A 57,671-nucleotide genomic window follows, 5' to 3' on the forward strand; every position below is an offset into this window, starting at 1 on the left:
GCTGTGGGGCAACGCAGCCATCGAAGCTGCCCTGGCAGGGCAGGAAGACGAAGCGGCCGAAGCTGTGAAGGGGCAAGCCGACCTAGCCTACTTCACCTCGAAGAAAGCGCTGTCGCTATGGGTCAAGCGCGAGGCGGTTAAACCCGATTGGGCGGGGGCAGGGGTACTGCTCAATGCTATTGCACCTGGCGCGACGGCTACACCGATGATCGCAGGCTTGCTGGAAGATCAACAAGGCCGTGATTTCTTGATGCGAATGACCCCGACACGAACACCTGAGGTCGCCAGGCCCGAAGCCATTGCGGAGCTTGCGTGTTGGTTGGCCAGTACCGCGAACCGCTCTGTCGTGGGCCAGACGATTTTTTGTGATGGCGGCGCGGAAGCCACGCTTCGACCGAGCGCTATATGAAGCGACGGGAAACGACGATGAAAGCTTTCCAGCTCAACGCGTATGGCCAACCACCTATGATGGGCTTGGCCGATGCGGAGCGCCCTGTCTTGCGCAGTGACGACCTTCTCGTGCGGGTTGTTTGTGCCGGGATAAACCAGATGGACTGGAAGCTGGCTGAGGGCTTTCTGAGGGACTTCTTGCCCCATCAGTTGCCTGTTACGCTGGGTTGGGAAATCGCCGGAGTGGTGGAAGCGCTCGGGCCCGATTGCACTTCTTTTGCCATTGGCGATCCTGTGTTCGGCATGCTCGACCTCATGCGGAATGGCGGTTTTGCTGAATATGTCGCTGTTGCCGAAGGCAAAATGGCACGAATTCCTAATGCAGTCTCGTTTCAGCAAGCAGCTGCTGTGCCCTTATCGGCAATTACCGCGTGGAACAGCCTGTTTGCTTTCGGAGCGCTCAAGGCCGGTCAGGACGTTCTGATCCTCGGCGGTGCGGGAGGGGTTGGCCACCTCGCGATTCAGCTGGCGAAGCGCGCTGGCGCGCGGGTCACGGCAGTGTGTTCGGCGGCAGGCGGACGTCTTGCGCTCGGTTGCGGGGCCGACGCTGTGGTCGACTACAACAAGGATGACTTTGTGCGCTTCGGCCCATTCGACCTCGTGCTCGACGCGGTCGGGGGCGAGACAAGGAACCGCTCTTGGAAAGCACTACGCGAGGGTGGGGCCCTCGCGACGATCGTGCCGCCCTGGGATACCGTCGCCGATGTCAAACGCACGGATGTACGCAGCATGCTGGTGGGGGCCGCACCCGATGGCGCCACTATGCGCCAGCTTGCTGTGGCAATGGAAAGCGGTGAGCTACGTCCCCAGATTGCTCAGACCTGCGGTCTTGATGGGTGCACGGCAGCCATACTCGCCAGCAAGGCCGGGCACACACACGGAAAGCTGGTCATTGAGGTCGGTACACCTCAGGCCCGAGTTTAGCAGGCTACTCGCGCTATCTCGGTAGCTGAAGCATATCGCGATTCAGCTGATCGACCTTTGTGCATCCCATCAGCGCCATGGTTCGGCTGAATTCGCTTTCGAGCATGCTCAGCGCCCGTGCTACACCGGCTTGCCCCGCAGCGGCCAGGCCATATGTTGTGGCACGACCAACCCAAACACATGATGCGCCAGCGGCAATGGCTTTCAGGACATCGGCACCTCGTTTGAAGCCTCCGTCCACCATCACCGTCACTTTTGGCGCCACGGCATCCACAATCTGGGGCAGGGCTGCAAAAGATGGAATGCACCCATCGAGACTGCGTCCGCCATGGTTGGAGACGATAATGCCATCGACGCCCAGGTCAGCGGCAGTGCGGGCATCCTCGGCCGTCGAGATACCCTTGACAACAAGGATGTCTTGCCAGGTCCGCCGGACCTCCCGCAGACTTTCCCAGGAGAATGTTGCCACTGGCGCCGATGCAAAACTTGCCTTCTTGCCGAAGAATGCGCGTTGGCCTTCAGGCAGATCTGCGATTTCGGGCAGGCCGCCATTGAGTTTGTAACGCAGCACAGTTCCTGCCAGCCAGCGCGGCGAGAGCAGCATCTGGCGCCACGTCTCCGCGTTCATCATGCGCGGGGCGAAGCCGTTGCGATACATGTACTCGCGGTTGCCGGTCATCGCGGAATCCATGGTAATGACCAAAACCCGGACGCCTGCCTCTTTGGCGATGCGTATCTGATGATCCATGATCGGCTGCTGCAAAGGATAGAGCTGCCGCCAGAGCAGATCACCGCATATGGCCTTGACCTCGGCGAGCGAGGCGAAATTCGCATTGCCCAGAGTATACGGCACGCCAGCCGCTGCGGCTGCTTGGGCAATCTGGAACTCGCCGCGGTAGGCCAGCATCCCGACGAGCCCTGTGACACCCACCCCGATCGGTATGTTCTGCCGCACCCCGAAAAGGCTGACGGACAGATCGCGGGTCGACACGTCGATGCCGACGCGCTGACGTAGAAAGGTGTCCTTCAGGCAGGCTTCATTTGCGCGCGTGGTGACTTCGTCCTCAGCGCCCCGATCGATGAATTCGAACAGCCCGCGCGGGATTCTGCGGCGGGCCAGGCGGGCCAGATCCTCGATGTTGTAGATCTGATCGAGCCCGCCCATTCGGTATCGCCTCTTATCGGTTGAGTGCCATGTCAGGGAAATGGCTTGCAATCGTGTCGGCAATGCCCTCGCGCCAGTGGATCTGGCACTTGCCGACAAGGGCTTCACGCTTGCTGTTGTCGGTCAGATAGTTGTCGCGGTAATATTCGCCGCGCAGATAGCTGACAGGAACGCCGGAAACCTGGGAAATGTATTCGATGTATTCTACATCGCTGACAGCATCGTCACCGGCAATATTGACAATGTTTGCCGGCACGGAGGCAGACTGAAACAGCCCTTCGGCAAACCGCGCAATATCGTCAACGTGGATGGGCATGCAGAAAGTGTTGCCTTCGGGCGGCAATTCGATCGGTTCGCCGGCCAGCATCTTCTTCAGGAACAGGATGGGCACACCGCCCCAACTCCCTGGTCCGTAGCAGATGCCGGGGCGAATAATCACAGTCGGAAGGTCATATAGCGCGGCAAGAGAGCGCACGACGGCTTCAGCGGCGATCTTGCTGACCTGGTAGGCCGGAATGAAAATCAGTCCGCCTCCCAGAGGATCGGATTCCTTGTGATGGTGATCGGGTTCGAGGTGCTTGTAGATGGCCGTCGAGGAGATGAAGAAAAAGGCCTCCGCTTTGCGGAACCTCTCCATCAAACGGGCACAGGCAATGCCGTTGACGTCCATCGCGGCATCATAACTTTCCGTCTCGCGCAGCATCGCCGTGTGCAGGACGTGGGTGATGTCCGCCGGCACATCCTGCGGAAAGGGATCGGTGGCCATATTCCAGGGTATGCAACGGACGCCCGCAGCTTCGAGTTCGGCGCGGACCGGTTGCTCCGCCTCATTGAACAGCGACAGCCCCCACACTTCGTTGTGCGCAGCGAGCTTGAGCGCGATGGGGCGGGCAATCAATCCGGTTGCCCCGGTGATCAGGATGCGCTTTCCGGTCAGCATTCTGGATAATCCTTCCTGTGTGGAACCGCTGGCAATTTGACATGCGCCTCGCGGACAGGCCTTAGTCTAAGGATGACCCGCCGGTTCGCTGCATCGTCCATTCGGGGGAGAGGTATAGCTTCAAGCAGCCTTGATCAGATCGGCACCCTTCTCCGCGATGGCGATCGTTGCCGCGTTGGTGTTGCCGGAAATCAGCCGAGGCATGACTGATGCGTCGATCACGCGAAGCCGCTCAACGCCGCGCACGCGCAGTTGCGGATCCAGCACGGCGTCGCTGCCGCCCATCCGACAGGTTCCTACCGGGTGATAGCCATGGCTGGTCAACATGCGTACTGTCTCTTCCCATTCGGCGTCGTTGCGCGGCGTCTTGGCAGGAAAGTTGTTGCCGATGATGTGGCGCGCAAGAGGATCGGTGGCGAACAGCTTTTCGAGAAACTTTCCGGCAGCGATCAGCCTCGCAAGATCATCCTCGGAACCAAGCAGGCGATGATCGATCACCGGTGGCACTGCCGGATCGCGACTGCGCAGCCGGATCTCGCCGCGACTCTCCGGGCGGACGCAAGTCGCACCAACGGTAATGCCCGGCGCGTGATGCATTTCCGGCTTGCCCAGGGAAAAATCCATCGCGAGCGGCAGGAAGTTCAGACCCACATCCGGTTCGACTTCATCCGGGGAAGACTTGATCATCCCCATGACCTGAACCGCCGCCGATGACAGGGGGCCACTGCGCGTGAAGATCCACTGCAGCAGGGCTCGGCCGATCACCAACGGCCCGAACGGACTGTTGTAGGTTGGAATGTTGACCAGCTTCGACGCGGTATAACCGGAATGCTCCTGCAGATTGAGCCCTACGGGCAGATCGGCGATCACGTCGATGCCGAGGTCGCGCAGATGCAGGGCAGGCCCAAGACCCGACCGCAAGAGGATCGCGGGGGAGCCGATTGTGCCGGCGCTGATGATCACTTCATCAGCATAAAGCGTCTTGCGCTGCCCATGCTGCTCGATCGCCAGACCTATTGCCTTGTTGTCCTTGACCAGCACCTTGTCGACCATGGCCTTGGTAACGACGCGCAAGTTGCTGCGGTTCTTTGCCTCGCGGAGAAACGTACGCGATGTGCTTTGGCGGGTTCCGCCCCCTGCCGTGGTATAGTTTTCGTAAACCCCGAACTGATCACCATCACAATAGTCGATTAAATGAGGGTAGCCCAGTCTTACGCAAGTTTCGATCATGGCGTCGGCGAGGCTATGGCGAGCGTTGGCCGGACCGACCTTCATCGGCCCATGCATGCCGTGGGCCTGTGACGGTGCTCCGGTAAAACATTCCGAGCGCTTGAAATAGGGCAACAAGTCGTCCCAGTCCCAGCCGGTGGCACCCGCCTCGACCCAGCGCCGATAGTCTTGCCGCTGCCCGCGAATGTAGACCAAGCCGTTGATCGAACTCGAGCCGCCAAGCATTTTGCCACCCGACCAGATTACCTGCCGATTGCCGATCGACGGATCCGCTTCGGTGAGGTAGTTCCAGTCAGCTGCCGGGTTTCCCATCAGTTTGAAACATCCCGCCGGCATTGCCACCAGCGGGCTGCGATCCCTGCCACCGGCCTCTACCAGAGTTACGCGGTTGCGCCGATCTTCTGACAGTCTGGCGGCCAGCACGGCTCCGGCGCTGCCCGCCCCGGCAATCAGATAATCCATGGCTCTCTCGTCCCTGAGGCTGCGCACCAAGCGCCACCTGCATTGGCTACCATGGCGCAGCAGCCGCACGGGTCCTCCGTTTGGACGTCGGCGAGCGGTTCCGTATCCGGCATGAAGGCGTGAGGGAGCAGGGCGGGCGACACAGAGCATTTGACCCAGGTCATTGCGGTCGAACGTGCCCGTAACGGAGAGAAGCGATGGGCAGACTGGAGGGCAAACGGGCATTGGTGACCGGGGCCGGATCCGGTATTGGTCGTGCGATCTGTCTGCGCTTTGCCGCAGAAGGCGCCAGGGTAATCGCCGCTGACATCAAAGGTCAGGATGAAACAGCGGCTCTAGGGCAGGGGCAGATTCTCCCGCACGCTTGCGACGTGCGCGATCCCGATGCCGTCGCTGCCATGACCGCCTTCTGCCGTGCGGAATGGGGCGGGCTGGATATCCTGGTCAACAATGCAGGGATCGGTCGCGGTGGGCCGCGTTTGCATGAAACGTCGATCACAGACTGGGACGACGTCATCGCAGTCAATCTGCGAGGCGTGTTTATCGGCTTAAAGTTCGCATTGCCCATCTTGATGGATTCGGGTGGAGGAGCCGTCATCAACATGGCGTCGAGCGCGTCGTTCAAGGCCGTGCCGTGCACGGGGGCCTATACGCCCTCAAAAGCTGCAGTGGCGCAGATCACCGCAATGGCAGCGCTGGAGTATGCGGGGGACAATATCCGGGTGAATGCCGTAGCACCCGGGCCAATTGCCACCCCGATAATCGAAACACTTCCAGTCGATCAGCGCGATGGGCTCATCAGCGGCGTGCCGCTCCGACGCTTTGGAAGCGTCTCGGATGTTGCAAGTGTCGTCCTGTTCCTCGCATCAGATGAAGCTGCGTTCGTGACCGGCGCAACATACCTGGTCGATGGCGGGCTTGTGGCGGGCTAACGCTGGATACGGCGCTCGAGTAGTCCTTCGCTTGAGCACCGGCGATTAGTGCGACCGCGCAACCAGCAGTCGATCATCCGTTCGGACGATACCTCAGCAGCCGAGCACGGTAGAGCACCACAGGCGATGCCGTTTGGCCCGTTTCTGGCACCTGAGGAGACAGTTATGTTCACGCTCTCACATCCACGCTCGGTTTATATACGCGGCGAGTGGGTCGAGGTCTCGGAGACGGCGCCTGTCATCAATCCGGCCACCGAAGAAGTCATCTGCGAGGCAGCGGTGTCGGGGCTGGACCACGCAGCCGCCGCTGTTGGCGCCGCGCGCGAAGCTTTTGATCTGGGCCCGTGGCCGAAAATGAAGCAGAGCGAACGGAACGCCATCCTTTCTGCTTTCCTCGACGCCATCGAGGCACGGCGCGAAGATGTTATTCAGTTGATGATCGCGGAAAGCGGGGCCACTCGGCAAGGCTGCGAATACTTCGGATATGGCACTGCGCTCTATCTCGGACGTGGGTATCTCGATCTTGCCAATCGACCGGCGATTACGCCGCTGCCTATCGAATCTGTTCCGTCCCATGACGGCCGGATCAATCTGGCCGTCGGGAACATGGTGCGTGAACCGGCTGGGGTGGTCGTTGCGATAACCGCCTACAACGCACCCCTCATGCTGAATGTCGCGAAGATCATTCCGGCTATGGCGGTGGGCTGCACTGTAGTCCTCAAGCCCTCTCCGTTCACACCGATCGAAGCGCTCATGCTCGGCGAGTTTGCCGAGCAGGCCGGTATTCCCGCGGGCGTACTGAACATCGTGACCGGCGACGTCGCAGTGGGTGAGGCCCTGACGACGGACCGCCGCGTCGATCTGATCTCCTTTACGGGATCGGACAAAGTCGGCAGCATCATCATGCAACAGGCGGCCCCCCAGCTGAAGCGTGTCTTGCTGGAACTGGGCGGCAAATCGGCGATGATTGTCCGCCCCGATGCAGACCTCGACGCGGCAGCAATGGCGGGCCTGTACGGGTTCATCTTCCAATGCGGTCAGGGCTGCGGGCTCCACACCCGTCACATCGTCCACAATTCGGTCCGCAAGGCTTACGTCGAGAAAGTGGCCGCGATGCTTGGTCACGTCAGCATCGGCGATCCAAGCGATCCGGCAACGGCAGTCGGACCACTGATCAATGCGCAGGCCCGTCAAAGATCCGAAGCGTACGTGACCCTGGGGCTCGAGCAGGGTGGTCGGCTGGTGGCCGGTGGGCAGCGGCCTGCAGGGCTTGGGCGCGGTTTCTTCTTCGAGCCGACGTTGTTCGATGATGTCCAGAACAGCTCGCGTATAGCGCAGGAAGAGATTTTTGGTCCGATCGGTGTGGTGATCGGATATGACACCGATGAAGAGGCGATCAAGATTGCCAACGACAGCGACTACGGTTTGTCAGGCGGCATATTCTCAACTGACATCGGCCGGGCGCATGAGATGGCGCTTGCCATGCGCACCGGGAATGTCCTGCTCAATGGCGGGCCCGGGGTTTTCTCGCCCTATCACCCCTACGGTGGATACAAACGCTCGGGGATCGGGCGAGAATACGGGATCGAGGGCCTCAACGAATTTACCCAGGTCAAAACGATCCTGTTCAAAGGCGCGTGAAGGCTCCAACTGGGTTTGTTTAGCGGCGCTATATAAAATCGTGCTCATACCCCGTTCGGACGAGGATGCCCATGCCGACACGTGGCACTTCGGGCAAACTGAAAGAGCGGATCAGCCTTAAACGCTGGCGCATTGAAGTGGGAGAAGGTCACAGCGCCGCGCACCTGCGAGCGCTGATATGCATCAAACTTCATATCCGCATTGCGCCTCGGGTCTGTGCTCGCGTGCGCATGTTCGAATTTTTGGATTGCATGAGAACGCCAAAAAATGAGGAGGGAGACTATGATTTTCAAGCATGTAGCCAAGGGCGCACTTCTGGCGGCGACCGCGCTGGTGGCCTTCCCGGCGCAGTCGTGGGCGCAGGCTCAGCAGTCAGCCGCCGAGCAGGATAAGGCGCAGAATGATGCAGGCATCGCCGACATCGTTGTTACTGCGCGCCGCTCAAGCGAATCCTCGCAAAGGGTTCCCGTCTCGATCACGACGTTGTCGACCGATGCGCTGCGCTACAATGTTGTTCAAAGCGCAACCGACTTGACGAAGGAGGCCTCAAGCCTCCGCATTGCGTCTAACGTGACCTCTCCTGCCGGTCTGACCATCGATTTGCGGGGGCAGACGCAGACCGGCACTGCCGCGAACGATACGTCGTCAGTCGGTGTCTACCTCAATGACCTTTTCCTTAGCTCGGCCCAGATCTCCGGCAGCGTTCTGAACCTTCACGATCTCGAGCGGGTCGAAGTGCTGAAGGGCGCACAAGGCACACTCTATGGCCGCAACGTGACTGCTGGCGTTGTCAAGTTCGTGACAAAAAAGCCGACCGACAAGTATGAAGCGTCGCTGACTGCCGGTCTCGGCAACTACGATCGCCGCTTTGTTGAGGGTGTGATCAATATCCCTCTCGGAGATACGGTCGCAGTTCGTGTTCTGGGCAGTGTCGACGATCACGGGGGTTATTCCTATGATCCTACGGTGAAGCGTGAAGCCGACAATCAGAAGAAGTGGAATGTCCGCGGGGCTCTGTCCTGGAAACCGAATGATCGCTTCTCCGCAATGCTCGAAGGAAGCTATGGCGAGTACCGCGCGTCGGACTTCGATACGCGAACGACCTACATTCAGCCTGGCGTGAACGCTGCGACGATGAATGTCATGGCTGCCCTCGGCATCAATGGCCTTTCTGCGCAGTCGTTGGCACCTGTGATCTTCTTTGGCGCCGGCGTTCCTGGATGCCTCGGAGCGGCTGGACCTGACTTCACGCTTCCGACCTGCAAATTGACGCCGCAGCAGTTCGGTGCGGCTGCGGCAGCCGGTCAGGCTGCAGGCGCTGCGTTGCCGCAAGTTTATGCGGCAGTTGCAGCGCAGCGCGACGCTCCGCGCAGTCAGGCGATGTCGCTGAATTCGAAGTACCGCACTCCGGCAAAAACCCGGGCGGCGAACGGAGCTTTGACCCTCGCTTACGAGTTGGGTGACGCGACCATCAAGTCGATTACCGGTTATGACTTCGGGTCGAGTGACCGTTTCTTCAACGTGGGCGGCGGCCCCTGGATCCCGATCTATACGAACCAGAATGGCTATAGCTCGCAGTGGACTGAAGAAGTGCAGCTTGTCGGCAAGTGGGGCGATCGTCTGAACTATGCTGCCGGTGTGTTCTTCATGGACCGCAAATCGGCCGACAACCGCGAAGACTCTAGCCAGGACGGCGCTTTCCCGCTGTTCCTCGGCCAGTCGGGCTTGGGGATCACGAACGGTTCGACCCAGGTCAACTCTTCGCACACCAAGAGCTACGCCGGTTTCGCGCAGGCTACCTATGAGATTGTGGACAATCTGAAGTTTACCGGCGGTGTGCGCTATACCAAGGAAGACGTGAACGTCCGTTCGTCGGGTATTCAGAAGCCGCAGGCCGCCAATGGTTTCACGACCAGTTGCATCGGGCCGGCCCCGACGACATCGGCCACTCCGATTGCCCAGTGCTTTGGCACAGCGAGTGCGAGTTTTGGATCGTGGAACTATACAGCTGGCCTCGACTATACTATCGTGCCTGACGTGTTGATCTACGCCAAGACGAGCAAGGGTTTCAAGTCGGGCGGCTTGAACGTGTTTACTGGTGCAGGCGCGCCGATCCAGTCGTATGCTCCCGAAACGACATATGACTATGAGGCGGGCGTCAAATCTCGCTTTCTTGATCGGAAGGTCCTGTTCAACCTTACGTATTACCACACAAATTATAAGAACATTCAACGAGCGGTTTCTTTCGCTGCCGGTCCAAACCTGATTCTTACCGCAACCCGCAACGCGGCCACGGCGCAGATCGACGGTGTCGAAGGAGAGCTGAAGGTTGCACCGGTCACCGGGCTCGAGCTGGGCGGGAATCTCGCGTACATCGACGGTCGGTACAAGAACTACGCGACAACCTTGGTCTTCCCGACGGGGCCAGTCGTGCAGGACCTTTCCAACCTGCAGTTCCAGGGGCTCGCCAAGTGGACCTACAACCTCTACGCTGGCTATGATGTCGACGTTCCGTTCGGCAAGGCGCATGCTCAGGTGAACTGGTCGCACCGCAGCTCGGCAAACCTGTTCGAAAATGACAGCTATGCCACGGCTTCTGGCCCTGCAACGCCGCTCGCTGAAACCCGCCAGGACCCTTATGGCGTACTTGGTGCCTCGCTCACCTTGGATATCCCGAAGTGGAATTCGTCCGTTACGTTCTGGGGCAAGAACGTACTCAACGAGCGGTTCAAGATCTCTATGATCAGCCTCTCGAACAACGGCGTGGGTTATACCTGGGCAAACTACAGCGATCCTGCGACCTATGGCGTTGATTGGACCATTCGGTTCTAACCCTGATCGGGACTGGGTGCCTTGAAGCCGGGGGACCCATCTGATGGACAAGTGCCGTGGAAGCTTTGGCTTCCACGGCACTTTCACTAGGTACAAAGGGCATGCCGGAGCGGCGGTTCATAGTCCTTTTAGACGGAGCCGCGCACGCTACCTGCGGGTATAACGGTGTTCAGTTTTTCGGCCCCGCCTTGCTAAGGAGCGTTCTTCATGCGTGTGCGTCGACCCACGTTCGACTTCTCCAACACCCCCGCCCGTTGGGCAACCGAGGGTGAATTTGCCCAGCAGATGAATGCCTCGTCACTTTGGATCCCCTATCTTGAGCGGTTTCTCAACCGGGTGATGGCGCAGGCCGCATCGCGGCTCGATGCGAACGATCCCAACACGGCGAAGCTCAAGGCCGACATCCGTATGTTCATCCGCCAGGAAGCGAACCATTATTCGTTGCATGGTGCTTTCAATGAAATTCTGCCCCGTAGCGGGTATAACGTGAAGGCGTTCGAAGAGCATTTCGAGAAGGAGTTTGCGCGCCTCTACGAAACGAAGTCCTTCAAGTTTCTGCTAGCCTATTGCGAGGGGTTTGAAACTTTGGGCCCACCGATGGCGCTTGTCTGGCTCGATGAGATCGAAGAGCTCCTTGCGGGAGCCGATTCGGAAGTCGTGCGTCTCTGGAAATGGCACTTGATGGAAGAATACGAGCATCGCGCCGTTTGCCACGATGCGTTCAAGGCCTTCCGCGGCGGCTATTTCCTGCGGGTCTACGCATTCTTCTACCAGCTCCGCCATCTCGGCGGGTTCTCGCGCATGGTACGCGATCACTTGTTCGAAGTGGATTCGGCAGGGAAGACACCGTCAGAAATCAAGGAGATGAAGCTGCGCGGCAAGCGTGTCATGCGCAAGGTGATGAAGCTTGCCTTGCCGCGAATTCTGAAGGCCCTTTCGCCGTTCCATGACCCAGCAAAGGCGCCGGAACCGAAGGCCTATCGGCGGTACATGGCCAGCATTGAGGCCTCGCTGGCCTGATGTCAGGAACCGTCGAGCAGCATGCGCCTTCGGTCGGCACCGCATTCGCCATCGACGTTCCGGATGCGGTTCTCGAAGACCTGCAGCGGCGTTTGGCCAACACGCGCTTGCCGGCACATGAAACCGGCGGGGGATGGAAGGACGGCATAACGGTTGCGTTCGCTAACCGGCTGCTGACCTATTGGCGCGATTGCTTTGATTGGCGCGCGCAGGAAGTGCGGTTCAACCGCTTTGCCCAGCGCATGGTCAATGTCGACGGCCGCCTTATCCATGTCCTGATAGAGCCGGGTTCGGGGCCCAATCCGTTGCCGCTTCTCCTCGCGAACGGCTGGCCCAGCTCATTCGTCGAGTTCGATCAGGTAATAGAGCGATTGGCCCACCCGGAGCGCTTCGGCGGCAAGGTGGAGGATGCTTTCACGATCGTTGTTCCCGCCATGCCCGGTTTCGGTTTTTCACCTCCGCCGCCCGCGCCGACGCCGGTGCAAGACTTCGCCCCCGTGTGGGATCACCTGATGGCCCGCGAATTCGGGTTTGATCGCTATGTCGCAGTCGGTTCCGATTGGGGCAGTTTGGTCGTTGCCTCGCTCGCTTTCCAACATACCGGTGTTCTTCGCGCCGTCATGCTGACAACAACCGGCGGCTTCATCGACCCGGCCGGTGGCGGCACGCCCCCGACCGAAGAGGAGCTCTCCTGGCTGAGCAAGCTGGGTGTGCCTGGTCCGGAAAGTGCCTATCAGGCGATCCAGGCAGCGAAGCCTCAATCGCTCGCTTTCGCACAGACCGATTCCCCGCTGGGGCTGGCGGCCTGGATCACGGAGAAGTTTCAGGGCTGGACATGCCCAGGGACGGAAGCGGATCCGCCGTTCGATATGGACGACTTGATCGCGAACGTCATGATCTACTGGCTGAACGGATGCGCTGCGCCGATGTGGCCGTATGCTTTCCTGCGGCAGGCTGTACTGCCCCAAGGCGCCAAGGCCGGTGTTCCGGCTGGTTTCATGTTCTTTCCGGCCGATCTGTCCGAAGCTCCTCCGAAAAGTTACCTGGAGCGGGCCTACGACGTTGCGCACTATCGTGTTCACGACAAGGGCGGGCATTTCCCTGCTCAGGAAGTCCCAGAGCTGTTCGTCAGCGAAGTCACGCAGTTCTTTAGGCCCTATCGCTGAAGCTTAGTTCGCGCTGCCGCCGCGCCGAAAGTCGGGTTGGCAACGACGCGTGCCGGCCCGCCCTACCGTAAGGTGACGTCTACCCGCTCGATCGCATCGGGTTGCATGGTTGCAGGTTTGTATTCGGTTACCGGAACGCCCGTGTCGCGCCCGACATCGAAAGTTTCGACCAGACCCGCAGTGCGGGCAATGGTTCTAGCAATGGGCCCCTCCGCTGCTGATTCCCCATCGACGGAGATGCGCATAACGCCTCCCGCACGAAAGCCGCGATCAGAACTGAAGTCGAACGTTACCTTGTGGCGCCCAACCGCAAGCGGACCGGAAGCGGCAACCCGAAAAATGTCAGCTGGATTGGTGGAAACGGACTGAACGACCGTCGGAACGCCATCGTTCAGAAAGAATGACCAGCCGCCAAACCAACTGCCAGAGGCCACCAAAACACCGTTGGCGTCGTTCCGGTCGAGGTTCAGATTCACGTCGATCCTGAAGGATCGCCCTGCCAATCCAGGAGCCATTCCAGGCATGACGGACACGTCGCTCCCCCAATAGGAAAAGCTGCTCCGACGAGGAGGGTGAGCCTTCATTGAGTCAATGCCGCGCAGGAATGCAAACCTGTCATCGATCGGATAAACGTTGTTGCGCTTTGCCTCCCTGTCGAAGAGGTCTTGCATCTCAGCCAGCTTGCCCGGCATGCGAGCGGCCAGATTGGTAGACTGGCTGTAGTCCTTTTCCAGGTCATACAGTTCCCACACATACCCAGCATCGGGGTGTGTTGGCTTATCTTCCCAAGGCATCCGGATCGGCCGAGTACTGGCCATCCAGCCATTGCTGTAGATAGCGCGGCTGCCCGCAAGTTCGAAATACTGGGTCCGCTGGATATGCGTGTCTGCCGCGAGACTGGGCAAAAGGCTGATCCCCTCTACGGGCATTTGTTCGGCGCCGTTTACGGTCTTGGGCTGCGGAATACCTGCTGCATCCAGGACCGTTGGCATGATGTCGATCACATGCGCAAATTGGGTCCGAAGCGCGCCCTTGTGGCTGATCCGTTTTGGCCAGGAGGCGATAAATCCGTTGCGGGTGCCTCCCAAATGCGATGCGATCTGCTTGGTCCACTGGAAAGGCGTGTCCATTGCCCAGGCCCACTCGACCGGATAGTTCTGGTAGGTCTTTGGTCCGCCCATTTCGCCAATGTTTGCATTCAGCCACTCGGTCGTCGCATGAACGCCGTTGGCGATGTGTCCGATCTCGTCGAGCGTCCCTTCGGGGCCGGCTTCCGCACTGGCACCATTGTCGCCACACACGAACAGGATCAGGGTGTTGTCTGACAGTCCCATGCGGTGGATTTCATCCAGCAACCGCCCAATCTGCGCGTCCTCATAGGCAAGCATGCCCGCATAGACTTCCATCATGCGGGAGAAGGCCCGGCGCTCCGGCTGGGAGAGCGTACTCCAGGCCCGGAGCTCGGCAGGCCGCGGCGTGAGTTTGCCATTGGGCGGAATGATGCCCAGGCGCCGCTGCCGGGCATAGGTTTCTTCGCGCAGCTTATCCCAACCCTGATCGAATTTTCCCGCAAAGCGTGCGATCCAGTCGGCTGGTGCCTGATGGGGTGCATGGGCGGACCCGGGCGCCAGGTAGATGAAAAACGGCTTGTCCGGATCGGCGGCGTTCTGATTGTGCAGCCAGCCGATGGCGTCATCGACCAGCATGGTATCCAGCAGCTTGCCGTCTGTTGCCTCCTTCCCATCCAGCATGGTCGTGTTGCGCACAAGGCGAGGGCTGTACTGATCGGTGTCACCGCCGATAAAGCCATAGAAGTATTCAAAGCCAAGACCTGTTGGCCAGTGGTCGAATGGCCCGGCAGCAGAGGCCTCCCAGTTGGGCACGTTATGATGCTTGCCGAACATGGCACTGTTGTAGCCGTTGAGCGTCAAGACCCGCGCCAGCGTGGCGGCGCTGGGAGGAATCTGCGTGTTGTAGCCCGGATAACCGCTCGGAAGGTCGGCCATCAGGCCCATCCCGACCTCGTGATGGTTGCGGCCGGTCAGCAGAGCAGCACGGGTTGGCGAGCAAACGCCGGTCGTCTGGAACTGGTTGTACCGCAAGCCCTTGGCCGCGAGGTTGTCGAAGTTCGGAGTCGGTACTGGCCCTCCGAAGGTGCTGGTTGCTCCGAAACCGACATCGTCAGTCAGAATGACGAGCACGTTTGGGGCGTCTTGCGGAGCCCGGATCTGGGCCGGCCAGTCGGGCCGCGAGCTGGCAACATCCGGCGCAATCGTTCCGGCGAATGCGGGCTGACCAATCGGAAGGTTCAGGCGTTGTTCGGCGGTCTGGGCGTGGGCAAGAGTGGCGACGCAGGCTCCCGTAAGCATAAGCAGCCAGCGGGATGTTCGGGAAGACATGCATTTGGCCATTGAAGTGCTCTGTGATTGATCAAGGTGAAAGGGAAAGTCTGTCAATCGCCAAAATCCATGCGAATGACGACCGCATTGGGCCCGGCGTGAGCTTGGCTCCAAGCGTGTTCGATCGCGCGGCGCGGGTCATCGTCCTGTTCGACGACAGCCACAGGAATGCCAAAGCCCGCGATGATGCCCTCGACGCTGGAACCGCTTTCGCGAAAATCGCTGCCGAGGTATCCGGGGCCTTGCGGCACGGCAGCGGGGCCCAGTCGCTGGATGTACTGCCGCTCAAAGTAACGCGTGGACCCGTAGCCGCCATTGTCGAGGACGATGAGGGTCACCGGCAGGTTCTCGTTGCGCAGCGTCCAAAGCCCAAGTGCACCAAATCGCAGCGATCCATCCCCGATGACGCAAGTGGCTGGCTCGCCCGATGCCAGTGCGACACCTGCCGCAGCGCCGGTTCCCCAGCCAAGCGATGCACCGGTCGTACCCATGTAGCGGTGCCCGTCGGTTGCCCGCAGTACGCCTTGCACGACAGGAATGCCCATGACCGATTCATCGACCAGCCAGCCATGGTCGAGCGCATCGTGCAGTGGGGTGATCGCGCGCAGATAGCTTGATTGGCCGCGCGGCATTTCCGCCGAGCTCATCCCCTCGCGAAGTGAACTCAGCCATGAACGCCGCGCGTCGACAAGCCCTGCCGATGCGCCGTTTGCGCCAACCGCTCCCGCAAGGGCCGCTGCGAATGCGCCAGGATCGGCTGCTGCTGCCCAATCAGCCTTCTTGGTCTCCTCCAGTTTCAGCGGATCGGCATTGATATGCGCGATCCATTGCGCTTGCGGGAACCATGATGGCTTGGGATGCGCTTCAAGCAGGAACCGGGCACCCAGAAAGATGACGACATCGGCGGTCCTTTCAAGTGCTGGTGCGAACAGGATGTTGCCAAAGCAATTCGGGTGCCCCGGGGCAACTCCAAGCCGGTCGGCAAAGCCCGGTTCATAGGCGAGTGCGATGCCTTGCGCTGCCGCCAGATCCTCGATGGCCCGCGAACCACCAAAGCGCCTCAGTTGGCCGCCGACGACAATAAGCGGACGCTGAGCGAGAGCGAGGGCTTCTGCCACAGCCGAGACATTCGGGATGGCGGGTGATGGCGCAGCGGACTGCCGGAAGGAGGTTTGCTCGACCATCCCTTCCAGCACGTCCTCGGGGATCGAGAGGAAGACCGGGCCCGGCAGTGCGCCCGATGCCACGGAACGCGCCTTTTCCAACCAGAACCGCAAGCTCATGCCCGGTGCGATTTCGTGCGAGAGCCGGGTGAAAGGCCTCGTCATCGCAACAAGATCGCCTTCACCAATCGTGCTGCCGAGACTGCGGTGGTAGGAGGCCTGCTGCGACGCGATTACGGTCAGAGGTGTTTCATCGCGCCAGGCATTGTAGAGGTTGGCAAGGCCGTTTGCGAGACCTGGAAGCATATAGAGCAAGGTCGTGGCCGAACCGGCCACGCGGGCATAGCCATCAGCCGCAGCCACTGCGACGGATTCATGGATCGCCGGCACGAAGCGAATGTCGGTATTCTGCAGTTGATGCAGGGGGGCGACCATCGAGCTGCCAGGCAGGCCGAAAACATGTTTTTGCCCAGTTTCGACCAGAAACCGAACGAATTCAGCGCTCCCGGGCACCATTGTCTTGCCGGTCTGTGAGTTATCGCTGGCCGTCATGGCGCATCCTCTACGCATAGCCGCTTTTCGGCTTATCGCTGTTGTCGATGCATCGAAGGCAAGCTGGCATCGTCTCTGGAGACTACAGATGCACAGCGCGCGACGGTTTTTGCGACGGCACCTTGTCCAGCCGCACGCTTGGCGCTGGTTCAGTGCCAAAGGCAGGGGAGCAAATGCACTTTCTAGTGCGTTTGGACGAGTTGGGGCGGGGACGTGATGCCGTAGGCCGATGGTGCCTGAAGGGGAGTGACGATCATGGTGCCGACCGCAGACCTCGCTGAACTACCATCCGGCACGCGGGTGCAGGAAACCTTCGGGGTCGACGAATTCCGGCGCAGGCTTGCGGCCATGGGGCCCCTCGTGAAGGACCGCGCGCCCGAAGCAGAGGCGAACCGGCGGCTACTGCCCGAAACCTTTGGGCAGCTGCGGGACGCAAGGTTGTTTCGTGTCGCGCAGCCGCCGATGTTCGGAGGAGTTGGCCTCGATATTGATCAGGTCTACGAAATTGCGTTCGAACTCGGACGTGCCGACCCTTCAACAGGCTGGAACGCTGCGTTCTATGCGCTCCACAATCACCAGATCGGCATGATGCCGAAGGAAACCCAAGAGGAGTATTGGGCGGCCTCGTATGACGTGCAGATGGCCACCGCATCTGGAGTGGTGCGGGCCGTGTTCGAGGATCAGGGCGACACTGTTCTCGTCAATGGCGAGTGGGACTTCGCCAGCGGGGTCGATTATGCGGACTGGCTGCAATTGAACCGGCTTACCGAGAAGGGTGCGCAGCAGATGTTGCTGCACCGCTCGCAGTTCGAGATCATCGACAATTGGCGAACCGCAGGTGCACGCGCCACCGGGAGCAATCGTGTCCGGGTTGTCGATGCGAGAGTACCGCCACACCGCACGCTCGATGCGCAGCTCATGGCCAATGGCGATACGGTCGGGCGCCAGCTCCATCCCAGTCGTTTCTACAAACTGCCGATCTTTCCCTGGATGGGCTATGTCATCACCTGCGCCATCATCGGCGCAGCACAGGGGATGCTTGATGTGTTCTCCGACCAGGCGCCGCGTCGGCGCGAGATGACAACTGGAGATATGTTCGTTGATCGTGCAGCAAACCAGCTGCGCATCGCCGAAGCGTCGGCAGAGGTTCACGCGGCGCGGCAGATCCATGCCGGCGATGTGCGTCTGTTCCACGAATGGGCCGATGCCGACTATCGGCCGACTATGCTCGAGCGCGCGGCCGTGCGCCGGAATGCGGCCTATTGCGTCAAGCTCTGCCTCAACGCGGCCTATCGCCTGTTCGAGGTGGGCGGGGCATCCGCCATTTATGACCACAATCCGCTGCAGCGCTACTACCGGGATATCTCAGTCATGTCGCATTCGATCGCGGTGGTCTGGGATCCTATTGCCGAGCAGTATTCGCGGGTGCTTTGGGACCTGCCGCCCAAGTCCTACAACCTTTGAATGACCTCACAGTGAGCGGGATTGCCATGGGAGCACCCGGCGAGGCGCGAGACGCTGCGTCGGATCTTCTGATAGCCGGATCCGGCGTTGCAGGGCTGGTTGCAGCCATCACGGCACGTTGCTGCGGCCTCAATCCAGTCATTGTCGAAAAGTCGGACAAATGGGGCGGAACCAGCGCAATGTCGGGTGGTTCGCTGTGGATTCCTGGTCATCACCTGATGGCTGAGAACGGCGTTGATGAAGACATGGCCGAGGCCGCTGCCTACCTTGCGGCTCACGCCTCACAAGGGGGGGCGCCAAGTTCGCCCGAACGTCAGGCAGCCTTTCTGCAAACGGGTCCGGAAATGGTCCGGTTTCTGGCGGATCTCGGCTTCGAGTGGGATTTCAGTCCATTCCCCGATTACTATCCCGAAGCAGAGGGCGCCTCGTATGGCCGCGGCGTCAATGCGAAGCTGTTCGACGGGGCTGCTCTAGGTGCATGGCGCAAGTCGATGCGGGCAATGGTTCGCATCCCGGCCGTCGTTGTCAAACCGCATGAATTCAAGTCGATGCTGATGCCGACACGCGATTTGCGCGCCATGCGCAACGGACTGACGGTGGCCTTGCGTACGGCATGGTGGCGCCTGCGCGGCAAATCGCCAATGTTCATCGGGCAGGCACTGACCGGGCGTCTCATGGAGATTGCGCTGAAACTGGGCGTGGACGTTCGCCTCAACAGCGCCATCGTCGATTTGCTCCATGAAGGTGGCCGCGTCGTAGGCGCGGTCGTTGAAAGCGGGGGCGTTCGGCGTGAACTGCGCGCCAAAGCGGGTGTTGTCTTGGCGTCCGGCGGATTTGCCCGCAACGATGCGCTGCGTCGCAGTCATCAGGCTGTCGCGGGCAGTTATACCGTGGCGGTTCCGGAAGATACAGGCGACGCGCTGACGGCGGCAATCAAACTAGGCGCGGCAACTGCGCTTATGGATGATGCCTGGTGGGGCGCAAGCGTGCTCTTTCCCGATGGATCGCGCAGCTTCCTGCTTTGGGAGCGTACCTTGCCGCACAGCCTTATCGTCGACCGCACCGGCCGCCGCTATGTCAACGAAGCTGCGCCCTACAATGATCTTGGCCGCGTTATGGTCGAGCGCAGCCGCATTTATCCAGCCGACCCATCCTTCCTCATCATGGATGCGCGGCACCGCCGCCGCTATGTTTTCGCGAACCTGCTCGGAGGCTACAACCCAAGCAAGCTGATCCGGTCCGGTTTCCTGATCAAGGCGGCAACGATTGATGAGCTTGCAGCCAAATGCGGCATCGATACGGCCACGCTCAAGGAGACCTTGCAGCGCTTTAACCGCTTCGCAAAGACCGGCAAAGATCACGACTTCGGACGAGGAGACAGCCTGTTCGATCGCATCTACGGCGACGATGCGGTTGGGCCGAACCCGTGCCTGGGTGCGGTGGAGCAGGCGCCTTTCTGGGCCGTGCGCATCCATCCCGGCGATCTTGGGACCAAAGGCGGTCTGCTTACCAACAGCGACGGCCAGGTCCTGGACATGGCGCGGCTTCCAATTGCGGGCCTCTATGCCAGCGGCAACACGACCGCTTCAGTCATGGGACGCGGCTACCCGGGGCCAGGATCGACACTGGGGCCGGCGGCCGTCTTCGCCTACCGCGCCGCCCGCCACGCAGGAGGAACATTGAATGCCGACGTCGGATCAGAGCTATGACTATATTATCGTGGGTGCGGGGGCAGCGGGATGTGTGCTCGCCTACCGGCTATCGGCCGACCCCGCGATCAAGGTGCTGCTGGTCGAGGCTGGTCCAGAAGATCGCAACCCGCTGATCCACTTCCCGCGCGGCCTCGTAAAACTGATGGCCGACCCCAGGCACTGCTGGCAGATGCCCGCAACGGTCTCGGATCGCAATGTTTCGGAAATCTGGCTCCGCGGCAAGATGCTGGGTGGTTCCTCCTCGATCAACGGCATGATCTATGTTCGCGCCCAGCCCGAGGATTATGCCGATTGGGCCGCGGCAGGCGTGACGGGCTGGGAATGGGACGTGATGCGCGAGGCCTATCGCGCGATCGAGAATCACGAGCTTGGCGCCGATGACGTCCGTGGCACCGGCGGTCCGCTCAATGTCTCAGTAACCAAGCCGAATCCGGTCTGCGATGCCCTGGTGGCAGCGGCTGCGGCCATGGGCTTGCCGGCCAGGCAGGATGTCAATCGGCCCGGCCAGAAGGGCGTTGGGTATTCGGCGCGAACTGTCTGGAAAGGCCTGCGTGTCAGCGCCGCAAAAGCTTTCCTCAAACCGGTGCGCAAGCGACCGAACCTGACCGTGGTGACCGACACACTGACGCGGCGCGTCCTGTTCGACGGCACGCTCGCCGTTGGGATCGAGTGCGTCTCGGGTGGGCATGACATCGTCTATCGCTGCCGCGGGGAAGTTATCCTTTCAGCTGGTGCCATCCATTCTCCGGCCATCCTCCAGCGATCCGGGATCGGTCCTTCGGGATTGCTCTCCACTCATGGCATACCGGTGGTGGTCAACAGCCCCCGTGTTGGTGAAAACATGCGGGAGCATCGTTCCATCCAGTTCCAGTTCCGGTTGCGGGGAAACCGCGGCTACAATCGGTGGATGCGCGGCCCGGGCTTGCTGGTCAGCGGCCTTCAGTATTTGCTACTGCGAAAAGGGCCGCTGGCGCAGGCCGCGTTTGATGTCGTCGGCTTCTTCAGCACCGAAGGCAGGGAGCGGCCCGACGCTCAATTCCTTGCGACACCCATGACGCTGGACCAGTCGGAGCGGCTGCCCGTGGTTGAGAAGGACGGGGGGCTGCTGATCATTGCCTATCCGGCCCGACCGACCAGCCAGGGCTCAGTGGCGATAACGGGCGCTAGCGAAAACGCTCCGCTCGATATACGCGGAAGCTTCATGGCCAATCCGGAAGACCGTAAGGTTATGGGCGGAATTGCCACATTCCTGCGAGAAATGAGCCGCAAGGAACCGCTCGCCAGCCTGATCTCGCACGAGACCCATCCTGGCCCCGCGATTGAGGGCGAAGATGCCATCGTCAGGGCAGCCTCCGATGGCGGCTATTGCGGCTATCACGCGGTGGGAACTTGCGCGATGGGACCGAGCGAGGGCGATGTGCTGGACAATCGGTTGTGCGTGCGCGGAGCCGAGCAGCTGCGCGTCATCGACAATTCGGCGATGCCGCAGATGGTTTCGGGCAATACCAATGCTCCGGTTATGGCGCTCGCATGGCGGGCAGCAGACTTGCTCCTCGCCGATCGCGCGGCACAGCAGGCATAAGGCAGGGTCTGAAGTGAGGGGAGGGGTGCCGGGAGGCGGCTTCAGGCCTGGTTCGGGGCGGCGATAGGAGGCAGACCGCGAAACGCCTCTACCGCCGCCTGCGTGTCGAGGTATTCTCGCGCAAAGAACACCTGTCCCCCGCGCAAACGATAGAGATAGTGATACCGCTGGCGGTAAAGCTTGCCATTTGCCAGTTCCATCGTTGCGGTCGCCTCGACCGCGACGCTGTCGCCCTCGGCCACCATTCCCACGATCTGCTTGTCCCAGTTGCCAGTGCCAAGGGCGGCGTGGACGGCGCCCAGCATGACAAGCATCTCGGTTTTTGAGCGGGGACGATCGATGCCAGATTGCATGATTTCCCACTGCAGGTCATCCGCCAGAAGCTCAGCATAGGCCGCCAGGTCATTGCCCAGCTGCGCCGCGAACAACCGCTTCACGATGGTTTTGTTCTGCTCGTGCGGCATGGTCCGGTCCGTGCGGAAAGGAAGGGTTGAGGCCTAGCTGAACGGGCAGGGGGGTGCCGTCTGCGTCCGAACGGACGGCGCTGAGATCGCCCGCCCATTGCACATCGGTTGCAAACGCTTGCCGGAGAACGGGATGACACTTGATCCATACATGCAGGGCTTCATTGACCACATGCGTGCGGCAGGCATGCCACCCGATTTCGCAGCGATTGGTCCGCTGGCAGCCAAAGCTGCCGCTGCCGAGTCTGGCAAGGCCATGGGTGAGGGACCCGCAATGGCCCGCGAGCAGGATCTTATGGTCGATGGAGCCGATGGTCCGCTGAAGGCACGGCTTTACGTCCCTGACGCGCAGAGCACGGGATTGCTGGTGTATTATCACGGTGGCGGCTGGGTCCTTGGGAATCTCGATGGATACAACGCCGTTCTACGCCGCTTCGCCAAGGCGAGTGGCTGTGCAGTGCTTTCAATCGAATACCGCTTGGCACCGGAGTTCCCGTTCCCGGTTCCCGTCGATGATTGCTATGCCGCGCTGAGCTGGGCGGCTGCCCACCGCCAGGATCTGGGACTAGCGGCAGATGCACCAATCGCTGTCGGCGGAGACAGTGCCGGCGGTAATCTTGCGGCGGTGGTCAGCCTGCTCGCGCGGGACCGGGGCGGTCCCAGGATCGCGCTGCAGCTGCTGATCTATCCGGTGACGGATTGCGATCTCGATTCGTCTTCCTACCAAGAGTTCAAGGATCAGATACCGCTCTCAGCCGGTGCCATGCGCTGGTTCTGGGATCAGTATGTCCCCAACCATGAAATGCGGACTGACCCGCGGGTATCACCGATGCGCGCCGCCGATCTTGGCGGTTTGCCGCCTGTGCTGCTGGCCATCGCTGGCTACGATCCCCTTTACAGCGAAGGCGTCGCTTATGGTGCCCGGCTGAAAAGCAGCGGTGTGGTCGTGCGCGACCTGACTTGGGAAGGGCTGACCCACGGTTTCTTCCAGTTTGCGGAAATTCTGCCGCCCTCAGCAGAAGCCTGCGACACGCTTGCAGCGGAATTTCGCACCATGCTTTCTGGCGAGGCGGGCGAGAAAAGTCCGCAGTGTCTGGCGGCTTACCTGGAGCCGCCAGACACAGAAGCGCTGGGGTAAGGTCCAAGCGTTCCAACCAGTAATGACACGAGTAGAAAGCCGCCTGAAAGCAGCGCTGCGAAGTTCCCGTAGCTGCCGGTCAGATCCCTCAGAAATCCTGCGAAAAGCGGACCAAAGCCGGCCGCGCCTCCTACCAGCCCAGTCAGGATGCCGAAGAGCAAGCCGTAGCGGGTAAGGGGGAAGTAGCGGCCTGCTACATAGGCCATAATATCCAGTTCCGCACCGAGCGAGGTACCGATGGCCATGGCGACAAACGCCATTCCCAAGGGACCAGGGTGGCCAAGCCAGAGGGTCACGCAGGCGGTCGCCGGGAACAGAAAGATAAGCGCGCCGATGATCGTAACCCGGAAACGGTCGAGCAGGTAGCCTGTCGTAAGGCGACCTGCGACGCCCGCGATGCCAATCAACCCGGCAAGACCTGCCGCCTCGTTTCGCGCAATGCCGTGATCAGTGCAGATCGAGACGAAATGGACCGTCAGACCGATGACCCCGAGGGTGACGATCAGGCTCATCACCGCCATCCGCCAGAACACAGTGCCTGTCAGAAGTGACAAGACTGATGGATCGGTGTCTTTGGCCTGGACCGCTGGGCTGACCGCAGCAACAGGAGTCAGAAGTGTGCGGTACCGCAGCAGGATCAACGACGCGAGGCTGCCGGTTACCATCGCAATCAACGCTACCCCAACATAGGCAAAGCGCCAGCCGTAGACTTCGATCAACCGTTCCGTCAGCCAGGGTACACTGAACGCGGCGATCGATGAACCACTATAGCCGACTGCCAACGCCAAGCCGCGCGTCCGAGAGAACAAGCGCACGACCGCTACAAGCCAGACCGGAACGGAGATTGCCACGGCCGAAACGGCAATCACGGTCCAACCCGCCCACCATCCTGCCAGGCCGGGTCCCGACAGGGCCAGGCTTGCGAAACCTAGCGCCTGACCAATCGATCCACCCAGCGCAATGCGGCCGGGCGGGACCCGATCCAGCAGTCTGCCGACGATGATGTTGCCGAACGTCGCCACTGCCCCAACCAGCATCATGCCGGCAGTGACTGTCGTCCGGTTCCAGCCATAGGCTATCCGCAAGGGGTCGATGAACAATCCGGTCGAGTAGACATAGAGGACAGCGGTGAAGATGCCCAGAGTTCCGGCAATGACCACTGGCCAATCTTGGTGCCAGTTGTCGAGGTGTTGCCGCAAGGGCTGCTCAGTCAAATTGTTCCTCCACAATCCAGCGGCACATCCTGCGCAGGGGTTCGATGGCGTCCTGGATGCCATGATTGGGCATGGCGAGTGCATGCCCCAGACTTACGAGGCGCTGGGCCCCCTGGATCGCGAGCTTGTCGCGCAGCTGATGTTTCAGGCTCTCGGGGTAAATGCCGATGGTCTGGGTATAGCTGGTAACCGCACCGACCGGCACATCCGGGTCGTCGAACGGGACGAGGTTTACCACCCGATTTGCGAGCATTGGGGCAAAGTCGACCGGCTCGTCCAGCCTTGAAACGATAACGGCACCACCCGAACCGCCGCCCAAAACCGTATACCACTCGTCGCCAGTCAATCGCAGCGCCTCGAGCTCATCAGCAAGGTCGGCGTTGAGGCGGACAGCAGGCCCGCTGAGCTGTGGGGGCAACGCCTGGATCGCCGTGTAAACGAGCTCCCCGAGGCGGACAAGGCGATCGATCCCGTCGGGACCCGTTCCGCTTTGCACCCATACGACACGAGCGTTGACACAAGCTTCCTGATTCATGCCCCCTGCGTCGACCGCCAGCGCTTCTGCGATACGCTGCATAGTTGCCTCATCGGCGAAGGCTTCTTCGCCGATGATCGTAGAGCTGAGTTTGGGATCAAGTGTCACCAGTTCGATTCCGGGCTGCACATAGCGCGCGATATGTTTGATCGAGGCCATTCCGCCCCATGCCACGATCTTTTCGATGTGACGGGGCTGATAGAGTAGCTCCTCGACACCGGTATCTCCGCCTTTCCAGTAGGCCACACTGAGGTGGCGGGTCAGCGGATGGTCGGGCGCAATTTCGATCATCGTGCGGGCAACACAGGCCGCTGTGAGCGGATCGTTGCTGGGGGTCTTGATGATCGCATCCCCGCGTGTGAGTGCGTTGCGCGCGACGGTCAGAACCGAGGTGCCCGGCGCATTTCCGGCAACGACGTGAACTGCTCGCGCGCCAAACGCGCGGACCCTCGCGACAAGGCCGCCCTCGAGCTTCTGTTCAACCCAGCCTTCGAGGTGGCCAATCCCGATGGTACGGTCTGCTACTTCGCGCATCGACCGCCGATCGAGCGCCGCCCCCATTGTCTCGTACATATGGCGCAGGATGTCAGGCCCTAGGCCCGATGTGAGGCATGAAAGCCGATAAGCTTCCTCGACCCAGGGGTTGTACAGGTTGAGCCGTTTGCCCAGTTCCTCCAGAAAATCGAGAATCTCCTCAAACGACAGTTTGTAGAGATCGCCCAGTACGGCCGGCGAAGACAAGGCTAGCGCCCCCATGTGCTGCGCGACATCAGGGGCGGTGAAGGTGATGCCGCCCGCGCGCCCGCCATGCACCTGATCAGCTTCGCCGACGATCTTGCCGCGAATGATCAGCGGCACGTGGAAGTCCTGCCTTGTCACAGCCGGTCAATCCATCTCGGCGAGAAAAGCGAGCGCCTTGTCATGGGCTTCGGGCGCACCAGCACAGGTGATCTTGTCGTCGCCACCCTCGATCTCGCTGTAGCGCCGGATGCGATCAGCGATGAACGGTCCGTCCCTGCCGCAGTCGCAGGTACCAAAAGTCATCGTCACTTCATCGCCGCTCAGGATGCCGCCCCAGCGTTCCCGGAAGGCGAGATCGATCACTCCGAAACGCCCAGTATGGGTGCCATGGCGCGGTGCCGGTTCACCCGTCTCCGGATCGAGGAGGAAGACCAGCATCCACGGCATCGCGTGATAGTGGCCGGCCGCGCACTTGGGCATGAGCGACGTCATCTCGCTCATGCCATAGCCTTCATTGATATGATCGACGCCCAGAAAAGCCTGGATGTCTTCGCGGTAGCCCTCGGGCAAGGTCTTGCCCTTGGTGCCGCCGGCAGAAAGAATGAGGCTGTCAGGCGCAAAGATGCCGTTGGCACCGCGCTCGCGCCCGATCTCCATCATCTCATGGTACATGAGCCAGTTGCCCGCCATGATCACGCGCTTGCCATGCAGGCGCTCGAACAGCGTGTCGAAGAAACGCGCGCGGCGTTCGGGTGCCGATTTCTGCGCCTCGCGAAACTCGTCAAGCCTGGCCAGCAGGGCGGGGGAGATTTGTGCCCGTCCCAGATCGCCTTTGTTGCCGGCAGCCGCCAGCCGGCCGCCCAATGACAGGACATCAGCGCTCAGGCGGCCAGGGTCGAGCGTGACGATCATGCTCTCATCGCCTTTGTAAAGTTCCTCCAGGGTCGCCTCAAGACCAGAACCATAGCCGTTGAACATGATGCGATGGCCGATCACGACAGTCGGCATGAGATTCATCCCGGTCGGCTCGTTCTCGCCGTCGCGGGCATGAACGAGACGGGTCGAGCGCAGCTGCACGCCCCGGTCCACCGGGCCGCGCGGAAGGAACGAGAGTTTGCCGCTGGTTCCCGTCGAATGGATGATTCGCACGCCTGCGTCGCGCAGGAGTGCGTCGAGCCATTCATCGATGCTCGTGATGCCCTCGGTCCGCACTGGCGAAAGATCGGCCGTGGTCAGGTTCTGCAACCACTGCGTCATGCGGTCGAAGCGGTTGCGCTCGATAAACGAGACAGGATAGGATTTGTAGACCGAGTGCTTGAACAGCAGTCGGGCTGCATCGTTCAGCGTCTCGATGCTGTCCACGCCTTGTTCGGCGGCGAGATTCCTGAGGACCGGCAACCGATCGCGCAAGGCGCTGAAACGGGCTCGCACCGCGGAGAGCTGGAGCGCCGCGACGTCAGCCGCCCTCAAGCTCATGCAGGTGGTCCGGTTCAACCAAAGAAGATGTTCGGGATTGTCCGCAGCTTCGGCGAGATCGACCTGCCGGGCGAGGCCTGCTTCTGTCATCATGACTCTCCTGTCATCCAGCATTTTTTTGTGGTGCGGTTTGCCGGTCTATTGTCAAACCTAAAGCGGTCGGTCCGCTTCTCCCTCACCTGATCAGACGATGAGCGGCCGGTTGCTGGGGCGCATGGTCGCTTGGCAAGGAGCCTGCGACGGTCGTTCGCCTCTTTACGGGGAATGGTCTGTGCGCAGGCGGCAAAGCCAGTGGAGAGGCGCGATGGCGGCGGTGGATACCCATTTCGAGGTTGAACGCCTTCCGGGTCTGTTCGGCGCAAAGGTCAGCGGTGTGTCGATCGCTGGCGGCCTCAGCCGCGAGACCTTGCGCGGTCTCATCGATCTGACCGTGCGGAACCACTTCATCGTTCTGCCCGGCCAAACCCTTTCGAACGACGACTACGTGGCGTTCGCCCGGCGATGGGGCGATCCGGTGATTCTGATTGCGCGTTCCAACCGTCTCGAGAGCCATCCCGAGATGATCAGCCAGGGCAACAGCGCGTCCACCCCTCCTTTCCTGCGAAATGTGGCCAGCAACTGGCATTGCGACAGCTCTTATGAAGCGACAGTCGCCAGCTTCACGATGCTCTATGGTATCGAGAGCCCGGGAGAGGGCGGTGAGACCTTGTTTGCCGATCTCGGTGCCGCATTTGATGCCTTGCCCGAAGCGGACAAGGCTCGTTACGAAGCGATGACCGTCAAGCATGCGACCAGCGCGGCCACCCCGCTTCCGGACGAGCGCATCGTGACACGCGAGACCCTTCCTGAAGAGATGCGGCGCAATGTGGTGCAGCTTGATCCCGTCCGCCACCCTCTCGTTCAGTGCCATCCTCTGACCGGGCGCAAGGCATTCTACGGGCTCGGCGGGTCTTGCTACGCGATCGAGGGGCTTCCCGAAGCCGAAGGCGCACAGCTGTTGCTCGATCTCAGGCGCTATGTCACGCAGGAGCGTTTCCGCACTTCCTGCAAGCTCATGCCCGGTGAAGTCATGATCTGGGACAACTTCAGCGTGATCCACCGCGCGACACCCATCGAGTTCTCCGATGAGCCCGGACGTCGCCGCCTCAACTATCGCATCAGTCTCAAAGGTGTCCCGGCCGAGTACTGAGTTTTACCCGGCACGCAGGTCCCCGCACCCGTGGGGCAGAGCGAGGACATGCCATCGGCGGCGCCGAATACGAGATCGCTCTGCCTACCCGGTGATGATGTAGCCGCCGTCTACGGGTATGGTAACGCCCGTCACGTAGCGTGCCTCCTGCGAGCACAGGAACGCGATTACGTCCCCGCAGTCGGATGCGACACCCAGTCGTCCAAGCGGGGTGCGCGAGGTAAGGTAGGCAACATGCTCCTCATTCTCGAACACGGGACTGGCCAGGGCAGTTCGGATCCAGCCGGGCGAGATGGCGTTGACGCGTATGCCGTCTGCCCCCCACGCCGCCGCGAGCGACTTTGTCAGCTGCACGATTGCCCCCTTGCTTGCGGAATAGCCGGGTACGACTGCACTGCCGAAGGTCGCGTAGATCGACGCAATGTTGACAATGGCGCCGTGGGACCGAGCCAGCAATGGGCGCGATGCAACGCAAGTGCGCATGGTGCCGCTAACATTCACGTCGAGAGTCCGATTAAAGTCTGCAATCTCGAATTCAGAAGGCGAAGACATCCCTGCCGCATTGATCAGCGCATCGAGCGCTGGCAGACTGGAAATCAGCGCCTCTACTGCTTCGGTATCCCTGACGTCGAGGATCACTGGGCGAATGTGGTCATGCTTGGGCGTCAAGGCGATTTCGGCCTCCGACAGACCGGTCACGATCACATCCCAGCCGTTCTCCGCCAGTTTGGCGGCGCTTGCAAAGCCGATCCCGATCGGATGCGCGCCGCCCGTGACGAGGGCCATTTTGCGTTGGGTCATCTTTATGCTCCTGCCCACCTTGCATGGCGGCTCAGGTTCGTTTGAATGCCCTTTGTGGCCACTTCTTCATTCGTCCTTTCGGACGTGGCAACCGCGCAGGCTGGCAGGCTATCTCCGCCTCATTCTTAGCAGGTGAAGCATCAATGAAAGCCGTCGTATTCAAGGAAATCGGGCAGCCCTTGGCCGTTGAGGAGGTGCTTGACCTTCGCCCTGGCGCCGGGGAGGTCATCCTCAAGGTACATCGCTGCGGCATCTGCGGCTCAGACCTGCATATGACCGAGCCTGGCGGAATCACGGCCGCGTGCAATTCGGTTCTTGGGCATGAGATATCCGGCGAGGTAATCGAGCTTGGCAGCGGAGCGAATGGCCTGAAGATCGGTGACCGCGTCGCGGCTCTGCCGCTCAAGGGCTGCGGCCAGTGCGACGCCTGCAAGGCCGGCGAACCTTCCTGGTGTGCGCAGGGTCTCAACTTTCTCGGTGGCGGCTATGCGCAGTTCGCCCGCGCCGGCGCGGCTGAGTGCCTTGTGCTTTCGCAGGAGCTCAGCTTTTCTGATGGAGCCCTGGTTGAGCCGTTGGCGGTGGCGCTCCACGGTATCCGCATGGCCGGCGATCTGCGCGGCAAGACGGTAACCGTCATCGGCTGTGGCCCGATCGGTCTGGCCGCTGTGTTCTGGTCCAGCCGGCTCGGCGCGGCTAAGGTACAGGTGATCGAAGGCAATTCCGTGCGGGCAGACATGGCGCGCACAATGGGCGCAGGCTCGCTTTACCTGCCCTCGGGCCAGCGCGCCGAGGGCGAAGCCGGGCCGGAACTGGCCGACATCGTCGTGGAATGCGTTGGCAAGCCCGGGCTGCTTCAGGCCTCACTCGGCGACGTGCGCAATCGCGGCACGGTCATTTCGCTTGGCTTCTGCATGGCCCCCGAGCAGTTCGTTGCGGCCGCTGCGGGTTCGCGCGAGGTAACCATCAAGTTTCCGGTGCTCTACACGTTGACCGATTACCGCGATGTCCTTGCTGTGCTCGATCGCGGCGATGTCGAGCCGCGCACCATGATCACCAAGACCGTTGGTCTGTCGAGCATGCCGACGGCATTCGAAGCGCTGCGCAAGCCGAGCACGGACTGCAAGGTGATGTTCGACCCATGGTTGGCATGATCATTTCCATCCCACACTTCATGCAGGTCGCCCGATGAACAGCGAATTTGTTAGTCCCGAACAAGACTTGGCGCATGCCTTCAAGCAGGCAATGCGCCGACTGGCCGCGAGTGTGACGATCATTACGACCACCAATTCTGATGGCGAACCCGTCGGAATGACGGCGACGGCGGTGACGTCTCTCTCGGCAGAACCTCCTTCGCTGCTGGCCTGCGTCAACCGCAGCGCAAGCATCCATTCGTCGTTTTCTGTGGGACGGCGTTTCTGCGTCAATCTGCTCGGACAGAACCATTCGGATCTTTCTTTCGCGTTTGGCGGCAAGGTCGGTCCCTCTGAGCGGTTCGGGCACGGTGACTGGGTTCATGCCGAAGTGCCCTATCTGGCTGATGCCCAGGTCAACTTCGCATGCATGGTCGATGGCATGTTCGACTACGGGACCCACAGCATCATTGTGGGCCGCCTTGATGGAATCAGGCTGGCCGGAGAGTTCGGTCCGCTGGTCTATGGAGATGGCCGTTTCATCACCACATCGATCGCAGCCTGACTGGTGCGTGTCGGCGCTTTCCCGTCCGTTAGGGTGATGTGCCGGTTCATGCCCTGTGCGAGGCCTCGGCCTCAATCGGGATGCAGCGTGCCTGCTACCCGTTTCCGTTCCAGCATTGAGGAATGCATTCGATGAAGATTGACGTCCACGGGCACGCCCTCTTTGCGGAAGCTGTCGGCAAGGCCGGCAAGTGGGGCCCCGAATACAAGCAGGACGCCGACGGGCGGTGGAAGCTGGTGGTCGGGCCCTATGAGGTGAAGTTACCGCCGCAACCCGACGGTGTACCGTTCGATCCTATGGAGGACATGCGCAAGAACTGGGATCCGGCTGGCATCGTCACCAAGCTTGATGCAGCGAAGGTGGATATGGCGGCGATCACGATTTCGCCCCTGTTCTATTTCTACTGGGCCGAGCCTGAAATTGCCATTCCCTTCGCACAGTTGCAGAACGACCTGATGGCGCGGGACAGCAAGCGGTATGCTGATCGGCTGTTCTTCCTGGCCACGCTGCCGCTTCAGGACCCCGCCGCATCTGTCGCCGAGATCAAGCGCGCAGCGGCCATGGGCGCAAAGGGCGTCAATCTCGGGACCGACGATTTCGGCGGCAAGAACTTTGACGACGAGGCCTATTGGCCCGTCTACGAGGCGCTGCAGGAGCATGACCTGCCGATTTTCATCCATCCCTATCCCTCGCCGATGGCGTCGGGCAAGGAAGACCGGTACAACCTCTCGTGGGTGCTCGGTTACTGCTACTCTGAATCGGTTGCCTTTGCCCACTTCACGCTTGGCGGCGTGCTCGATGCCTTCCCACGCCTCAAGATCTACATCACGCATGGGGGAGGGATGACACCCTATCAGCTCGGGCGGCTGGAGCAGGCGCGGACGACCGGGCAGCCGGGGGTGAAGGCACAGCGCCCGATCTATGATTACATGCAGAATTTCTATTTCGATATTCTTGTCCATGACCTCAAAGCGCGCAAGTTCCTCTATGACCTGTGGGGCGCGGACAATCTCGTCGTGGGCTCCAACCGCGGCGGTTGGGATTGGGCAGACGGGTTCAAGCTGCTCGACGAGCTGCAGCTGCCGAGCGCCGAGCACGAAAAGATCCAGTGGCGCAACGCTGCTACGCTGTTCAATCTCGATTTAACAACGATCCCTGCCTGACACGGCTCTGGGTCCCGGCATGGCGTGTAGCCATGCCGGGACGCTCGCGTATCAGTTTCCGAGCAGAATGTCCGCTTCCGGGCCGACCATTTCTGCAGCACCCTCGTGCTGGACAAGCACTTCCAGATACATGTTGTCGAGCCGGTTACGGCCATCGACGAAGATCACTTCTACCGTGTGATCCGGCGTCCAGGCACGGTGGGCGATCGAACAGCCTTCGGCGGCCAGCCACTTTTCCGAAGCCGCCCACTTTTCTGCTGACGTTATGGTGGTCATGATATGCTGGATTCCAGGGCCGCTGCGGTTCAGCTTTTCCTCGAACATCGAGGCTCCGCCGAGCGGTTCGACGATCTCGACCCCGAGTGCGCCCTTGCGCCCAGACCACGTCTTGAACCGGTTGGTATCCGGCTCGCCGTTATATGTGCCCTCGACTACGCTTTCGCCGGGGATGCTTTCAAAACCGTACCAGCGATCCACGCCCAACAGATCTTCGTAGGCTGAGCGCATGAGGTCTCGTGACTGGCGGGCTACGACCGTGTAGTGATAGAGTTTATCGATAGGGAGGCGGTTTGGCGCGTGGGTCACTTCCGGGCCAAACTCGACAATCTCGTCCGGATCGCGGCCGGCCGGCTTGTCGCCCCGAAGCGTAATCAGTTCCAGGGGCGTCCCCAGCTCCTTGTCGCTGTCCACGTACCAATAGCTGATCGTGTCGCTGATATCGGCGCTCTGCGAAAAACCTAGACCGCGCTTCTCCAGTTCTGGCAAAAGCCGGTCGAAGTCCGCCTGGCTCATGACCGTGGGGCTGACATGGTGCAGCCCGGTGCCGTGCTCTTCGAGGTATTCCGCATAGAGTGTCCCGTCGCCGGCAAGCGGTTGGCACAGTTCGAACGAGATCGGCCCGCCGGTACCCAGTACCGAAAGGAAGTTCTGCTTGACGGCTTTGCCGTGTACCCGCGGGTTGCCGAAGTATTCATTCTTCAGCTTGCGGATTTCCCAGCGCGGAATTCCGAAAATCCTCGAATAGGCTTCCATGCTCTTTTTGTAGTCATCGGTCACCACGCCAAGGTGATACATGCCGGTAACCGGGATAATGCCACTCATTCTGAACCTCCAGCAAACCGGGTTTGCAACTGCGTGATCGGCTGATTCTGCGCAAAAGGTCCGCAATCTCGGCCGACAATCCGTACCGCCTTCGGCTAAGACAAAGCGCCTGCGTTGTCCTAGTCCGATTGGGTGAGCCTGCGCTGCCAAAAAGCCTGCTCCAGCTATGGCTGCGGTGCTCGTCCAAACGGACAAGATGCAATGCGCCAACACCGGCTATTGTGCACGCGAACAGGAGCACGAACATCAATCCGCCGACGAGATTCGCGCTCACAAAGGGCCAGGAATTTGCTGAAGGCTGGCCGCTTTTGCTGAGCGCGGGGATGGGTGTCGGCCTCTCTGCGATCCACGGCTACACCGCCGGGATCTTCATCGGACCAATCGGACGGGACTTCGGCTGGGGGGCGGAAAAAGTTCTTCTCGGTCAGGCGCTTATTTCGGTTCTTGTGGGGTTTGGAGCGCCGATTGCCGGTCGTTTGCTAGACCGCATCGGGGCGAGACCCCTCGCACTTTCAGGAACCGTCATAATTGCTGCAGGCACTGCCGCCATCGGGTTTGTCGGTCCTTCGCCCGCGGCATACCTTGGCTGCTTTGCGGCTGTGGCAATCGGCATCATGCTCGCATCGGCCATCACCTGGCAGCGGCCGGTCGCTGAACAGTTTCAAGCGGGACGCGGGCTTGCGCTCTCGCTGGTGCTGTGTGGCTCGAACGTTGCCGGTGCGCTTGCACCGCTGATCGCGACGTTCTCCATCGAGCGCTGGGGCTGGCAGGCTGCCTATGCCATTCTTGGGGGTTACATGCTGGTCTCGGCCTTGCCGCTTGGGTGGCTGTTCTTCCGGCAGGCGCCGGCAGAGGAACTCGATCAGCACCCATCGAACGTCGCCGAGCCAGAAATGGCCTCCGAACAGCTACCGGACAATCTGCTTGAGACACGGGAGTTCTGGCTGTTCTGCGCATCCTTCGCATTGGCGGGGATGGGAATAACCGGCTACCTTACTTTTCTGGTCCCGATGCTTACTGCGCTTGGCTTTTCGTTGCTGCTGGCAGCAAGTGCAGTCAGTACACTGAGCCTTGCCGCGATCGCCGGGCGGATTGTCGCAGGCCTTTTCCTTGACCACGTCTTCGCGCCGTGGCTCGCCGCACTTGCCTTGGCCTTGCCTGTCATCGGCAGTTTAGCCGTGTTAACGCTCCCTGCGGGCTATGCTGTCGCCTTGTTTGCCGCCATCCTCGTGGGCTTCTCGACCGGCGCCGAGTTCAACATGATCTCCTACCTCACCGTGCGCTATTTCGGCTTGCAGCGATATGGCTCGGTTGGCGGCATCTTCTACGGCGTCTTCACGCTTGGATGTCTGGGCGGGCAACAGATACCGCCGCTGATCTTGATGCGCGGCAGCTACAGCGATGTCATCGCGCTGCTTGGCGGTTGTTTTGCCGTCGCGTCAGGGCTAATGCTGTTCGCAAGGTCCTATCCCGCAGCGCGCTGACCGCCGATCGGCTTCATGCGCGTGGTGATCTGTTCGTGATTCTTGCGATCGGACGGATCGGCCAGAAGGAAGCATTCGCGCAGATAGCGGCGGGTGAAAAGACGCACGAACGCCTCGTCATCTGCCGGATCTTCTGCACAAATCCGCGTTTCGAGCAGGTGGTCCGCTTCGACCCAGTCAGCCGGTCTTACGCCGAGCAGCGCCGCGCAATCCTCAAGGTAGTCCGTATCGAACTGCGGCTGGTACAGCGCCGCCTTTGCCAGATAACCGACCACTCTTGCTGACTTCTCCGCCTGATAGCGTGAGAACTCATCGTCGCTTCCGCTTGCTGCCAGACGCTGTGCGAGTACTTGGGCCGGAATGGCCTGCCGGCTGGGAGAAGGCAGGGGCACCTCGAAAGTCTCGCGATCCCAGCCCTGCATCTCGCTGATGCAATCGAGCGCGATCAGAACGCAGAAGGCGTTCCACACCATGTACTCGTGATAATCGATCCCTTGCGGGCCTGTCGCCAGTTCGCGCGCTACCTGAAGTGGCGTCAGGATGGCGATGACGGCGGTGTGGAAGCGGATCCGGTGATAGTCGGGCGCAACACCGCTCGCTGCGGCATAAGCGTGGAGCAGGTCGTCGATCTCGCCGATATACTCGGCGCGGTTGCGAATCCGCAGTGCGGCAAGGTCTGTGTGGTAATCACCCAATCCGGCGAACTCGAAATCGAGCATGGCCGTCAACTGGTCGCCCTCGAAGATGAACTGGGCAGCGTCCACGGTGATCGGCCGAACCCCGTCGGGATTGGCGGGAATGCTGCGGTTGATCCAGCGGCGCACGAACTCCACTGCCGGCGTGGGCGCGACCCTGTTTTCGGTGAACAGGCGTTCGATCAGCCTGAAGTAGCTGAGCGCTGCCTCGTCATCATCGGGTGGTCGGACAGCGCCGATCCGTGCCATGCCCTCCGGATCGGCGCGGTGGATCAGGAGCATCTGTTCGATCAGCTGCTGGCGAACCGCTTCTCGATCAGCCTCGCTTGCCGCGCGCGAGAGGTCCGGCGCGCCTGCCGCCCGGTCCATCACGATAGCGGGCAGTTTTGGAATAAAGCCATGCACATGCGGCACGCGCACGCCGCACCGCTCGAAAAGACGAAACACCTCGCATTCGTAGCTGAGCGGCATCGGAGGCCAATCGCCCTGGCGTGCACCCCGCACGTGCAGCGCTATATCCCGCCCGTCGCAATGGGCATCGACATTCCAGGAAGGACGCCAGCGGCCCTCCCGCGCAATATGCCGGACCGCACCTATGGCCTGTTCCACCCAGGCTACAATTTGCTGCTCCTCGGCCGGAAGCTTGGACGTTTCGACCATTTTCACCGATCCTCCTCTCCGGCGCGGCGGGAAGCCGCTAGCTTTGAAATGCGGCGATTCCACCAGGGCCGAAATCGGCCTCGACAAGATCGCCTGGCTGGTACGGTATCACCCCCGCCTGGCTGCCGGTGGTAATCACGTCACCGCGCTTCAACACATAGCCGCGGTCCGTCACATGGCGGGAAAACCATACCAGCAAGCCGACAGGATCGGTTTCTGGCGGCGGCGGGGTGCGGTTTGCTACAACATGACCGTTGATCCGCACCTCGAGCGGCAAGGTAGCGTAGTCGAACACGCCCTCGGCCATTGCCGGACCAACCACCAGCCCGCCATTCGCGCCCAGATCGGTGATCATGCCCAGAGCGTTCATCAAGCGTCCGTCAATGAAACGGAAGTTGATGACTTCGATGGCCGCATGCCAGGTCGCAATGGCCGCCGCCGCTTCGTCTTCAGAAATAGGCCGATCAATGTCCGAGCCAAGCTTGAATGCTATTTCAGGTTCGAACACGGTGCAGGAAAACGTGCGGACATCGAGCTGTGCCGGCGATGCCATGATCCACTGCTGCAGAACCGGCCCGGCGAAGGGCTCGCTCAGGCCAAGCGAGTTCTGCGCAGCGAGCATCGTCGCGCCCAGCTTCCACGCCCTCGGCTCGCGCCCGTCGAGATCGATCGTGCGATCCTGCACCGCGTAAGCCGCGGCCTTTGTCGGAGGCAATGCCTCAGCCGTGCGATGAGGCAGCAAGATACCCGCCTGCCGAGCCTGATGCAGCTCCTGCGCCAGACTTTCCCATTGGGGGGGCAGTGTCGTCGCGGTCATTCAGATGGTTCCCTTCGTGATTCGTCGATGCCTGTGCGCGGGGTGCTTCAAGGTTCGATTGGTTGCCGCCGGGCGTAGACGCCACGTCCGTGCGGACGGTATGCACTGGGCGCAGCCAACCCCAGACTATGCCGATCACACGGCCAGGACGGCTCCTTCATGGTTCGCCCGAGGTGCCGCAGGCAACGCAGCGCTCGCTGGTAGACTTGGCAGGATCGGGCATGACCTGATTGCGCAGCGGCGCTCCCGACAGCAGCGCCCTCAGGTTTGCCCGCACCAGTTCACCCGCAAGCTCTGCCGTGCGGCTGGTGGAGCCTCCCCTATGCGGGCTGAGCATACAGTTTGGCACGTCTTGCCACAGGTCTGGCGGACAGGGTTCGCGCTCGAACACGTCGAGTGCAGCGCCGCCGAGCGCACCTGTCATCAGCGCGGCCCGCAGCGCCTGCTCATCGACCATGTATCCGCGCGCCACATTGACGAACAGGCCATCAGGACCGATCGCGGCGATCTCGTCAGCACCGATCATCCCGCGTGTATCGGCCCCGCCGCGCGCGCAGAGCACCAGGATGTCAGCCCAAACGGCCAGATACCTCAGGCTTGGCTTGCGCGGCCAGGGGGCATCCTTTGCTCTCGGGCCGAACCACGCGACCGCCTCGCACAAGGGGGCAAGGCTCGCCGCGACCCGCCCGCCGATGGCGCCCAAGCCGACAATACCGACCTTGTCAGCGGCAATTGATCGCCGCGGCTGCGGCCTTGATGTCTGCCATGCGCCGGACCTGACGAAGGCATCGCCTGCAAACAGGCCTGTGCGCGCCGCTAGTGCCAGGCCGACCGCGTGAGCCGCAACATCAGGTGCGTTGATTCCTGCCCCGGACGTCACCCCGATCCCGCGGGCGCTGGCGGCCGCGAGGTCCACGCCATCGACCCCGGCCGAGGGCGAGGCAATCAGGCGCAGGCGCGGATAGCGGTCCATCAACGCGGCGCTGATCCGGTCGGTTCCGACACCGACTATCGCGATCACGGCCTCGTCCTGGCCTTGCGTTTCACAGCCAGGAAATCTGAGGTCGAATGCCTCGGCAAGGGGCGCAACCATTTCGGTGAGAAGCGTGTTCATCACCGCAATCGCTGGCCGCTGATGCTCAGGCATGACCGCTCGTTCCGTTCTTCCACCTGTCCCCCAAGGCGAGCACATCCAGCCGGGGCATTCGCTCGACCGAAACCTACCATGAGCCTTTTCGCGGCCAGTCGTTGGTTCGGACTATGTCACCTGCCTGGGAACACCTTATCGCGGCGCGAGACGCACGGCCGATGGAGATCATGGCCCGTGTTTTGAAAAGGAATGCGCAGACGTGATTATCTCAGGAACGGCCGCAATCGTAACGGGTGGTGCATCCGGCCTTGGGTTCGCAACCGCGCGGATGCTTGCGGAGCAGGGGGCACGGGTGGCCATCTTCGACATGAATGAAGACGCCGGTGCCAGCGCTGCGGCGACAGTCGGCGGCATCTTCTGCAAAGTCAACGTCGCGGACGAAGCCGAAGTAGCCGCAGCTCTTGACAGCGCCGAGGCCGCGCACGGCACGGCCTCGATCCTGGTCAATTGCGCCGGGATCGCACCCGCGGCAAAGACCGTTGGGCGCGAGAACAAGCCCCACTCGCTCGACCTTTTCCGCCGTACGGTCGAGGTCAATCTGATCGGAACCTTCAACGTGATCTCGCAGTTTGCTGCGAGGCTTGCTGCCCTCGATACCGCGAGTGAAGAGCGCGGGGTCATCGTCAACACCGCGAGCGTTGCCGCATTCGATGGTCAGATCGGCCAGGCGGCATATGCCTCGTCGAAGGGCGGGGTGGTCGCCATGACCCTAGCGGTGGCGCGCGACCTCGCCCAGTTGCGGATCCGCGTCATGACGATCGCCCCCGGCGTGTTCCTGACCCCCATGGTCGAGAGCTTTCCGCCGCAGGTGCAAGCCGCTCTCGGTGCACAAGTGCCCCACCCCAGCCGCCTCGGTCATCCGACCGAGTACGCAAAGCTAGCCACCTGCATCATCGAGAACCCCATGCTCAACGGCGAGGTGATCCGGCTAGATGGCGCGATCCGGATGGCGCCGAAGTGATCTGGACGGGTGACCGGGCATGCTGACCCTTCATGACATTCACGAGATCACCCAGCTCAAGTATCGCTACTTCCATGCGGTCGATGATCACGATTGGGAGGCTTTCGGCAGCCTCTTTGCGGACGACGCACGGTTCGACGTCAGCCGCGCGGTCGATAAGGACCTGACCGATCCCGCCTGGCATGATGGCGCGGTTTTTTCCGGCAGGGATAACATAGTTGCCTTCGTTGTACGCACGATGAGCCCGCTACGCAGCATCCACCACGGGTATTCCCCGCTGATCCGTGAAGCCGGCCCAGGCCGCGCCAAAGTGCGCTGGTCGATGGAAGATATCCTGCTGCGTGAGGAGGACGGCGTGCAGCGGCCGGTACTTCACGGTTATGGAACCTATATCGAGGACTGCATCAAGTCGGGCGAGGAATGGCTTTATGAGCGGGTAGAGCTGCGACGCACGCTGGTCCTGCCGCTTGCATAGGGCTGACCAGCAGCTTCGTCCGAAAGGAGGATGAGACGGACTGCAGGGTACTGCAAGCCTGTTGCTGCGGTATCCGACACTTTCTCGCCGGACCGAACTTGTCTGCAGGAAGTATCTATGTCCGGTTCAATGGTATCGTCAGCTTCCCCAGCGCTCCCGGATCCAAGCCCGGGTCTAGAAGCGACAATTGCCGATGGCGCGGCGCTGCCCGTGCTTGATCTTGGGCCATATCTCGCGGGAGAATCCGGTGCAGCGGATCAGCTTGCGGCCGATATTCGTGCGATCCAGATCGGACTTGGCTTCTACGCTGTCATCAATCACGGGATCCCCACCGATTGCATCGCAGGTGCGGAGGCTGCCACGCGGCAGCTGTTCCGCCAGCCTCGCGCTGAACTAGATCGCTATCGCGGCGGCTATCACCTTCAGGGATATTGGCCGCCAGCCAGCACTGGCAATCCCGATGGTGAATTCGCCGACGAGGCCGAGAAGGTCGGTTCACTCGCAGGCTGGGCATTCCTGCGAGACAGGGCAGAGGAGGCAGAGGAAGTGCGCGCCGGGCTCCGCCACCGCATCCCCAATCGCTGGCCCGCTCCTTCACTGGCGCCCGGGTTTCGAGAGGCTCTTACGACGTATCAGCGCGCCATGGTCGAACTCGGCATGAAGCTGGTGCCGGTCTACGCGCTGGCGCTTGGGTTGGACCGCGACGTGTTTGCGCCCTGGTTCCGGATGCCCGAATGGTATCAGCGCTGTAACTACTACCGGGGCGGGGCCGCGGAGCCCGGTTCGATCGCAACTGTAGCGCACATCGACCACAGCTTTCTGACCTTGCTTCCCATGTCGACGGTGCCGGGTCTGGAGGTTCGGACCCATGGCAATCGCTGGATGCCTGTCAGCTTCGTCGAAGGGGCCATCATTGTGAACACGGGCGAATGGCTCAATCTGCTTTCAAACGGCCTCTTCCGCGCAACCCCGCACCGAGTGACCGAACCTGCCAGTGAACGCATTACCTTGCCACTGTTTCTCGATCCGGATGATGCCATGCCGGATAATGTGCTCACTATCGTCGCGGATGCCGGCGGGGATGCAGCGGCAAGGCCGGGCACGCCGCGGACCTTCCATCAGCACTTTGTCCGTTATCTGTCGTCGCACTACACACCTGAACCTGCGGGAACGTCTTCATGAGGAGTTTTGACGGCCGGGTAGCTTTTGTGACCGGCGCCTCGCGCGGGATTGGCCGAGCGATTGCAGAAGCGCTGGGCGCACGCGGTGCCGCTGTCGTGGTGAACCATCCCGGTGGGATGGAATCCGAAGAGGCGGCAGCGGCTGTATCCGCCATCACAGCAGCGGGCGGGCGCGCCTTGGCAGTCGAGGCAGATCTGACGCAGCTTGCAGCAATTGAACCTCTGTTCGATGCCTGCGAAAAGGCCTTTGGAAACCCCGATTTCGTCATCAGCAATGTCGGCGGTATCGTTCGATCCTGCCGCATCGCCGATTTCGATGAAGCTTTGTTCGATCAGGTCATGACGCTCAACGTCAAGTCCGCGTTCTTCGTGCTGCAGCAGGCTGCGCGGCGTGTCCGCGATGGAGGACGGATCATCGCGCTATCATCAAGTACCACCAGCCAACCTTATCCAGGGACTGCGGTCTATGGCGGTGGGAAGGCGGCCGTAGAACTGTTCTGCCGTGTGCTGGCGCACGAAGTCGGTGAGCGGGGTATCACGGTGAACAGCGTGGCACCCGGCTTGACCACTTCGCATGGCATGCTGGTTGCCCCGCCGCCGGATGCGCGGATCGCACAAGTTATCGGGTCGACCCCGCTCAAGCGGCTCGGCACCCCAGACGACGTGGCGCAGGCCGTGCTGATGCTCCTTGGAGACGATGCCGGGTGGATCACTGGTCAGTGCATCCATGCCGGTGGAGGATTCCACTAAAGCAGAAGTCCCGAGGTTCACCGCGCCACCACGATCGCGGGCGAACCTCAAGAACTGGCTTCCTAGCCCTGCTCAGGCATTATCGAATATCTGGCTCAAGCGCGGCGGCATGCCCGGCAATCCCGGAAGGTATTGCGCAATGCCCATGCCGCCATCGACCGAAAGCTCTGCTCCGGTAACAAACGAGGCCTCGTCGCTGGCCAGGAACAGCAGGGCGGGCGCGACTTCTTCAGGCTCGCCATAGCGGCCGATCGGCAGATGCGGCGCAGAGGATGCCAGTTCCTCGAGACTGACATTGCCCGGGTTGGCCATCGGCGTGTTGATTGGCCCTGGATGGAGCGAGTTCACCCGGACGCCTTGGTGCGACAACTCAAGTGCCGCCGTGCGGGTGAGCCCGCGGACCGCCCATTTGCTGGCTGCATAGACACCCAGCGCGTTGTTCGGCGTAAAACCGGCAGCCGAGGACGTATTGATGATCGATCCACCACCAGCCGCGATCATACCCGGCGCTAGTGTCTTGATGCCGAGAGCGACGCCGCCCACGTTGATCTGCATCACACGGTTGAACTGTGCAAAATCGAAATCGACTGACAGACCATAGGCAAAGATGCCCGCATTGTTGACCAGCACCGTTGGAACAGAGAATGTTTCGAGGGCTACCGTGCGCAGAGCAATCCAAGAGGCTTCATCAGCGACGTCGAGTTTGACGAAGATGGCATTGTCCGGTCCGAGCTCTTCAGCCAGCGCTCGGCCCTCATCTTCGATAAGGTCAGCGATGACCACCCGTGCGCCTTCGGCGACGAAGAGCCGCGCTGCTGCCGCGCCCATGCCCCGAGCGCCACCAGTGATGACCGCAGTCTTGCCTTCCAGCCTAGCCATTCCATTCCCTTTCCGTTTTTCCAGTTCAAAGCATCGCACGCGTCAGGCGGTGCCCTTCAGCGATGGCATATTGGATGTCGCGCGGTGCCAACGCGTCCCCCACTAGGACGATGTTTTCACCCTGCTGCAGCCCACGCCCTACCAACTCGTCGTAGATCCCGCGCAATGGGGCCTTGGCGTTGAGAAAAAGAACCGTGTCGGCAGCAATTTCCTGTGCATCAGGCTGATAAGCTGGGCTGATGAGGCACGAACCCTCGCGGATATCGTCAAGCCGCGCATTTGTGAACAACTGGAATGTGCCAATCCGCGCGAACCGTCGTAGCGCCGGGAGAACGCGTGTATCGTGATCGACGAGCGGGGCCACACGGGGCAGGGGGGTGACGAAGGTGACAGCTAGCCCCATTTCCAGGAGGTGCTCGGCAACCGCCAAGCCCTCGTAGTGCCCGACCTCGTCGAACACAACCGCACTGGTTCCGACATTTCGACCAGGTCTTTCCAGAAGGTCGATTGGCGAGATGACGTGCGCCTGAAGGCCTCCGGGAACGGCCTGAGATGAATTGGTATACTGGACCGCATTACCGCGGGGCAGCGATCCGGTGGCGACAACGATGTAGTCGGCGCCGAATGCCAGGGCTTCCTCCGCTTCAAGGTAGGTGTTGGTGCGGATATCGACGCCAAGTCGGCCGATCTCGCTTTCCAGCCACTGGATGATGTCGCCCAGCGTCTGCAGTTTTGGCGTTTGGCGGGCCCGCAGCGCCTGGCCGCCAAGCCCTGGAGCCGCTTCCACCAACGTGACAGTGTGGCCGCGCATTGCGGCAACTCGGGCTGCCTCCATGCCTGCCGGTCCGCCGCCAATGATCAGGACCTTGCGCGGTGTCGACGATGGAACCAGCAAGTCTTCGGCTAGATCGATTTCCCGGCCTGCGGCAGGGTTCACTGCGCATCCGATAGGCCACCCGCTGGCGACTGCGTGATAACACCCCTGATTGCAGGCGATGCACGGCCGCACTTGCTCCGGGTGTCCCGCGCGGGTCTTGCGGACAAGATCAGGGTCGGCAATGTGCGCCCGGGTCAGATGAACCACATCGGCAAGGCCTTCACGCAGTATCTGCTCGGCTTCCTCGAGCGTTCTAATTCGCCCGATCACCATGCGAGGAACCTTGCGAAACGCTGACGTGATCTGACCACTTGATGGTAGTTGATAGCCGGTAGGACGGTCCATCGCGCCCATGATGCCGCTTATGTCCCAGTAATCCCCCTGTGTGGCATTCACGAAGTCGATCAGCCTGTCCTCATGCAAGCGCTCGAGAATCAGAACCATTTCGGCCGGTGCAATGCCGCCAACGCCCATCCCCTCGCCAATGCGCAAGCCAAGAGGAAAGTCTGCACCAACCGCGTGGCGTACAGCCACCATGACCTCTCGCAGAAAGCGCATGCGATTGTCGAGCGACCCGCCGTAGCTGTCGGTGCGCAGATTGGTCAGCGGATTAAGGAACTGCATGACCAGATAGCCATGCGCGGCATGTACCTCGATGCCGTCCAGCCCGCCCTCACGGCAGCGCCGTGCGGCTGCAGCATAAGCCGCAACAAGTGTCTGGATTTCAGCGAGGCCGACCGGATTGGGAACGATGCCGGTGCTGGGGTTGGGCGTTGACGAGACGCCCCACGGTACCGAGCGGTCGAATACCGGATAGATGTGGCCACCGTGCCAGAGCTGCTGAAATACCTTCATGCCGTGAGGCCGCACTTGCGCCATCAAGCGGCGGTACCCGTCGATCACGCTATCGTCGAGGTTTGCAAAGCTGGTTATCGTGCTGGGATGAACCGCTGCTGCCTCAAGGATTGTCAAGCCAACGCCTCCCTTCGCGCGCGCGGCATGATAGGCAATCAACTGATCCGAGATCGCGCCGTGCAGCGCGAGGGACGTGCCGTGGGCAGAGCGGGCGATACGGTTTGGGATCTTAAGCTGATTGATCAAAAGGGGCTCAAACACCCTGCGCAGGCTCATGACACGCCGCCTCTGGTAATCGCCCTTGGCGGGCGCAAGGGCTGAAGGGGACGAAACCATGTGCTGCCCCTCAGCGGAATGTCTGAACGGACGAGCGCTGCATTCTCCAATGCGGCGTCAGCACCGTCTGCATGGACGATGTTCCAGTCCATGAAGAGTGATCTGTGACACGTCTGATCGGCTGTTTCGCTCTGATAACAAGAGGGTATCCGTGGACGATTTTGCCGGACGAGTTGCGCTTGTGCTCGGTGCAGGATCTGGCATCGGGCAGGCTGCATCGAGGCTGTTTGCCCGGCGAGGAGCGCAAGTTATTGTCGCAGACCGCTTTGCGGAGAGTGCTGAATGTACACTCGAACTCATTCGCAGCGAAGGCGGTCAGGCGGACCTCTTTGTCGGCGATGCGATGGAGGAAGACGCAGTCAAGGCCTGCGTGGCCTACACAGTGTCGAGGTTCGGCGGTCTCGATGCCGCATTCAACGTTGTCGGTGATCCAGGCCCGTTTCGAGATTTGTCCGATGTCTCGCTTGACGAGTTTGAGCTTTGTCTCCGCCGGAACACGATTTCGTGCTTTCTGGCGATGAAGTACGAGATCGTTGCCATGAAGCAGCGTGGGCGGGGCGCTATCGTGAATACCGCCTCGCTTGCTGGTCTGATCGGCTCCCCGGGGCTTGGTGCTTATGCCGCAGCAAAACATGCGGTCATTGGGCTGACCAAGTCGGCCGCGCTGGAACTCGCCGAGGCAAATATCAGGGTCAACGCGCTGTGTCCGGGTGCGACCGATACCCCCATGCTGCGCAACAGCATCGCGGTGGCTGAAGGCGCGGCGCAGATCTGGTCATCCATGGTCGAGCCAATGGGCCGCGTGGCGACTGCGCAGGAACAGGCCGAAGCTGCGGTATGGTTGTGCTCGGAAGCATCCGGCTTTGTGACAGGCCATGCTCTCCCGGTCGATGGGGGCCATCTTGCAGGAAACCGTGCGCCTCAGAGGCAAGAACAAAGCAAAGACAACGTGGAACAGGAACTATGAGCATGGACGGGAAAGTGAACGAAGGTGTGATTCCCGTAAACGGGGCATTCCACCTCGGTGTGGTCGTGCGCAATTGCCGCGCCAGCATGGCTGCTTTCTCCCGGATTTTTGGAATTTCGCGGTGGGAGTTCCAGACACTGAGCGAAGCCAATTTCATCGATCCGCTGGTCTATGGCGAGCCGCGCCGGCAGCGCTTCAACTCGGCTGTTGCGGTTGCTGGCCCCGTCCGATTTGAGCTGGTGCAATCGTTGGAGGATGATCAAACCGTCTATGCCGATTTTGTCAGCGAGCGCGGTTATGGTCTCCAGCATCTGTTCTACACGATCGTCGATGTTGAGGAATTTGCCCGGGTCAATCAGTCCTTGCAGAACGCCGGGATCGGCTACGCCCAGAACGCGGTGATCAGCGACACGGTCGACTACTACTATTGCGATACCTTCCGCGTCCTGGGCGGCAATGCCGAGATACTCGTAGTCAAAGGCCCCAATCCGGCCGGCGGCCCGCCTGAGATCGTCGATTTCGGGCCCGAAGTGATCGCTTTGCCCGGTCGTCCTGTCATCGACGGGCTCTACCGAATTGGGGTGGTGACGGCAGGTCCAGCTGATGAAGCACAGCTAGCTTATCACAAAGTATTCGGACTGGATGGCTGGTCAGAGGTCGTAATGAGCGGTCGGCGCTCGCGCGTGGCTGCGCAAGGTGCTATGGCCGTTGAGCTCGTGGAGGCGGAGGGTGCGCCGTTGCTCGCAGAGCGCGCAAAGAGTGGCGGTCCAAGCCTGACCCATATAACGGTAGCCATCATCGATCCTCAGGCCGAGGCGGAAACCGTCGCATGGTTTGCCGCACAAGGCTTGCCTCTCGTAGAGCGGCTCACGCCTTCCGACGGCTCATATGCCGTGCTGCGTTTCGACGGGAGCCAGGTCCTTGACGGCGTCGATGTCGAGATCGTGGTTGCCTTGGACAAGGCTGGTGCCGCAAGGCGCCTGCAACTGGCGCAGATCTGACGGTCAGCTATCGAACAGCACATGGACATGCGGCGGCGAGCGCAGTTCCGAGCCGCGCTGCTGCGGCGGCGGCATGGAAGGGTCGAGACGCAAGTTGGGGAGCCTGTCCATCAAGGCATTCATGGCCCGGGTGATCTCGAGCCGTGCCAGATGCATGCCGATGCAGATGTGTGGTCCCGCGCCAAACCGCAGTGCCCCCCCGGTGCCCGTACGGGTGATGTCAAACCGATCGGGATCGGGAAACTGCGCAGGATCGCGGTTGGCTGCGCCCTGCGAAATCTGAACCAGTGATCCTGCCGGGATCTTGACGCCGCTGAGCTCGGTGTCTTGTATTGCTACCCGGTACATCATCAGTACCGGCGTATCCCAGCGCAGAACCTCGTCGATGGCGCGAGACATCAGCGAGCGGTCTGCCACAAGCATTGCATATTGCTCAGGATGCAGCATCAACTGGCCAAGCAGCGTCGACGTGGCTCGGAAGGTCGTGTCGCCGCCAGCGTTCATCAACTGCCGCAGAAACGAGATGATGAGGTCGTCCGGGATCTTCTCACCATCGGCCTCCACTTTGGTCAGCGTGGTCACAAGGTCGTCACCCGGCCGGGCGCGCCGCTCGGCGATCATGCCCTCGAAGTAGCGGCCTAGCTTCTGCCCAGCCTCGATCGCCCACTTGGGATCAACGTGCAGATTCGTCTCCGCAACCGCCAGCTTGTGGAATACCTTGACGTCCTGCTGGGGTAGCTCGAGCAGTTTGTAGATGACGCTGAAGGGATAGTGTTGCGCGAAGTCGGCGATGAGATCCGCCTTGCCCTTTCCGGTGATCTTGGAAAGCAAGTCGTCCACGACCGGATCGACCAGCGTGTCCGTCCAGCGAGAAACGACATTCGGCGAAAAGGCGCGTTGGAAAATTCGGCGATAGCGGGTGTGCTCGGGCGGATCCATTGCGGTGATGGTCTTGCCAAAGCTTAGCCCCAGAATCTGGTCAAAGATGGTGTTGGAAAACACCGCAGTGTTTTTGATAGCTTCCATTGCCTCTTCATAAGCCACGACCATGAAGCACTTGGCGCCTGGTGTCGTTGTCGCTCCGCTGGCCTGGCCAAGAGCAACCCGGTACTCTATCTCGTGGACTGGCCCACGTTCGCGCATCCCTGCCATCACCGAGAAAGGGTCGGCATCGGTAGCGAACACGGCTTCCGCGTCCGCAAAGGGATCGTAAGTCGGATCGTCGAAGTCCTCGATTTCGGGGATAAGGGATGGCTGGGCCGAGGCAGCTGTGTCGGTCATGGATTTCCCTGTCTACGGGTCGGAGTGAGGCTCTTTTGGGTTAGAGCTACGCTATGTCAGGCAAGCACCTCGCGAATGCGCACAGTGTCGAAGTTGAATGGGGTCATTGAGATCACCTTGCCATCACGGAATTTCCAAAGCGCCAGGCTCGGTTCACGTTCCAGCCTACGTCCGGTTGCTCGCGATCGGCCTGACGTGAAGTATTCGATCACAAGGGCGTCCTCGTCGTCTCCGCCAATAACCTGCCCTTGCTCGACGACCAGATCCTCCCAAGTATCGGAGATGAGGCGGTAGAGCCGGGCATAGCCATCAGGGCCCTTGAAAACACCGCGATAGGGCAGACTATCTGGCTCCAGGATCACCATGTCTGGTGAGACGAACGTACGAATGGTGTCGAGGTCCCCGTCTTTCCAGGCTTTGAGCACCATAGCCCAGATTTGACGTGTCGTTGGTGGCTGGACCATTGTTGTCGCATTCACTTTGTTTCTGCCGATTGCGCCGTCAATCTCACCAGCAGAGGCCTCGATCGACGTCTGAACAGACATTGCCCTTCATCCTGACTTGTTATCGCCCAGCAGCGCAAACAGCGTGTGGGCCGGATGATCAGCGGGCTTCGCCGTCATAGATCCGGCTGGCATCCATTGTTCGACGAGACGCGGAAAATTCGGGCCAACTGCAGCGGCAAAGCGAGACGGGTCATAGTACTCGCGCCAGAACGCGATGCGGTCCCCTTTCAGCCTGATCAGCCCGGTGTAGAAATTTCGATAGGGCGCACCGTTGTGAGGGGCGATTCCGTCGCTCCGATATTCGATGCTGAGCGAGGTGCCATCGCTGTTCGAAAGGATCCCGATGGGCCATTGCCTGAACCGGTCCAGCGCAGCCGGAATGACCTTGCCGAGCATGAGCCCTATCGCGGCCGCGCCCCTGATCTGTGCGTTCGCGTAGACGCCTTCATAGATTGCGTCGGGCGTGAACAAATCGTCTACTGGCAAAGCACCTTCACTGCTGATGCGACGAAACACTTCTCGAACAAGTTCCTGTGGCAGCATACAGTCAACTTCTCCCCAAAGGAGCGACGCAATTGGCGATCAAGTGGACCAGCTGCGCCTGTCTGTTCACGTCGGCTTTGACGAACATCGAACGCAAATGCGCACGCGCTGTGTTGTGGCTGATGCCGAGTTCCGCCTCGAGTTCGTTGAGCAATTTACCTTGTGCGAGCCCCCCGGCGAGGCGCGCCTCGGCCGGCGTGAAGCCGAACAGCTCACGTGCGATGTCAAAATCGATGTCGACTGCGGTGTCGATGTTCCGCACAAACACCATGACGTTGGTGTCGGGCTTGCCAGATGCTAGTGAAACCGAGACTCGTCCCTGTATCACCAGGCCAAGTCCGCGTCCCTTTCCATCAGCGGACAAGGCCATTGCGCGGGCCTTCATACGGTCGCCCTTGCTCCCAAAAACCTGCCGGATTCCCGATTGCAGCCGCCGGTTCTGCTGCTCGTCCAAGGCACAAAGCCGCCCGTGTTTTAACGATAGCACGGAGCCGTCTGCGACCAGGTCATGTGCTGCCTGATTTAAGGGTATGCTGTTTCCTGAGGGTTCGATCAAGAACGCGCTGATGCTGAGACGGTCGAGCCCTTCACCTTGAAAGTCCGCCGTCAGCTTCTGGCGCAGAAACTCGCTACGCAAATGGACCGCACGCTTGAAGTGCTTGCCTGCAGCCCGCAGGATCGCGCCTTCCTGGCCCGTAAAGGGCTCTTGATGTGCCTCGCGCGAGCCAATCAGAAAACAATCGCCAATGCTGGTACTCTCAAAGCAATGCACAACTGTCCATGACGAACCATGATTGCGTAGGTATTCAATCAGATCACTTTCCTTGATGACCTGCTCCCACTGGAAAAACACTGTTTCTCCACTCGGTGGGTTAACCGGGAAATTCTCACGGTATATCCTGTCTTCCCAGTCGGCGATTTTCTTCTGGTCAACCTTGGGACCATAAGCAAATATTGCATCGCGCGTCCTGCTCACATTGCCTGCAATGCGCAGCATCAGATTGCTGGCATCCACCATCAGGCGCAGCTTTTCAAGCGGCTGTCGCCATGGCTCATTGCTGGCGACCGATTCGTAAATCATGCCAACAACGTCGTCAGGAAGATGAACCATCTTCGCCATAGCTATTATTTATTCTCCCAAACGAGCCCGCCAGTATAGACGCTCTCGTGCTTCTTTTTTGAAGCGATCCTATTCTAAATTAGAGCGAAAGTTCAGAGTGGCTGATGTCAGGCTCACGGTACTTAGGCCGATTGCTTACTAAGGGGCGAAGGGCCGCTCGCACATTCTTGAGCGGTTGTTTCAGAACAAGATCGACAGCGGCGGCACGATGTGATGATTGAGCGAGATCATGCGCCGCGCCAACAGCCATTCTTGGTCATTGGTCCTGCGCCAGATATCTTCGCGACCACCAGCAAACAGCGCTTCTTCCCTTTCCTCGCGGGCGCGGATCATCAGAAAGCTCGATGAAACGCGCGCTTCGCCAGCCTCGTCATTCCAACCAAGCAGAACAGGTGCTCCGACTACACGTCGCGTCAGTGCAGCGGGGCGGTCGTAGTGGTTGTGCCCCGTGCGAAAGCGCTTCACGCGCATCTGCAATTGCATCAAGCCGTCGTTAAAATGCGCTGAGATGCTCGGTATTGTGTCGATCGTGGCGAGGTCGATGTTCTCGTTTGCAATCTTACGCCGAACCGGGGCCACATAGCGGATGTCAGGCGCCAGCAGCGCAAGCCACGCCTCGTAGTTGTCATTGTCCAGCAGCCATGCCTCATAGGATAGCATGGCGCCTACCTGATCGCGGATACCCTGCGATGCGAGATGAAGCGCAAGGGCCGAAGTCTGTCCAGGCTCGATCGTTTCTACCGAGATATTCATTGCCAGTTCCCTTGTGCTCACTCAGCCGCGATCGATGCAACAGTGTGGTCATCGTTCTTCGTCGGACCATGCTGCATCGTTTCCAGCCAGCCACGATAGAACCCGAACACGGTGTCTTCGTTAGGCACTTCGGAAAAGAGACCAGGCCGATTGTCTCGCGGTTGCTCGCGGCCGGTTCCCATGATGTAGGGCAGGGGCTTCTGGCTGCGGATGGCCCCGCGCATCGTGCTGGTAGCCTCGGCCCAGCAGGTACCGTCGTCCAATTCGAACACGCCCGATGCGGAGAAGGCAAAGGCGGATTGGCGGGCAGCCGCTTCTTTATAAGCCGGCGGCGCTTCCTTGTCACAGATGAGATAGAACACCAGCAGCTGCTTGCCAGGGCCGCGCGGGAGATTGAGCCGCAGCTGGGTGAACTCGGGTGTCGAGAGCGCCGAAAGATTCGGAAACACGTTGAAGATGCATGTCGTGCCGTCGCCCAGCATTGACGCTCGTTCGGGATCCATGCGTGATTTACGCACCGCAGTGACATCGCGGATATACTGCGCGACCTCTGGCGCATCAGGGTTCTCGGTCGTGACTGAATCGACCCGGTAGAAGCCATGACCGCCGGGAAGGCGGACGGTGAAATTGTCGTTCGATGCATCATCCCGGAAATCGGCTTCCGGAAAGATCATCAAAACGCTGCGATGGGTATAGTCGGCGTGATAATTGTCGCCGCAGAACTGGTCGGACTGCAGCTTCCAGTTGGCATCGACCAAGAGCTTTTCGGTGCCCTGGATCATCTCCCAGCCACCCGGTGTGCGGTTCATCGCCAGCTCAAGATACCACTTCATGTCGCCCATGAATTCGTCAAACGACGGGGCTTCCGGGTCGAAGCAGGCAAAAATCAGACCATGGAAGTCCTCCACCCTCGCTTCGATCAGGTTGTACTCATCCCGGTTCAGTTCACCGTGATAGCTTTCCTGAAAGCGCGGAACGCCGGTGAGCTTGCCGTTGTTGCGGAAAGTCCAGCCGTGATACGGGCACGTGAACGTCTTGGCCGAGCCTTTTTCCGCGCGGCAAACCTTCACACCGCGATGGGTGCAGCTGTTGAGCATGACATGGATCTTGCCTTCGCCGTCGCGCGTGATCACGACCGGCTCTTCGCCGATCCACGATGTCACGAAATCGTTGGCCTCTGGAACCTCGGCAGCCATGCCGACGAATTGCCAGCACCGGGCAAAGATCTGCTCCTGCTCGCGCCGATAGATTTCTTCGTCCGTGTAGATCAGCGGCGAGACAGTCCGCTTCTCGAGGTCGACCAGTTTATCCAGTTCCATGGCACTTCCGCTCCTGCGGTAATTGATTGATCTGACAAGGGCCACATAAGCCCGGTAAACTCATCCCTCGTTCGGACGAGAAGGTGAAAGCGCGGTCAAGCTCGGCCCTAGGTTCCGACAGACATGGCGCGAACACGTTCTGTTGCCCATTGCACCGCATCCGCTCTGGAAAGGCCCGCGGTCGCCTGGACAACGTCATCGCTTCCACCCGGATAGACTACGGGCCCGTTGCCAAGGCTTTCTAGTGCCACCGCAGCAGTGTCGGCCGGCCAAGCGCCGGCAAAGGCCGGATCGTCGATGGGCACCCCCAGCCTACCAAGAAAGGGTGTACGCGTCGGACCGAGCACAGCGCAGAGCACATCGACCCCGAATGGCTTGAGCTCAGCCCACAGACCCTCTGCGAAGATCTGCGTGTAGGCCTTTGCGGCCGCGTAGCAGGCGAGTCCGCCGATGCCGCAAATGCCGCCGTTCGAGCCGATCATGATGATCCCGCCCCGGCCACGGCTCTTCATCCGTCCGCCAAAATGATGGGCAAAACTGGTTTGGCCGAGGGCGTTCAGGCGCATGGCCCGGAGGCCCAGCTCAAGAGGTGCATCGACAAACGACGGTGCCGGCACAACCGAGCCCACAGTGTAGATCAGCAGGCCAATTTCCAAATCATCTGTGGCACGACGTATCGGCTGGAGGGGATCATCGATGCACAGGTCATGGGTCACCGTGCGCACTTTTGCACCGGTGTCCTCAACGATCGCCGATGCTGTCTGTACGAGAGAGGGGCTTTCATGGCCTGAAAGCACGAGATGGAAGCCAGCTTGGGCGAGCTGTGCAGCAAACGCCGCGCCAACCCCTTCGGAGCCGCCGACAACAAGCGCCCATGGACCATATTTTTCGACGAGCGTCATAGACATCCAGCCCCGATTTATCAGCTCTTCCGTTTTGACCTTCGTAAGATAGGGGGGGCGCTGCGCCATGGTCCTTAGAGACTATGGTATGCGCGGCACCCTGAGGCGGGATGCCAGGCACCCGACTTAGCCCGTTTGGACGAGGCGGCGTTGCGCGCGAGGCCGCATCGACAAACCCTTGTGATGACTGGAGAGTGCAATGGCCGGCGGCTTCGATGAAATGTTTGACCTCATTGTTGTCGGGAGCGGGGCTAGCGGCCTGTCCGGGGCTATCACCGCAAAGCGGCGAGGCCTGAACGTGCTGGTGGTCGAGAAGGCCGACGTCTGGGGTGGCACTACGGCCCTTTCCGGGGGCGGGGTCTGGGCACCGGCAAACCGCATCCAGCTTGCCGCAGGTATCCAGGATTCCATCGAGGAAGCCGGGTTGTTCCTGGATGCCGTGGTGAACGATGAAGGCCTGGCGACAGCACCGTCACGGCGCCGCGCATTCCTTGAAGCTGCGCCCCGCATGGTTGATTTGATGGTAGAAGAGGGCATGGGCTGGACTTGTGACAAGGGTCATGCGGACTACCAGTCGCAGGCGCCACATTCCAAGTTTGGACGCAACCTCGATTCCAAGTACTTCAATGTGAAAAAGTTGGGTCCCCTCGCCGCAACAATGCGTAGGGGCCCAGCACCCTTTGCGATCCGGCTTAAGGATATTCCCCTGATCGGCCGCGGCCTCTCCAGCGTGCGTTCCATCCTTCAGATGGGTTATGTGTTTACACGGGGTAAGGTCGCCAAGGCGCTGGGGCAGGACTCCGTGGCTGCAGGCGAAAGCCTCGCCGCGCAGCTCATGCTGATTGCGTCTCGCCTGGGGATCGAAGTCCGCCTGAAAACACCTTTGCGCGAACTCGTCTCAGAGGACGGCCGGATTTGCGGGGTCGTTGTCGAAGGGCCAGCCGGTTTGAAGCGCATCGGCTCGCGCGGCGGAGTGCTGCTGGCTGCAGGCGGGTTCGCGCATGCCGCCTTCCGTTCCGAGCTCCAGGTAGAAGATGGTCGCTATTCCTCTGCGATCCCGGAAGACACGGGCGATATTGTTGCGATGGCCAATGGGCTCGGCGCGATGACGGCGATGATGGATGAGGCTTGGTGGGGTTCGTGCTTCGTCTATCCCGGCAATGTCGTGGTGTTCTGTCACTGGGAGCGATCCTTGCCATTCAGCATCTGCGTCGATCCCAAAGGTCGCCGTTTCGTCAACGAGTCAGCTGACTATTACGAGTTCGGCCAGGCGATGGTCCGCGAGGGCATCAGTGAATGCTGGCTCGTCATGGATGCGCGTCACCGTCAAAAGTATACGTTCGGCGGGTTCTTCCCCGGCAATACCCCCAAGGCGATGTTTGATTACGGCTTCTTCAAGAAGGCGGACACGCTTGATGGCCTTGCCGCACAGTGCGGAATTCCGGCAGGAGAGTTCCAGCAGACAGTGCAACGCTTCAACCAGATGGTCCGCAAGGGGCGCGATGAGGACTACCGCCGGGGCACGCGCGCTTATGACGTGATGTGGGGCGATACAAACAACAAGCCGAACCCCAATCTCGGTCCTATCGAAAAGGGGCCGTTCCTCGCGGTCAAGATCAATCTGGGCGATCTGGGGACAAAGGGTGGCTACGTTACCGACGGCGATGCGCGCGTGCTCGACGTTATCGGCAAGCCGATTGAAGGGCTCTATGCGGCAGGTAACTCGACAGCATCGGTGTTCGGACGGACCTATCCCGGTCCAGGCTCCACGCTCGGTCCGGCAATGACATTCGGCTATCTCGCCGGTGATCACGTTGCCCGGCGCTTGAAGAACTCCTGACGGCTTTGTTGAGCAGGGGGGTACCTTGCCTGGTGCCGCGCATTTGCACAGTATACAGAAAAGAACGGGGGCGGATTTCTCTGCCCCCGTTTTCAGTTTGTGTCTGACCGGGTTTGATCAGTCAGGCATGATCCACTGCGCGTTCTTGACGAAGAACTTTTCGGTGATGGCGTCGCCCATGCCGGCAAGGCGCGAGGCCCAGTTGTGCATGGAGTCGGTGCCGCCTTCGACGTGGGGGAAGTCTGAGGCGTAGCAGTAGCAATCCTCGAGGCCGTTGTCGGTGATGTACTTGTCGATCGGCTCCCACGGGAAGCCGGCGCAGCGCACGTTGCGGGCGAGGTATTCGCTGGGCTTCTTGGGCAGCTTGGCGCGCCACAGGGCCGAACCCTTGGCTTCCCAGCCCCACATGTCGAGGTAATGGGACATCGGACCGATCCAGTGTGCGCCGGTCTCGACCGCGGCATAGCGCAGGTTGGGGTTGCGCTCGAACACACCGCCCGTGACGACGGCGGTGAGGAAGTTGAGCGAGGGCAGGTGCATGGTCGAGACGGTCCAGGGATCGAGCTCGATCTCCTCGCCGATCAGGAAGCCCTTGAAGGCTTCGGCCTCGCGCCAGTCCAGCGTGCGGTAGAAGCCCGCCTCGTTGCCGACGTGGGTGGTGACGACGGTGTCGCTGTCGGCCAGGAGGGCCCACATCCTGTCGAGCGAGCTGTGTGCGGGCGACATGCCGCCGGGCAGCATCGAGCTGGGGAACCACACCGCACGCACGCCGCGATCGACCAGATTCTTGGCTTCGGCATAGATCTCATCAGGGGTCTCGCCGATCAGCACCGCGACCGGACGCAGGCGGCTCGATTGCTTCTGGCTACGCACCACCCAATCGTTCTGGGCGCGGATCATCTGCACCGCATAACAGCGGCGATCGCCGGTGATCTGCGGGAAGAACGAGGGCACGTCGGCATTGGCATAGAGGAACAGCGCGTTGATCGCGAGGTTGCCGGGGAAGATGATCTGCTTGTCGATGCCGCAGAAGTCCATCCACTCGAGCCGCTGGTCCAGATCGTAGGAGCCATAGGCATAAGGCCCCTTGCCGAACCATGCCGACCGGAAGTTCAGGCTGTTCTGAAGTTCGGAATCGACGTCCTTGAAGTAGTTGTTCTTCATGCCCTTGAGGTTGTGGAAATCGAGTTCGGCAAACGGGCGGGTAACCTCGCCAAACATCTCAACCCAAAGCTCGGACGGCACCCATTCATGCGCGTCGGCATCGCACATCTTCCCGGCATACTTCGCCAGCTCGACCGGGTAGCCGACCATTGGTTGTTCAAGAACTGTCGCCATTGCAGCCTCCAAATACGCTGTTACGTTGTCAATCAGATCGGGCAGACACACGCGGCCCATCAGCCGCGCCGCCATCCAGACACCACCTCAATCCCACGCTACTCCCCCGCAAACATCGTCCATTGTGAGTACACACAGCCTGTCCCTGGGGGCAGATCACCGCGTGGGGGCGCCTGTCAAAATGGCAGCTGCGTAAGGCTTTAGGTTGGACCACCGGGCAGACCGAGGAGGTCTGCGCAGGCCTTCCAGAGGCGTGGTCCGGAGGTGGGGTTCTGGGCAGCAAGTGACGGTTCGACCCTTTGGCGTTCGCTGAAGTACCCGCCCGATGGCAGGGCATTGCCGCGACGACAGGCTAGCCAGATGATCGTATCGGCGCCTTGCTCGGGCGTGCTCAGATCACCGGTCGCCGCTGCAGCCCGAAAATACGCTTTGGTCCTCTCATCAGCCGTTTCGGTGAAGCGGCTTTGGACAGTACCGGGATGAACAGCGCTCGACACAATGCCTTTCGCGGCAAGCCTGCGTGCGCACTCACGCGCGAGTATCAGGTTCGCCAGCTTGCTCTGGAGGTAAGCCACCGAGGCATCGAAATCCTGTTCGAGTTGCAGATCATCCCAGCGCATATCCTCGACATAGCTGTGTCCTGCCGAAGACGTCTGGATGACGTGAGGGCTCTTGGATTTCTCAAGCAGCGGCGTGAGCAGCGATGTAAGCAGAAATGGTGCCAGCACGTTTCCGGCAAAGGTCTGTTCGAAACCGTCGACCGTGACGATCTTGCTGTCCAGCAATTGGCCGGCATTGTTGACCAGGACATCAATCCGACCGGTCAGCCCCCCGATTTCCTCGGCGGCCTGGCGGACTTGTGCCATGTCCGAAAAATCCGCCCGAAACCATTCCACGGCTGCCTGTGGAAACTCCTGCGTAAGGCTCGCCCGCGCTTCACGAATCCTGTCAGCGCTGCGGCCGTGGGCGATGACGCGAAAGTCCGCCCGCGCGAGGCCGCGCACCACCTCAAAGCCGATGCCGGAGCTGGCCCCGGTGACGATTGCAACCTGACGATCCACCATGGAACGGTTCCTTCCCGAAAGCTTTTGCCAGTGCGACGCGCCGCAGCGCCTGCTGATCGCTACGCAAGGTCCTTCAGCGGGATCAAGGCATCCGCCAGCTTCTCGGTTGGCACCACGGCGCGCGCTTCAACGAGTTTCTTGCCCTGGACATAGTCCTTGACCATGTTCACGCAGTCGAGCGCGATCACCTTACCCTGCTTAAGATAGATCACCGAGAACGCTCGCGCTGCCGGATCTCCGCGCACAACCGTCTGGTCGTGTCCTGTGGACAGACCGACAGTCTGCAACCGGAGATCGTACTGGTTGGACCAGAACCAGGGTGTGGCCTTGTAAGGTGTCGGCGCACCGCAGATGGCCTTCGCCGCAGTGGACGCCTGATCATTGGCGTTCTGTACCGATTCCAGCCTGATCACTGCGTCGTCTGCAAACGAGTTGGCGTGTGCAGCGCAGTCGCCGATCGCATAGACATCGGGCAGGGAGGTGCGGCAGAACGCGTCGATGTCCACGCCATTGCTGCAGGCCGCGCCCGCTGCCTGCAGGGGGGCGATGCAGGGGTTGATGCCGATCCCGACGATGACAAGGTCTGCGGGCAGAACCGAGCCACCCGCCAGGCGCACACCCGTGACCTTTGCGCCGTCCCCAACAAGACTGTCCACCGTCACGTCCGTCCGCAGATCGACGCCTTGGGAGCGATGCTCGGCCTCGTAGAAGGCCGACAAAACTTCGCCGGCGACCCGAGCGAGCACACGGGGGAGAGCTTCAAGCA

General features: G+C 60.9%; 49 protein-coding genes (2 of these 49 only partly in view). 23 read left to right on the top strand and 26 right to left on the bottom strand.

Going from position 1 to position 57,671, the window contains the following annotated elements:
• Together CFE35_RS12890 and CFE35_RS12895 are read left to right on the top strand one after the other, a co-directional pair.
• Positions 1-409, top strand: the 3' portion of a protein-coding gene (locus CFE35_RS12890) for an SDR family oxidoreductase (RefSeq protein WP_292931020.1). The gene continues 368 nt to the left of window position 1, outside the view; the window shows 409 of its 777 coding nt (coding positions 369-777); its start codon lies off the left edge, out of view; the stop codon is at positions 407-409.
• A complete protein-coding gene (locus CFE35_RS12895; RefSeq protein WP_292931021.1) occupies positions 406-1,374 on the top strand; it encodes an NADP-dependent oxidoreductase in 969 nt (322 codons plus the stop codon). The genes CFE35_RS12890 and CFE35_RS12895 overlap by 4 nt, the downstream gene beginning before the upstream one ends.
• Positions 1,375-1,387: 13 nt before the next feature.
• Here CFE35_RS12895 and CFE35_RS12900 read toward each other — a convergent pair whose 3' ends face one another.
• The 3 genes from CFE35_RS12900 to CFE35_RS12910 form a co-directional block, all read right to left on the bottom strand.
• Complete coding sequence (locus CFE35_RS12900; protein ID WP_292931022.1) at positions 1,388-2,539, bottom strand: alpha-hydroxy acid oxidase; 1,152 nt, start codon at positions 2,537-2,539, stop codon at positions 1,388-1,390.
• Between the two features lie 13 nt (positions 2,540-2,552).
• Positions 2,553-3,479 (bottom strand): NAD(P)-dependent oxidoreductase, encoded by a 927-nt coding sequence (locus CFE35_RS12905; RefSeq protein ID WP_292931023.1) that lies wholly within the window; start codon positions 3,477-3,479, stop codon positions 2,553-2,555.
• 120 nt (positions 3,480-3,599) lie between these two features.
• Positions 3,600-5,171 (bottom strand): GMC family oxidoreductase N-terminal domain-containing protein, encoded by a 1,572-nt coding sequence (locus CFE35_RS12910; protein ID WP_292931024.1) that lies wholly within the window; start codon positions 5,169-5,171, stop codon positions 3,600-3,602.
• 197 nt (positions 5,172-5,368) lie between these two features.
• Between CFE35_RS12910 and CFE35_RS12915 the strand changes: the two genes are divergently transcribed.
• From CFE35_RS12915 to CFE35_RS12935, 5 genes are all read left to right on the top strand, one after another.
• The gene (locus tag CFE35_RS12915) at positions 5,369-6,103 is read left to right on the top strand and encodes a glucose 1-dehydrogenase (protein ID WP_292931025.1); all 735 of its coding nucleotides are present in this window, start codon (positions 5,369-5,371) and stop codon (positions 6,101-6,103) included.
• A gap of 165 nt (positions 6,104-6,268) precedes the next feature.
• Positions 6,269-7,744, top strand: coding sequence for an aldehyde dehydrogenase family protein (locus tag CFE35_RS12920; protein WP_292931026.1), 1,476 nt, complete (start codon positions 6,269-6,271; stop codon positions 7,742-7,744).
• Positions 7,745-8,026: 282 nt separating this feature from the next.
• Positions 8,027-10,576 carry a TonB-dependent receptor gene (locus tag CFE35_RS12925; protein WP_292931027.1) on the top strand — a complete coding sequence of 850 codons (2,550 nt, stop codon included), beginning with the start codon at positions 8,027-8,029 and terminating at the stop codon, positions 10,574-10,576.
• 207 nt (positions 10,577-10,783) lie between these two features.
• Positions 10,784-11,596, top strand: a complete 813-nt coding sequence (locus CFE35_RS12930) for a metal-dependent hydrolase (RefSeq protein ID WP_292931028.1) — start codon at positions 10,784-10,786, stop codon at positions 11,594-11,596.
• A complete protein-coding gene (locus CFE35_RS12935; RefSeq protein WP_292931029.1) occupies positions 11,596-12,762 on the top strand; it encodes an epoxide hydrolase family protein in 1,167 nt (388 codons plus the stop codon). The genes CFE35_RS12930 and CFE35_RS12935 overlap by 1 nt, the downstream gene beginning before the upstream one ends.
• A gap of 62 nt (positions 12,763-12,824) precedes the next feature.
• Here the strand turns inward: CFE35_RS12935 and CFE35_RS12940 are convergent, their stop codons facing one another.
• Positions 12,825-15,161: an arylsulfatase gene (locus tag CFE35_RS12940; protein ID WP_292931030.1), complete on the bottom strand. Its 2,337-nt coding sequence runs from the start codon at positions 15,159-15,161 to the stop codon at positions 12,825-12,827.
• A gap of 53 nt (positions 15,162-15,214) precedes the next feature.
• Positions 15,215-17,035 (bottom strand): thiamine pyrophosphate-binding protein, encoded by a 1,821-nt coding sequence (locus tag CFE35_RS12945; RefSeq protein WP_292931031.1) that lies wholly within the window; start codon positions 17,033-17,035, stop codon positions 15,215-15,217.
• 96 nt (positions 17,036-17,131) lie between these two features.
• Between CFE35_RS12945 and CFE35_RS12950 the strand changes: the two genes are divergently transcribed.
• The 3 genes from CFE35_RS12950 to CFE35_RS12960 are packed head-to-tail and all read left to right on the top strand — an operon-like array spanning position 17,132 to position 21,634.
• The gene (locus CFE35_RS12950) at positions 17,132-18,340 is read left to right on the top strand and encodes a hypothetical protein (protein ID WP_292931032.1); all 1,209 of its coding nucleotides are present in this window, start codon (positions 17,132-17,134) and stop codon (positions 18,338-18,340) included.
• 11 nt (positions 18,341-18,351) lie between these two features.
• Entirely contained in the window at positions 18,352-20,049 is a 1,698-nt protein-coding gene (locus CFE35_RS12955; protein WP_292931033.1) for an FAD-dependent oxidoreductase, read from the top strand.
• Positions 20,024-21,634 (top strand): GMC family oxidoreductase N-terminal domain-containing protein, encoded by a 1,611-nt coding sequence (locus tag CFE35_RS12960; protein WP_292931034.1) that lies wholly within the window; start codon positions 20,024-20,026, stop codon positions 21,632-21,634. Before CFE35_RS12955 ends, CFE35_RS12960 begins: the two co-directional genes overlap by 26 nt.
• Positions 21,635-21,675: 41 nt before the next feature.
• On the opposite strand, the gene CFE35_RS12965 is transcribed toward CFE35_RS12960, so the two are convergent.
• Positions 21,676-22,098: a nuclear transport factor 2 family protein gene (locus CFE35_RS12965; protein WP_292931035.1), complete on the bottom strand. Its 423-nt coding sequence runs from the start codon at positions 22,096-22,098 to the stop codon at positions 21,676-21,678.
• Positions 22,099-22,216: 118 nt separating this feature from the next.
• On the opposite strand from CFE35_RS12965, the gene CFE35_RS12970 reads away from it, so the two are divergent.
• On the top strand, positions 22,217-23,236 hold the full coding sequence (locus tag CFE35_RS12970; protein ID WP_292931036.1) for an alpha/beta hydrolase: 1,020 nt from the start codon (positions 22,217-22,219) through the stop codon (positions 23,234-23,236).
• Here CFE35_RS12970 and CFE35_RS12975 read toward each other — a convergent pair.
• The 3 genes from CFE35_RS12975 to CFE35_RS12985 are packed head-to-tail and all read right to left on the bottom strand — an operon-like array spanning position 23,200 to position 27,292.
• Positions 23,200-24,450, bottom strand: a complete 1,251-nt coding sequence (locus CFE35_RS12975; RefSeq protein ID WP_292931037.1) for an MFS transporter — start codon at positions 24,448-24,450, stop codon at positions 23,200-23,202. The genes CFE35_RS12970 and CFE35_RS12975 overlap by 37 nt on opposite strands.
• Entirely contained in the window at positions 24,443-25,843 is a 1,401-nt protein-coding gene (locus tag CFE35_RS12980) for an acyl-CoA reductase (RefSeq protein ID WP_292931038.1), read from the bottom strand. Before CFE35_RS12980 ends, CFE35_RS12975 begins: the two co-directional genes overlap by 8 nt.
• Before the next feature lie 27 nt (positions 25,844-25,870).
• Positions 25,871-27,292, bottom strand: a complete 1,422-nt coding sequence (locus tag CFE35_RS12985) for a hypothetical protein (RefSeq protein WP_292931039.1) — start codon at positions 27,290-27,292, stop codon at positions 25,871-25,873.
• Between the two features lie 214 nt (positions 27,293-27,506).
• Between CFE35_RS12985 and CFE35_RS12990 the strand changes: the two genes are divergently transcribed.
• Positions 27,507-28,391, top strand: coding sequence for a TauD/TfdA family dioxygenase (locus CFE35_RS12990; RefSeq protein ID WP_292931040.1), 885 nt, complete (start codon positions 27,507-27,509; stop codon positions 28,389-28,391).
• 84 nt (positions 28,392-28,475) lie between these two features.
• Here the strand turns inward: CFE35_RS12990 and CFE35_RS12995 are convergent, their stop codons facing one another.
• Complete coding sequence (locus CFE35_RS12995; RefSeq protein WP_292931041.1) at positions 28,476-29,192, bottom strand: SDR family oxidoreductase; 717 nt, start codon at positions 29,190-29,192, stop codon at positions 28,476-28,478.
• A gap of 23 nt (positions 29,193-29,215) precedes the next feature.
• Here CFE35_RS12995 and CFE35_RS13000 point away from each other — a divergent pair, with 23 nt between their 5' ends.
• The 3 genes from CFE35_RS13000 (at position 29,216) to CFE35_RS13010 (ending at position 32,050) form a co-directional block, all read left to right on the top strand.
• Positions 29,216-30,343 (top strand): alcohol dehydrogenase catalytic domain-containing protein, encoded by a 1,128-nt coding sequence (locus CFE35_RS13000; RefSeq protein ID WP_292931042.1) that lies wholly within the window; start codon positions 29,216-29,218, stop codon positions 30,341-30,343.
• A gap of 34 nt (positions 30,344-30,377) precedes the next feature.
• On the top strand, positions 30,378-30,887 hold the full coding sequence (locus CFE35_RS13005; protein WP_292931043.1) for a flavin reductase family protein: 510 nt from the start codon (positions 30,378-30,380) through the stop codon (positions 30,885-30,887).
• A 131-nt stretch (positions 30,888-31,018) separates the two neighbouring features.
• Positions 31,019-32,050, top strand: a complete 1,032-nt coding sequence (locus tag CFE35_RS13010; RefSeq protein WP_292931044.1) for an amidohydrolase family protein — start codon at positions 31,019-31,021, stop codon at positions 32,048-32,050.
• A 51-nt stretch (positions 32,051-32,101) separates the two neighbouring features.
• Here CFE35_RS13010 and CFE35_RS13015 read toward each other — a convergent pair whose 3' ends face one another.
• Complete coding sequence (locus tag CFE35_RS13015) at positions 32,102-33,151, bottom strand: VOC family protein (RefSeq protein ID WP_292931045.1); 1,050 nt, start codon at positions 33,149-33,151, stop codon at positions 32,102-32,104.
• Positions 33,152-33,474: 323 nt separating this feature from the next.
• Between CFE35_RS13015 and CFE35_RS13020 the strand changes: the two genes are divergently transcribed.
• Positions 33,475-34,635: an MFS transporter gene (locus CFE35_RS13020; protein WP_292931046.1), complete on the top strand. Its 1,161-nt coding sequence runs from the start codon at positions 33,475-33,477 to the stop codon at positions 34,633-34,635.
• On the opposite strand, the gene CFE35_RS13025 is transcribed toward CFE35_RS13020, so the two are convergent.
• The 3 genes from CFE35_RS13025 to CFE35_RS13035 all read right to left on the bottom strand — a co-directional run bounded on the left by CFE35_RS13025 (position 34,617) and on the right by CFE35_RS13035 (position 37,954).
• On the bottom strand, positions 34,617-35,990 hold the full coding sequence (locus CFE35_RS13025) for a phosphotransferase (RefSeq protein WP_292931047.1): 1,374 nt from the start codon (positions 35,988-35,990) through the stop codon (positions 34,617-34,619). The two genes, CFE35_RS13020 and CFE35_RS13025, sit on opposite strands and share 19 nt — an antisense overlap.
• A gap of 37 nt (positions 35,991-36,027) precedes the next feature.
• Positions 36,028-36,807 (bottom strand): fumarylacetoacetate hydrolase family protein, encoded by a 780-nt coding sequence (locus CFE35_RS13030; protein WP_292931048.1) that lies wholly within the window; start codon positions 36,805-36,807, stop codon positions 36,028-36,030.
• Positions 36,808-36,964: 157 nt separating this feature from the next.
• Positions 36,965-37,954 (bottom strand): NAD(P)-dependent oxidoreductase, encoded by a 990-nt coding sequence (locus CFE35_RS13035; protein WP_292931049.1) that lies wholly within the window; start codon positions 37,952-37,954, stop codon positions 36,965-36,967.
• Positions 37,955-38,156: 202 nt separating this feature from the next.
• Between CFE35_RS13035 and CFE35_RS13040 the strand changes: the two genes are divergently transcribed.
• From CFE35_RS13040 to CFE35_RS13055, 4 genes are read left to right on the top strand one after another with little or no spacing between them, the layout of a single operon-like run.
• Positions 38,157-38,918, top strand: coding sequence for an SDR family NAD(P)-dependent oxidoreductase (locus CFE35_RS13040; protein WP_292931050.1), 762 nt, complete (start codon positions 38,157-38,159; stop codon positions 38,916-38,918).
• A gap of 19 nt (positions 38,919-38,937) precedes the next feature.
• A complete protein-coding gene (locus CFE35_RS13045; protein ID WP_292931051.1) occupies positions 38,938-39,393 on the top strand; it encodes a nuclear transport factor 2 family protein in 456 nt (151 codons plus the stop codon).
• 30 nt (positions 39,394-39,423) lie between these two features.
• Entirely contained in the window at positions 39,424-40,575 is a 1,152-nt protein-coding gene (locus CFE35_RS13050) for a 2OG-Fe(II) oxygenase family protein (RefSeq protein WP_292931052.1), read from the top strand.
• The gene (locus CFE35_RS13055; protein ID WP_292931053.1) at positions 40,572-41,324 is read left to right on the top strand and encodes an SDR family oxidoreductase; all 753 of its coding nucleotides are present in this window, start codon (positions 40,572-40,574) and stop codon (positions 41,322-41,324) included. Before CFE35_RS13050 ends, CFE35_RS13055 begins: the two co-directional genes overlap by 4 nt.
• 72 nt (positions 41,325-41,396) lie before the next feature.
• On the opposite strand, the gene CFE35_RS13060 is transcribed toward CFE35_RS13055, so the two are convergent.
• Complete coding sequence (locus tag CFE35_RS13060) at positions 41,397-42,203, bottom strand: glucose 1-dehydrogenase (RefSeq protein WP_292931054.1); 807 nt, start codon at positions 42,201-42,203, stop codon at positions 41,397-41,399.
• Between the two features lie 25 nt (positions 42,204-42,228).
• Positions 42,229-44,211 (bottom strand): FAD-dependent oxidoreductase, encoded by a 1,983-nt coding sequence (locus tag CFE35_RS13065; RefSeq protein WP_292931055.1) that lies wholly within the window; start codon positions 44,209-44,211, stop codon positions 42,229-42,231.
• Between the two features lie 211 nt (positions 44,212-44,422).
• On the opposite strand from CFE35_RS13065, the gene CFE35_RS13070 reads away from it, so the two are divergent.
• Positions 44,423-45,238 (top strand): SDR family oxidoreductase, encoded by an 816-nt coding sequence (locus CFE35_RS13070; protein ID WP_292931056.1) that lies wholly within the window; start codon positions 44,423-44,425, stop codon positions 45,236-45,238.
• A 2-nt stretch (positions 45,239-45,240) separates the two neighbouring features.
• Positions 45,241-46,239 carry a VOC family protein gene (locus CFE35_RS13075; protein ID WP_292931057.1) on the top strand — a complete coding sequence of 333 codons (999 nt, stop codon included), beginning with the start codon at positions 45,241-45,243 and terminating at the stop codon, positions 46,237-46,239.
• Positions 46,240-46,242: 3 nt separating this feature from the next.
• On the opposite strand, the gene CFE35_RS13080 is transcribed toward CFE35_RS13075, so the two are convergent.
• From CFE35_RS13080 to CFE35_RS13110, 7 genes are all read right to left on the bottom strand, one after another.
• A complete protein-coding gene (locus tag CFE35_RS13080; RefSeq protein WP_292931058.1) occupies positions 46,243-47,520 on the bottom strand; it encodes a cytochrome P450 in 1,278 nt (425 codons plus the stop codon).
• Positions 47,521-47,576: 56 nt separating this feature from the next.
• On the bottom strand, positions 47,577-48,065 hold the full coding sequence (locus tag CFE35_RS13085) for a nuclear transport factor 2 family protein (RefSeq protein WP_292931059.1): 489 nt from the start codon (positions 48,063-48,065) through the stop codon (positions 47,577-47,579).
• Positions 48,066-48,071: 6 nt separating this feature from the next.
• Positions 48,072-48,569, bottom strand: a complete 498-nt coding sequence (locus CFE35_RS13090) for a hypothetical protein (RefSeq protein WP_292931060.1) — start codon at positions 48,567-48,569, stop codon at positions 48,072-48,074.
• A gap of 4 nt (positions 48,570-48,573) precedes the next feature.
• A complete protein-coding gene (locus tag CFE35_RS13095) occupies positions 48,574-49,689 on the bottom strand; it encodes a hypothetical protein (protein WP_292931061.1) in 1,116 nt (371 codons plus the stop codon).
• 180 nt (positions 49,690-49,869) lie between these two features.
• Positions 49,870-50,442 (bottom strand): aromatic-ring-hydroxylating dioxygenase subunit beta, encoded by a 573-nt coding sequence (locus CFE35_RS13100; RefSeq protein WP_292931062.1) that lies wholly within the window; start codon positions 50,440-50,442, stop codon positions 49,870-49,872.
• Between the two features lie 17 nt (positions 50,443-50,459).
• Positions 50,460-51,761: an aromatic ring-hydroxylating dioxygenase subunit alpha gene (locus CFE35_RS13105; protein WP_292931063.1), complete on the bottom strand. Its 1,302-nt coding sequence runs from the start codon at positions 51,759-51,761 to the stop codon at positions 50,460-50,462.
• Between the two features lie 107 nt (positions 51,762-51,868).
• Positions 51,869-52,732 carry an SDR family NAD(P)-dependent oxidoreductase gene (locus CFE35_RS13110; protein ID WP_292931064.1) on the bottom strand — a complete coding sequence of 288 codons (864 nt, stop codon included), beginning with the start codon at positions 52,730-52,732 and terminating at the stop codon, positions 51,869-51,871.
• Between the two features lie 130 nt (positions 52,733-52,862).
• On the opposite strand from CFE35_RS13110, the gene CFE35_RS13115 reads away from it, so the two are divergent.
• A complete protein-coding gene (locus tag CFE35_RS13115; protein ID WP_292931065.1) occupies positions 52,863-54,503 on the top strand; it encodes an FAD-dependent oxidoreductase in 1,641 nt (546 codons plus the stop codon).
• Positions 54,504-54,620: 117 nt separating this feature from the next.
• Here CFE35_RS13115 and CFE35_RS13120 read toward each other — a convergent pair whose 3' ends face one another.
• From CFE35_RS13120 to CFE35_RS13130, 3 genes are all read right to left on the bottom strand, one after another.
• Positions 54,621-55,841, bottom strand: a complete 1,221-nt coding sequence (locus tag CFE35_RS13120; RefSeq protein ID WP_292931066.1) for an amidohydrolase family protein — start codon at positions 55,839-55,841, stop codon at positions 54,621-54,623.
• 200 nt (positions 55,842-56,041) lie between these two features.
• On the bottom strand, positions 56,042-56,905 hold the full coding sequence (locus CFE35_RS13125) for an SDR family NAD(P)-dependent oxidoreductase (protein WP_292931067.1): 864 nt from the start codon (positions 56,903-56,905) through the stop codon (positions 56,042-56,044).
• Positions 56,906-56,964: 59 nt separating this feature from the next.
• Positions 56,965-57,671, bottom strand: the 3' portion of a protein-coding gene (locus tag CFE35_RS13130) for an FAD-dependent oxidoreductase (protein WP_292931068.1). 520 nt of this gene lie beyond the right edge of the window; 707 of the gene's 1,227 nt are visible here — the last part of the coding sequence; its start codon lies off the right edge, out of view; its stop codon occupies positions 56,965-56,967.

It is taken from the genome of Novosphingobium sp. PASSN1 (genome assembly GCF_002278815.1).

Coding starts and splice junctions, on each gene's coding strand:
- CFE35_RS12960 (WP_292931034.1), top strand. CDS start 20,024: ATGCCGACGTCGGATCAGAGCTATGACTATATTATCGTGGGTGCGGGG.
- CFE35_RS13120 (WP_292931066.1), bottom strand. CDS start 55,841: ATGGCGACAGTTCTTGAACAACCAATGGTCGGCTACCCGGTCGAGCTG.
- CFE35_RS13075 (WP_292931057.1), top strand. CDS start 45,241: ATGGACGGGAAAGTGAACGAAGGTGTGATTCCCGTAAACGGGGCATTC.
- CFE35_RS13105 (WP_292931063.1), bottom strand. CDS start 51,761: ATGGAACTGGATAAACTGGTCGACCTCGAGAAGCGGACTGTCTCGCCG.
- CFE35_RS13065 (WP_292931055.1), bottom strand. CDS start 44,211: ATGAGCCTGCGCAGGGTGTTTGAGCCCCTTTTGATCAATCAGCTTAAG.
- CFE35_RS13010 (WP_292931044.1), top strand. CDS start 31,019: ATGAAGATTGACGTCCACGGGCACGCCCTCTTTGCGGAAGCTGTCGGC.
- CFE35_RS13045 (WP_292931051.1), top strand. CDS start 38,938: ATGCTGACCCTTCATGACATTCACGAGATCACCCAGCTCAAGTATCGC.
- CFE35_RS13030 (WP_292931048.1), bottom strand. CDS start 36,807: ATGACCGCGACGACACTGCCCCCCCAATGGGAAAGTCTGGCGCAGGAG.
- CFE35_RS13085 (WP_292931059.1), bottom strand. CDS start 48,065: ATGTCTGTTCAGACGTCGATCGAGGCCTCTGCTGGTGAGATTGACGGC.
- CFE35_RS12915 (WP_292931025.1), top strand. CDS start 5,369: ATGGGCAGACTGGAGGGCAAACGGGCATTGGTGACCGGGGCCGGATCC.
- CFE35_RS12895 (WP_292931021.1), top strand. CDS start 406: ATGAAGCGACGGGAAACGACGATGAAAGCTTTCCAGCTCAACGCGTAT.
- CFE35_RS12935 (WP_292931029.1), top strand. CDS start 11,596: ATGTCAGGAACCGTCGAGCAGCATGCGCCTTCGGTCGGCACCGCATTC.
- CFE35_RS12930 (WP_292931028.1), top strand. CDS start 10,784: ATGCGTGTGCGTCGACCCACGTTCGACTTCTCCAACACCCCCGCCCGT.
- CFE35_RS12910 (WP_292931024.1), bottom strand. CDS start 5,171: ATGGATTATCTGATTGCCGGGGCGGGCAGCGCCGGAGCCGTGCTGGCC.
- CFE35_RS13110 (WP_292931064.1), bottom strand. CDS start 52,732: ATGGCGCAGCGCCCCCCCTATCTTACGAAGGTCAAAACGGAAGAGCTG.
- CFE35_RS13015 (WP_292931045.1), bottom strand. CDS start 33,151: ATGAGTGGCATTATCCCGGTTACCGGCATGTATCACCTTGGCGTGGTG.
- CFE35_RS12985 (WP_292931039.1), bottom strand. CDS start 27,292: ATGACAGAAGCAGGCCTCGCCCGGCAGGTCGATCTCGCCGAAGCTGCG.
- CFE35_RS13035 (WP_292931049.1), bottom strand. CDS start 37,954: ATGCCTGAGCATCAGCGGCCAGCGATTGCGGTGATGAACACGCTTCTC.
- CFE35_RS12940 (WP_292931030.1), bottom strand. CDS start 15,161: ATGTCTTCCCGAACATCCCGCTGGCTGCTTATGCTTACGGGAGCCTGC.
- CFE35_RS13055 (WP_292931053.1), top strand. CDS start 40,572: ATGAGGAGTTTTGACGGCCGGGTAGCTTTTGTGACCGGCGCCTCGCGC.
- CFE35_RS13080 (WP_292931058.1), bottom strand. CDS start 47,520: ATGACCGACACAGCTGCCTCGGCCCAGCCATCCCTTATCCCCGAAATC.
- CFE35_RS13115 (WP_292931065.1), top strand. CDS start 52,863: ATGGCCGGCGGCTTCGATGAAATGTTTGACCTCATTGTTGTCGGGAGC.
- CFE35_RS13090 (WP_292931060.1), bottom strand. CDS start 48,569: ATGCTGCCACAGGAACTTGTTCGAGAAGTGTTTCGTCGCATCAGCAGT.
- CFE35_RS12990 (WP_292931040.1), top strand. CDS start 27,507: ATGGCGGCGGTGGATACCCATTTCGAGGTTGAACGCCTTCCGGGTCTG.
- CFE35_RS13005 (WP_292931043.1), top strand. CDS start 30,378: ATGAACAGCGAATTTGTTAGTCCCGAACAAGACTTGGCGCATGCCTTC.
- CFE35_RS12950 (WP_292931032.1), top strand. CDS start 17,132: ATGGTGCCGACCGCAGACCTCGCTGAACTACCATCCGGCACGCGGGTG.
- CFE35_RS13095 (WP_292931061.1), bottom strand. CDS start 49,689: ATGGCGAAGATGGTTCATCTTCCTGACGACGTTGTTGGCATGATTTAC.
- CFE35_RS12925 (WP_292931027.1), top strand. CDS start 8,027: ATGATTTTCAAGCATGTAGCCAAGGGCGCACTTCTGGCGGCGACCGCG.
- CFE35_RS13025 (WP_292931047.1), bottom strand. CDS start 35,990: ATGGTCGAAACGTCCAAGCTTCCGGCCGAGGAGCAGCAAATTGTAGCC.
- CFE35_RS12905 (WP_292931023.1), bottom strand. CDS start 3,479: ATGCTGACCGGAAAGCGCATCCTGATCACCGGGGCAACCGGATTGATT.
- CFE35_RS13020 (WP_292931046.1), top strand. CDS start 33,475: ATGGGTGTCGGCCTCTCTGCGATCCACGGCTACACCGCCGGGATCTTC.
- CFE35_RS12920 (WP_292931026.1), top strand. CDS start 6,269: ATGTTCACGCTCTCACATCCACGCTCGGTTTATATACGCGGCGAGTGG.
- CFE35_RS13125 (WP_292931067.1), bottom strand. CDS start 56,905: ATGGTGGATCGTCAGGTTGCAATCGTCACCGGGGCCAGCTCCGGCATC.
- CFE35_RS12995 (WP_292931041.1), bottom strand. CDS start 29,192: ATGACCCAACGCAAAATGGCCCTCGTCACGGGCGGCGCGCATCCGATC.
- CFE35_RS13000 (WP_292931042.1), top strand. CDS start 29,216: ATGGCGGCTCAGGTTCGTTTGAATGCCCTTTGTGGCCACTTCTTCATT.
- CFE35_RS12965 (WP_292931035.1), bottom strand. CDS start 22,098: ATGCCGCACGAGCAGAACAAAACCATCGTGAAGCGGTTGTTCGCGGCG.
- CFE35_RS13100 (WP_292931062.1), bottom strand. CDS start 50,442: ATGAATATCTCGGTAGAAACGATCGAGCCTGGACAGACTTCGGCCCTT.
- CFE35_RS13060 (WP_292931054.1), bottom strand. CDS start 42,203: ATGGCTAGGCTGGAAGGCAAGACTGCGGTCATCACTGGTGGCGCTCGG.
- CFE35_RS13050 (WP_292931052.1), top strand. CDS start 39,424: ATGAGACGGACTGCAGGGTACTGCAAGCCTGTTGCTGCGGTATCCGAC.
- CFE35_RS12900 (WP_292931022.1), bottom strand. CDS start 2,539: ATGGGCGGGCTCGATCAGATCTACAACATCGAGGATCTGGCCCGCCTG.